Source organism: Mycobacterium sp. NGS54 (assembly GCF_059812465.1).
On the sequence record NZ_JCALCS010000005.1, the window covers coordinates 57,672 to 114,960 of the forward strand.

The following is a 57,289-nucleotide window of genomic DNA, read 5'->3' on the forward strand; positions in this document are numbered from 1 at the left end:
AGCGGAGGAGCGGGCTGTCTTCGGATTGCCGGAGGTGAAGCGCGGTCTGATTGCTGGCGCGGGTGGTGTCTTTCGTATCGTCGAGCAACTGCCGCGCAAGGTTGCACTCGAACTGCTGTACACGGGCGACCCGATTTCGGCTGCCGAGGCAGCACGTTGGGGGTTGGTGAACAGGGTCGTTCCCGACGGCACAGTGGTGGAGAACGCGCTGCAGCTCGCCGAGCGGATCGCCGTGAACGCGCCACTGTCCGTCCAGGCGAGCAAGCGCGTGGCTTACGGAGCTGATGGCAGCATCGTCGAGGCCGAGGAGCCCAAGTGGGCGAGAGTCGCACGCGAGGGTGAGCTGCTCCTTGCCAGCGAGGACGCGAAGGAGGGGCCTCGCGCGTTCGCCGAGAAGCGTTCACCCGTATGGCAAGCACGCTAAGTGTGGCGAACGACTGTAGACGAAATTCTACTTTATGGTAGAATCTGACCGTCAACCGAACTTCAGATAGGTCAAACACATGCACGTTGGCAAGAGCGTCTTCTTCCAGAACCCCGACGAGGATCGTTCCGACTCAGCGCTGTACAAGCACGAGATCGCGCTTGCAGAACAGGCGGAGCCCCTCGGCTTCGAGTCGTTTTGGATCGCCGAGCACCACTTCGGCGGCTACGACGTGTCACCAAACACGTTGCAGCTGTTGACGTATCTGGCGGCCAAGACTAAGCACGTCCGGCTGGGATCCTCAGTCGTGGTGCTTCCGTGGCATGAACCGCTGCGGGTCGCTGAGGAGCTCTCGGTGCTCGACCACCTCTCGAACGGTCGTCTGTTGTTCGGCATCGGCCGCGGCCTCGGCCGCCACGAATTCGAGGGCTTCCGGCTGAACATGGGGGAGTCGCGCCAGCGCTTCCAGGAGTATGCAAAAGGCATCCTCAACGCCTTCGACACCGGCATCATCGAGTCGGAAGGTGAACTCTGGAAGCAGCCGCCCGTGCAACTTCGACCCCAGCCACTGGCTCCGCTGCGCAACCGCACATACGCATCCTCGGTGTCGCCTGAATCGATGGACATCGTCGCTGAACTCGGTGCGGGCATCATGGTGATCGCCCAAAAGCCCTGGGACGTCACGGTTGCCGACGTCACGAAGTACCACGATCGGTTCGTCGAGTTAAACGGTTACGAGCCGCCCAAACCACTGCTCATGTCCTTTGTGATCGTGCACGAGTCGTCGGCTGCCGCACAAGAGTTGCACGAGCAGTATCACTACAGGTACGCGAAATCGACTTTCGATTGGTACGAGTTCAGCAATCCAGGCCTGGCGAAGGTCCCCGGTTACGAGTACTACGGCAAGTTCGCCGCCAACATCGAAAAGCACGGGGCGGATAACTTCGTGAAATTCCTCGCCGAATTGCAGGTCTATGGCACGCCGGACGAGGTGGTGGAACAGTTGACCGACCATGTTCGTCGCATCGACGGCGTCGGGATGACGGCGGTACTGTCCTTCGCGGGAATGAGCCCCGAGATCGCTACGGCCAATCAGGAATTGTTCGCAGAGAAGGTGTTGCCCCGGTTGAAGACCATCGACCCCGAGCGTGCGTTGCCTCCCATTGCCGTCCCGGCGCATGCCTGAGGGCGCGGCCTCGGCTGGGGAAGACCGCTCCGAAGTCCGCATCGCGCCGCTCCCGGTCGACGAGCGCGATGACGCGACGAACGAGCTGCTCGATAAAGTCGGGCCGGGGCGTGACCTCAATCTGTTCACTACCCTGGTGCGACACCAGCGCCTTTTCCGCCGCTGGCTGCCACTGTGCGGAGGCCTGCTCAGCGGGAAGTTGTCTGCCCGTGACCGGGAATTGCTGATCCTGCGGACCGCCGATCGCTGCGGGGCCGCCTACGAATGGGCCCATCACCTGGTGTTTGCCTCGGACGCCGGGATGACGTCCGAGGAGGTCGACCGGGTCCGCGCCGGCGCCGGCGCCGACGGCTGGACGGAACTGGAGTCGGCGCTGATCAGAAGCGCCGACGAACTCCACGACGAGTGCGAGATCTCGGCGTCGACATGGTCGGTCCTGGCGGTGCACTACGACCAGGAGCAGCTGATCGAGGTGCCGATGGTAGTCGGGCACTACCACATGGTCGCCTTCGCGGCACGCTCGTTCGGCGTGAGGATCGAGCCTGCCTACCGACCCCACGCTGTGCCGCACGTCGTCGAATGACTCAGGAGCGAGTGCACTCATACTGGTGGTGAGGCGCCTCCAGGCCGGCTCTCGGTGGCTCAATGTCGGCTCGGCGCGTTTCAGAACCATTCCGTCTTCATGTCGACGGTCGTGCTGTCGAGGGTCTCGAGCAGATCGAGCTGGGGATCGACGCGGGGCAGCTCGTAGCGGAAGAAGAACCTGCCGGCCTGCATCTTGCCAGCGTGAAAGTCAGTGTTCTTCGGCGCGCTGGTGATCATCAAGTCCAGCCACATCCACGCAATCACCAAGTGGCCGAACGCCTCGAGATAGATCGCGCTGTTGGCCAGCGCCAGTTCGCGATCGGACTCATCGACAAGTTTCGCTGTTACTTCGACCAGGCGGGCCCACCGCTCACGCAGTCGATTGGCGAGGTGTGCGAGTTCCCCGCCCAGGGCAGCCGCGCCGTCGATCGCCTTGCCGATGCGGTCGGACAGCAAGGCCAGGCTTGCGCCGTTGTGCTGAGTTACTTTGCGGCCGAGCAGGTCCAGGCTCTGAATGCCGTGCGTGCCCTCATGTATCGGATTCAAGCGGTTATCGCGGTAGTGCTGTTCCACGTCGTAGTCGCGGGTATATCCGTAGCCTCCATGTACCTGGATCGCGAGATCGTTGGCCGCGAGGCACCACTGCGAGGGCCAGCTCTTGGCAATAGGTGTCAGCACATCAAGCAGTAGCGCAGATTCTTCGGCGTCTTTTTTGTCCTCGCTACTGGCACGCGTGTCGATGAGGTATCCGCAATACAACGCGAGGGCCAAAGCGCCTTCGACGTAGGCTTTTTGAGCCAGCAACATTCGGCGGACGTCGGCATGGGCGATGATCGGCACGGGCTTGTCCTCCGCGTTCTTGCGGTCTGGGACGCGGCCCTGCAACCGCTCACTGGCGTATCGCACCGACTTGAGGTAGCCGGTGTATCCCAGTGCAACGGCGCCGATACCGACGCCAAGCCGGGCCTCGTTCATCATGTGGAACATGTAGGAAATACCGGCATTGGGTTGGCCAACCAGGTACCCCACTGCACCTGCCGAACCCAACGGGCGATGGGCACCCTCACCGAAGTTCAGGACGGTGTTCGTCGTGCCGCGGTACCCCATCTTGTGATTGAGTCCACCAAGGGAGACGTCGTTTCGTTCTCCGATCGCCGCATCCTCATCGACCAGGAACTTGGGCACGATGAACAGGGAAAGCCCTTTGACCCCCGCTGGTGACCCGGCGATGCGCGCGAGAACCAGATGCACGATGTTCTCGGTCATCTCGTGCTCACCGCCCGAGATCCACATCTTGTTGCCGAAAAGTCGGTAATGGCCGTCGTCGGTGGGTTCGGCGCGGGTGGTGACGTCGGCGAGCGACGACCCGGCTTGCGGCTCGGAGAGACACATGGTCCCCGAAAACCGCCCAGCGAGCATAGGTTTGACGAAGAGCTCGTGGTCACGCGCGCTTCCATATGTGGCCAGCAAGTTCGCGTTGGCCATGGTGAGCATCAGATAGGCTGCGGTGCTGACATTGGCCGCGTGAAACCAGGCGAAGCCCGCGCTTGCCACGGTGACCGGCAGCTGCGCGCCCCCGAGTTCGTAATCCATACTCATGCCGATGAGGTCCGCGGCCGCGAATGCGTCGAGCGCTCGCTTCACCTCGGCGTTGACGTGGACGTGACGTCCATCGAACGTCGGCTCCCTGGTGTCATTTAGCTTGTTGTGCGGCGCGAAGTACTTCTCGGCGAGTTGCTCACAAAGGTCGAGCACCCCGTCGAACGTCTCCCTACTGTGGTCGGAGTAGCGCTCACACTTCGGCAGTTCGTCGACACCCAGCCACTCGTAGAGGAGGAAGTCGACGTCGCGCCGTGAGATGAGATCGTTGGGCATGGACGCTCCCTGGTGTTGGATCGTGGCGGCACACCGCATGACGCCGGTGACGAGCCTGACGGTGCGCCGGTAGCTGATTAGACTGTGACGTCAGGTGACTGCAGCTTCTGACGCCACTGTTCTCGCAGCGCGAATTTCTGCACCTTGCCGGTGCCGGTCTTCGGCAGCGCCCCGAACACCATTCGCTTGGGCACCTTGAACCCGCCGATTTGCTCGCGGACGTGTCGTTCGATGTCGGCCTGGTCGGCGGTGGCTCCCGGACGCAGGGTGATGTGTGCGACCGGAACCTCGCCCCAGCGATCGTCGGGTACGGCGACGACGGCGACCTCGAGCACCGACTCGTGCGAGGCGATGGCATTTTCCACTTCGATCGACGAGATGTTCTCACCGCCAGAAATGATGATGTCCTTGCTGCGGTCTCGGAGCTCCAAGTACCCGTCCTCGTGGAGCACGCCGAGATCACCGGTGCGGAACCAACCGTCGGGCACGGCAGCAGCAGTTGCTTCCGGGTTTTTGAAATAGCCTGCCATCACGTTGTTTCCGCGAATCGCGACTTCGCCTATCGACTGTCCGTCCGCCGGAACGTCAGCGCCATCAGCATCGACGACGCGAATAGGCTGCGAGACGATGTTGCACACGCCTTGTCTGGCCTTGAGCCGCGCGCGGCGCGGCGGGTCGAGCGAATCCCAGGTCTGCTGCCATTCGCAGATAACGGCGGGCCCGTAGGTTTCCGTGAGTCCGTAGAGGTGAATGACGTCCATGTTCAGCTCGGCGAGGCGCGCCAGGATGGTGGGGGTCGGCGGGGCGCCGCCGGTGCCGATGAGCAGCTTGTGTGCGGCATTCAGCCGGTGGGCCCCGTCGCCGTAGGCGATCGAAGTCAACACGGTGGGTGCGCCGTTGAGATGAGTGATGCCCTCGTCGTCGATCAGCCGCCAAATCTCCGCATGATCCACCGCCCGCAGGCACACGTGGGTGCCCCCAGCCGCCGTCACCGCCCATGTGAAGCACCAACCGTGACAGTGGAACATCGGTAGCGTCCACAGCATCTTCGAGCTGCTGTCCAGGTGCATCTGGTTGGCCATCGCGACCGCCTGCAGGTATGCCCCGCGGTGGTGATACATCACACCCTTGGGTTTGCCGGTTGTGCCACTGGTGTAGTTGAGCGAGAGCAAGGCGTTCTCGTCGGTGATCGGCTGGATCCGAGGCTCCGCATCGGCGAGCAGCCGTTCGTATTCGTCATCTTCCCCACCGCAACACACCAGTTTCACCCGCTCGGCGGCCAGATCCGACACCGCGTGGGCCAGTGATGACAGCGAACTGTCGTAAATGAGGACGGCCGCTTCCGCGTGGCCGATGATCCAGGCGAGCTCAGGCGCAGACAGCCGTATGTTGAGCGTGAGCAGAGGCGAACCGGACCACGGCACGCCGTAGTGCGCTTCGAGCAACATGTGGCTGTTCGGCGCGAGGATCGCCACGGCGTTTCCGCCGGCGAGGACGCTGAGCGCGCCGGCCAGCCGCGTGCTCCGGTCGAGCAGCTCGCGATAGCTGAACGTGCGTTCGCCGTCGATGACGGCGGTGTTGTCGCCGTAAATGGCCGCGGCGCGGCGAAGGAAGCTGACCGGCGTCAGCGGGTCGTACCAGAATTCACTGGGCACAGGGCTTCGGCAATCTGTTCGTGGAAATGGATCAACCCCAGTTCATTCTGGCCGAACACCAGCGAATCGACACTACCGCTGTCCAGCCCCGTCTGGATCTTCCCGCACATCGGAAAATCTTCCTGACCGGTGACCTGCATCAGGATGTCGAGATTGAGAATCCACTTCTTGATCGTGTCGTCGTTGGGCGGTTCCGGTGCGTAGATGCTCGTTTCCACGACGGCGCTGCCCGGCTCCTCATGCGGGAAGATCCGCCATACCTCGAAATGGTCGAGCTGATGCACAACGATGGTATTGGGAAAGACGATGTAGTGAATCGTGGCGTGCGGGGGAAACTGCCAGGTGCTGCGGTCCTCGCCGATGTCATCAATCGATTTTCGGATGCCGATGCTGCGGCAGTGCTGGTCGAACGCGTCGAACAGCTGGGGGCGCGAGTGGTAGAGCCGCGAGATCGAGGAGTTGTGCAGCGAGAAGACGTGGTATGTCTCGAGGAAGGTGTCGATGATCATCTTCCAGTTGGCGTTTTGGATTGCCTTGCGTGTCTCCACGTGATGGAAGTTGGCCAGCCCGAAACTGTCCAGATCCTCGCTCAACCGGCCCAGGTAGGCGTTGGCGTCCACGGGGGCGCCGTCGAGCCGAGCCAGAATCAGACCGTGTGCCTCGTCGGAGGAGACCTCCTTCAGGTTGGACGACTCACCGTTGAAGTAATCCTGGGCGATCGGCCTGCGCATCAGCTTGCCGTCCAGCGCGTACAACCACGCATGGAACGGGCAGCTCAGATTTCTGGCGCCTGTTCTGCGGCAGTCGGGTTCGACGAGTGGCGCACCGCGATGCCGGCACGCATTGATGAAGACCCGGGCGCGTCCATCCTTGGCCCGAGCCACCAGCAGCGGCACCCCGTCGATGTGCGTCGCCAAGACGGCCCCGGGATCCGGCACGTCTGCGGTGAGCGCTACCACCACCGGGTGACGCCTGAACAGGATTTCGCGTTCCTGCTCCAGCTGTTCGCTTGATGTGTACTCGCCGGCGAGCAACATCTGCGGGCCATCGCTCAGTTGTGTGGAATTCGCCTCAGCGAGCTTGCGGTAGCGCTCGATGAGCTCGTGTTGGACAGCGACCTGCATTGTTTCGATCCTCGACCTCTGGGAGCTTGCTATTGCAATTTTCTATAGACGAGTAGATTCTAGCTGCAGCTAGGTGGTGAGGCAAGCGGAGGCACGACAGCATCGCCGCTTGGTTGGCCGTTGTTGACGCGCGAGCAAGCTTGCCTTCATCCGAGGGCTCGGCGAACACGTTCGCCCACAGGCGCGAGCCGCAGGCGCGGGTTTTCAATCAGGTTGCGCCCGCGAGCGTCCTAGCGCTGCCCTCGGACCGGCGACATGTCCGAGATCGAGTCAGGGCAGCCTGCAGATGCCTGATTATTTTCTGTTCATGCTTCGATTCTAGCTTCCACTCGGTTCGACTCTGCGCTAGATTTCACAGCGTAAGTAATTTGTTTAACTGATCACAGGGAGGTGCTGATGGCCACCGTGGAGGTCGAGCCGCGACTGGGCGGCGTAGAGACGCTCAAGAAAACGCCGCGGGTGCGGACCACGCGTCCAATCCTCGTCTGGGCGACGATCGGCGCTTTGTTCATGGTGCTCGCGGCCTATATTGCGTCGAAATGGATCTTCGGCGGTCGCGCAACGCCAACCCCCCTTGGTGTGGACGAGCCGACGAGCGGCGAGATCGCGTTCAACATCGGCGCTCAGGCGGCGGCCATCATCGCCGTCGTCGGCGCGCTGATCTACGTGATCCGGAGATGCATTAGAGAACGGCGCATCACCTTCGACCTGATGCTCATGATCGCCTACGTGATGCTCGTCCAATGGGATCCGGTCCTCAACTACGTCGTACCGACGTTCTCGTATACCTCGTTGATGATCAACTTCGGCTCCTGGACGACCGACGTGCCGGGCTGGGTGTCGCCGCGGGCCAACCTGATGCCTGAGCCGACCGCCGCGATCGGAATCGGGTTCATGTGGAGCGCAGCGCTATGCATGCTCGGGTGCGGCTTCCTGCGTAAGGTCGTGATGAGGCGGTGGCCCGAGACCGGTAAGCTCGGCATCATTCTGTGGTCGGTCGGTTTCATGGCTGTCATGGACCTCCTCATCGAGAGCATTCTGTGTCTCGGGCACAACATCGCCTACTTCAACACCGTGGGCTGGCTGACGTTGTGGCAGGGGACATCTCATCAGTTCCCAATCTACGAAGCGTTCGTATGGGGAGGGCTGGGGTGGGCGCCCCTGATGGTGCTGCGGTTCTACCTGGACGACCGCGGTCACTCGGTCGTGGAGCGCGGCGTTGATCGCCTCAATGTGTCCAACAAGACGAAGGTCCTCCTGCAGATTCTGGCGCTCGGCGCGGTGACCAACATCTGCTACGTGAGTTACAACGTCGTCATGATCGGCATCAGCCTGCAGAACGATAATGATGCCTCGGCGGTCTACCCGTCGCACCTGACAAACTCGCTCTGCGGCCCGCGGAACAAATGCACCACCCCGGGGACCGGTACGCCGATACCTACGGGCGGCCAGCCGGCATCGCCGAGCGACGTGCCGGGCAATGGCCGGACCTGGGTCGACGTTTATCTCGGGCGTTGACCCAGCCGCGCCTGCCATAGCGCGGAAAGGACGTGGTAGGGCGGTGGTGGGCCCACGAGTCGTGTTGCGCCACGACCCTATCCGTTCTCGACCAAGGAACCATGACCATTCAAACCAGCCGACGCGATCCCGTAAGTAGACCTACAGTCACAACTTGCCATTGAAAAATTTTCTATAGCGGAGTAGATTCTAGCTGCAGCTGGTGTTGAGGCAAGCGGACCGGATCTCGAAGCCTGCGTTGGCACCTGAACTTCGTCGAAGGGGTCCGTGCGATGACTTCGTCAGGCGTGGGCTCAGCGAATACCTCCACTATCGTGCATGCTGCTCGTCCTTTCCGTGTGGCGCTCGTGGTCTCTGAGGCCGAGCGCCCCGCAATCGCGAACCCGGCGAGGAGCCGGAGAAGTTCGCTGCTCGGCTCGGATGGCCGCATTTTCGTGCGTCCAGCCGTAATCGTGGCGGCCAGCGACCTTCGGCAAGCCAAGAAGCGAGTCGGCGAGGAGCGCGCGGCGCGGTTTGCGCGCGGACGTAGGCAACGTCCGATCCTGTTGGCCGTCAACGCATGCATCGAAGTCGACAACGCCACGGCGTGCCGGCGGATGCGCAACGGGACTGATGCGATGGGGGAGGGACTGCCCTACGCGGGTACGGCGCGTGGGTTGGCCGGGTTGGTATTCGACATCGATCACCTGGATCTCGCAGACGGCGTCGTCTTGCGTTCGCCCGCTGGGTGGACCGCGGCGGCCTACGCCGCGATCATCGAGGAGTTGAGCAAGCGTGGCTACCAGTTGCTGGTGATGGTCGCCGATCCCGAGATGCCGTGGGTGTCACAACGAAAGGCTTCTTAGGTGAGGGGTCATTCGACCATAAGCCTCGGGTGTGCGGGTTGCCGGGCGAGTGCGCGGGACTTCCGCGGGTAGTGGACGCGTGCAGGCCACATGACGGATCCCTATCGCGCCTAACCGCATCGAGAACCATTTGGTATCCCGGGCTGCCGCCCGAATGGCGTCTCACGACAGGCTAGAATCTGTTTCCGATTCGATAACTAGTGGGTGCCGGGTGGCGACTGTAGAAAATTGGCAACGACGATCGGCCGACCGTTTCGAAGGGGCGATGATGGAACTGGAAACGCTGCTCTACCGGTTGGACGGTCACGTCGCGACCATCACGCTGAATCGACCCGACCGGCTTAACTCCTTCAATCAGCGTATGTGCGAGGATTTCTCGCAAGTCTGGCAGCATGTGCGATTCGATGACGAGGTGCACGCGGTCGTGGTGCGAGCTGCCGGTGAGCGCGCTTTCTGCACGGGCGTGGACACCGACGACACGCTGGAGATGGTGTCACGGCGAAATCTGTGGAGCCGCGAGGATCCCAGCGGTTATCTGTCCCCGAAGGCGAATCAGGTGTGGAAGCCGGTCATCTGTGCGGTGCACGGGATGGCGGCGGGCGGCGCCTTCTACCTACTCAATGAGGCGGACATCATCATCAGCTCCGAGGATGCGACCTTCTTCGATCCGCATGTGAGTTACGGGCTCGCCGCCGTGCTCGAGCCTGTGGGGCTCGCCGCCCGGATGCCGCTGGGTGAAGTGCTGCGGATCGCTCTCATGGGTCTTAATGAACGCATGTCGGCCACCCGCGCCATGCAGATGGGCTTGGTATCGGAAGTTACCGAACGTGAGGAGCTTTGGCCACGCGCGGACGAGATCGCTCACCAGATCGCGGCCAACGAGCCGCTGGCGGTGCAGGGAACGGTGAAGGCGATCTGGGACTCACTCGACGTCGGACGTACCGATGCCATCCGCAATGGCGTGCACTACACGCAGTTGGCCAACGGGGTGGAGACGGTGAAGGTGACTCGCGTCGCAGCCGGCAAGCCGCAGTGGAGGTTGCGGTAGCTCTGCGACTCAGCGAAAGTCCGAGCCGCCGTCCACGTTGAGATCTGCCCCTGTGGTGAACGAGTTGAGGCGCGAGCCCAGTAGCGCGATCATCGGTGCGATCTCCTCGGGGCGCCCGGCGCGGCCGAGGTAGCCGAGAGCGTCGCCGAAAACTTGTTGCAGGAGCACGCCGACTTCCTCGGCGGTGCGCGGCCCGGCGGACTGGTGGGGCAGCGCCTCGATGAACTTGTTGACCTGCTCGGTCATGAACGTTCCCGGCGAGACGGTGTTGACCAAGATGCCCTCCGGGGCGAGTGTCTGGGACAGGTTCTTGGTCATACTGGTCAATACGGCCTTGGCGGCTGTGTATGCGATCAGCCTGGGTGATTGCCGTTGCGCGGAGTGGGCTGAGATGTTGACGATCCGCCCCCAGTCGGCAGCTCGCAGCAGCGGAAGTGCGGCGCGGCAGGTCCGCACGGCGCTGAGCAGAATAAGCTCCAGCGCTCTCGTCCAATCGTCATCGGAAAGTTCATCGAACCCAGCCACTAGTCCGAGGCCGGGCCCTACGGTGTTGATCAGGACATTTGCGGTGTCCCACCAGGATTCGATGTGCTGGAAGGCCGCTCGCACGCTTTGCGCCTCGGCAAGGTCGGTGGGCACCGCAAACGCCTCGGGGCTACCCGCGTCGCGGAGTGCGGCCGCCACCTGATCGAGCTGTGTGCGCCCGCGCGCCAGAAGGGCTAGTCGTGCCCCCTCTCGCGCTTAGACGTGCGCGGTTGCCAGTCCCATGCCTGCGGTCGCCTCGGTGATGATTACCCGCGCGTCCTTCACTCCCAGCTCCATATGAACTTTCTCCGTCGAGTTGGCCACGACATGCCGCAGGGGAATGTGGTGGAAGCGCCCCATGGCGAGGGTGCGCAGACTCGGTTCCTATAAGGAGTTATATAGTTTACCGATTGATCGAATGCCTCGGCACGGTGGTCCCAACCGCGAATGACGTGGACGGACGAAGGCGCTAGGCGCCGGCCTGCATCCGGACCGAGTGGTCCCCAGTAGTGATTCCGTCGAACAGTGCTGCGATGAGAATGTCCGCAACCTTTTCAGGCGAGCGCTTGGCTCGGTCCGGCCATTCGACGGTCCAGTTCAGCGATCCGAGGATGAGGAGCCTCAGGGTCTGCAGGTCGAGGTCGTCTCGAATTTCGCCGGCGTCGCGCGCATCGCTGAGCAGTCCGTCCCAGAGCTGGCCGTAGGGCCGCTGGTCGACGCGGATGTGGCGTTTGCGGAGCTCGTCGGGAAGCTGGCCGACGATGCGTGCATTGGCTGCCGTGTAGTCGACGGCCTCGATCACGGCCTCCGCGTGAGCGTGAATCGCGGCGCGAAGACGTGCGGTCGCCGAGGCGTCGGCGCCCAAGGCTTCGACGGCCGCGACGACGTGCTCGTGGGTCTTTTGCAGTCCCAGGCGCAACATGTCTCCGACAAGGGTGTCCTTGGAATCGAAGTAGTAGTACAGGCTGCCTTGTTTGACATCGGCGGCCTCCGCGATGTCAGTGAGGCGCGTGGCGGCGTATCCGTTCTGGCTGAACACCCGCGCGGCGGAATCGAGGATCCGCGCCCGCGTTCGTGCGGACTTCGCGAATGGCGCCCGGGTCCGCTTCTTCGTCGTCACCGCCCGAGTATACGAGAACCCCGCAATTCTCCGGTCGCCGTTGACGCGTGCGATGGGCCGGACCGGCATCCGCATCGCTCGGCATCGTCCCGTCGTGCACGATTGTGCGGGTGGCGCGCCCAGGCCTGTATTCTGCTGGTTGGTAGAAAATAGGTGCTGATTGGAAGGGTTCGTGCGGTGCGGATGGACGGTTCGGTAGCGCTGGTCACTGGGGGCGCTTCCGGCCTGGGGCTTGCAGCCGCCGCAGCGTTGCGAGACAGTGGCGCGACAGTCGTCATCGCCGATCTGCCGTCTTCGGCCGGTCGAGCGGTTGCGGCCGACCTCGGCGATGACGTTCTGTTCGCGCCAACGGATGTATGCGACGAATCCACTGTCGAAGCGGCACTCGACCTTGCGCAGTCGGCCGGCGACTTGCGGATAGTCGTGAATTGCGCCGGGGTCGGTATCTCTCGTCGCGTGCTCGGCAGAGAAGGCGCACACCCGACGGCGGATTTCGCCAGGGTGATCGGCGTCAACTTGATCGGCACGTTCAATGTCATCCGGTCTGCGGTCGCCCGGATGACGACCACCCCGCTCGACGCCGAAGAGCGGGGTGTCATCGTGAATACCGCATCGATCGCCGCCTACGACGGGCAGATTGGCCAGGTCGCCTATTCTGCCTCGAAGGGAGGCGTCGCGGCGATGACGCTGCCGTTGGCCCGTGATCTGGCGAGTCATGCCATTCGCGTGATGGCTATCGCGCCGGGACTCTTCGAAACGCCATTACTCGGCGTCCTGCCCGACGAGGCACTCGGCGCGATGACCCGGGTAATACCCCATCCCAAACGTTTCGGAAGGCCGAGCGAATTCGGCCAGCTCGTCATGCACATCGTGCAGAACCCTATGCTCAATGGAGAAGTTGTGCGCCTGGACGCGGGCCTGAGGATGCCAGCCCGCTAACTGTGACGAAGCCACGGATCGTGCGCGCGGTTCGGCCAGCCCATCGCGTGGACGCCGACCGTGATGAACGGTGGCTGGATAGCCTCGTTCGGTTCAAGTCCAGGCCGTCAGATCAAGAGCCAAGTCGCCAAATGCAATTGCGTCAGACGCATCTCGGAAGCCCGAGATGGCGTTCTGCCACGATGTTGCGGTTGATCTCGGTAGTGCCCCCGCGGATTGTGCACAGCGGTGCGTGACGTCCCTCGTACTCGATCCAACCTTCCGCGGCCGCGCCAGACTCGCCGAACCGAAGCAAACCCGCCGCTCCGGCCCGCTGTTGGAACCAGTGGGCAGCCTTTTGATATGCCGTCGTCGCAAATAGCTTGGTCATCGCACCCTCGACCAGGGGCAATTCACCGCTGGCCGCCAGCCACGCCGACCGCTGTGTCAGCAGCTTCGCGACTTCGTTGTCAATAGCTGTCTGGGCCATCTGGTGTCGGATGGCTGGGTCGTGCGCCGCACCGGTTTCTTCGGCCCACTGCCGAAAGTGTCGCAACAGCGCAACACCGCTGTTCGTCTCTCCGACGACGCCACGCTCGAACGTCAACCCCACGCCCATCGCCGCCCAACCCTTGTTAACGCCTCCAAGGACCCATTCATCGCCCACGCGGACATCGTCGAAGAACGTCGCGTTGGTGCGCTCGGATCCGATCGTCCACACCGGTTCCACCGAGATGCCGGGCGTGTCCATGGGAAGCACGAACATGGTGAGACCGCGGTGTTTGGGAAGTGCCGGGTCGGTGCGCGTCAGAAGCAGGATCCAATCGGCTTCGTGGGCCATCGTCGTCCACATCTTGGATCCGTTGATCACCCACTGCTCGCCATCGCGAACTGCGCGCGTCGATACGGAGGCAACGTCACTTCCGCTCCCTGGCTCGCTGTAGCCAAGGCAGGCATAGGATTTCGCGGAAATCAGTGAGGAGAGGATGCGTTCTCGCTGGAAGTCGGACCCTAGTCGGTTGACCATCGCGGAAACAATCAGAATCACAGAGAGCGCGTCGTAGGGAACCGACGCCTTCTCGAGCTCGTTGAAAAGGATCCAGAGTTCGATCGGATCACCCTTGCCCAGCCCCGGCACGATTCGTTCAAGCAGGCCTCGCCGTGCGAGCTCCTGATAAAGGGCCGGGCAGGCGAATGTGCCGGTGCGATGGTGTTCACCGCGACGATCTGGGGTGTAAGTCAGGGCGATGACGTCCTTGATCTCTTGACGGAATGCCGTCGCCTCAGTGGAGAGACTGAAATCCATTGCGGCTACCGCTTTCTCGACGCATCGTTGGTACAGACTGCCCCGAACAGTCGGTCTGCCAAGCGCTGGTACTGAGCATCGGGGTCGCCGAGCACCAGCGGCCAGCCGCGCGCCCTGCGGTAGTACAAACCGATGTCGTACTCCTCGGCAAAGCCGTACCCGCCGTGGTAATGCAGCACACGGTCGGTGACCTGGGCCGCTACTTCGGTCGCGAAGAGGTAGGCCATCAAAGCCAGCGATATGGGATCGTCGACCTCGTTGTCGTCGACGTCGGTGGTCGTCGGTGCGGTCGGATCCGAAGTATCCATGGCCCACGCCGTTTTGAAAGTGAGCAGTCGGGCGCCATCGATGAGCCCCGGCAAATCGGCCAATCCATGCTGTACCGCTTGGAAGCCGCCGATCGGCCGGCCGAACTGCTCGCGCGACTTGACGTACTCGACTCCGGTGTCAAGGCTCTTCGCTGCGATGCCGACGAGTGACGCGGCGGTGAGTACTTGCCACTCCGACAGCGCGCGTGACCACACCGACTTGTCGCCCAGCTTCGTTGCGGTGTCGTGCTCGAAGGTTCGAAAGGCCACGGGCATGCATGCGTGGTTTGAAGGTGCCACTCCGGGGGCCTCGGCAGACACGGCTACCGTGGCCCCGTCACACGGGCCGACGACGGTGCGGGCGACCGCTCCGGCGGGGATGAGGCCCCAGTCGAGCCCACCGGTTGCAGATTGCAGCGCGATCGTCGCAACCTCGTCCCCGGCGAGCAGTTCAGCGGACGGCTCGGGTAGGGCGCGCACGGCTACGGTGTGTTCGATGATGGGAACGGGCGCTACCGATCGACCTACGCATTCGCCCAACACCACGAGGTCGGCCAGGGCGGCTCCGCCGCCCCCTTTCTCCACCGCGACCCCCATCGCCGGCGCATCCAGAGCGCACAGCTTCGCCCACAGTTCGGAGTCGAAGCCGAGCGGCTCCGCTCGCCGGACGACCATCGGTTCCGAAGTCTTTGCGAAGAACTCCGAGAACAGTTCTTCGACTGCTCGCTGATCCTCGCTGAGGCTGACCTTCAATTCGCCGACCCACTCGCGGCGACAGCGGTGGTCGCGGTCCTCAGAGATCGCACGCGGGGCAGCGCAGTGATCGTCGAGCGGTCGAAGGAGGACGATCCTTCGATGACCATGGCCCGACGGAGTTGGAGTATCGGCAGCGCCGCCAAGGCCGACATTGCGCGGGCCCCGTTCGGGGCATCTTTCCACGAGGGCGAGAACAACTCGAGTTCGCCCTCACCCACCTGCACGGACGTGATCTGCGAGCGCATCTCGCAACGAGTCACCTCATCGACACCGGGACTGTTGACCACAGGTGGAATGTAGCGAGAACAAAACGCGTATCCGATGCTGCCCGACCGCGCGATCTTTTCCAACGCGACGTCGTCGACTGGCTTCGCGTTGCGCACCGTGCCACGCGCCAACACCGTTCCGTACTCCGACATTTCCCACGATAGGTCGCCGGATTCGTCATGAATAGGGCTGAAATCTGCGCCCAGCTTGGCGAAGCCCGTGAACTCCCGGCCCACGGTGATCGGCCGAATCTGGTCGACCCACATCACGGGCCAGAAGTTGCCTCTGGTCGCCCCCTCGTCGCCGTTGTGGGTCACGCTGATACCGACACACAGTTCTTCGTAGCCATGGCCGGCGAGGTAGTCGACCTGGTCGAATGAGCGCCTGCTGATGATGACCGTCGGCTGCTCCGGGAGGTCGAGTTCCGTCGGTACCAGCGGACGCACCGCGACCGGATCGGTGACGAAGCTGATGTCGAGCGCCCGCAGGTATCCCCATCGCGATACCTGCGGGAGCTCCGTCGGGCCGAACACGATGGGCATTTCATAACGCTCGCCCGGGTGGCAGGTGAACCCCTGATCGGCTGACGACATCTCGAGCATCCCTTTCCCTAATGTATAGCAAAATCTACCGAAAGTTCGATAATGGGACAAGTGGCAGTGGATCAACATGGTTTCGCCATCGAATCTGTCTGTAGTTAGAATCTGACCGCGCTGCGGTGGACGCATCCCGCCGGTGACACTGTCCCCCGATCAAGGAGAGTCATGGACGTCGACCTGGTCGCACCGAATGACGTCGATGCTTTGACCGCCACGAAGAAGGCGGAAGCAGCCGGATATCGCGGTGTGTGGATCCCCGAGATCAAGCACGATCCGTTTCCGCTGCTGGCCATGTGTTCGCAGAACACCAGCGCGGTTGACCTTGGCACCAACATCGCCGTCGCGTTCGCTCGCAACCCGATGACCACAGCCGTGCTTGCGAACGATTTACAGCTCTACTCCCGAGGTCGATTCATGCTGGGGCTGGGCTCGCAGGTCAAAGCCCACATCAGCCGCCGGTTCTGCATGCCATGGTCAGCTCCGGCCGACCGGATGCGCGACTACGTGCTGGCCATCCGGGCGATCTGGGGGAGCTGGCGAACCGGCGAGCGACTTGACTATGAGGGAAAGTTCTACCGCCACACGCTCATGACGTCGTTCTTCGATCCGGGGCCGAACCCGTACGGCAATCCGCCGGTACTGCTGGCCGGCGTGGGCCCCAAAATGTCACGTGTTGCCGGCGAGGTCGCCGACGGCTTTCTCCTGCACAGCTTTACAACCGAGCGATACCTCAGCTCCGTGACGTTGCCTGCGCTTATCGAGGGCCGGGCGGCCGCGGGTCGAGAGGATCTGGACGGTTTCCAGATCAGTGGAGCGGTGTTCGTCGTAACGGGTGAAACCGCGGACGCTCGGGCAGCCGCCGATGCGGCAGTGCGCAGCCGCATTGCTTTCTACGCGTCTACCCCCGCGTACCTTCCCGTCCTGCAGACCCACGGCTGGGAAGGGGTCGGTGATGAGCTGCGGGCCATGATCAAGGCTGATCGGTGGAGCCAATTAGGCGAGGTTATCGACGACGAAATGCTCGACGCCTTCGCCGTCGTCGCCGATCCGCCGGATGTGGCGCGCGCGTTGACGGCCAGATTCGGTTCTGTGTTGAGCCGAGTTGCTTTGGCTGCGCCTTATACCACCTCGGAAGAGCTCTGGCAGCCGATCGTCGAGGAGTTGCGCAACTGGCGGCCATCCTGACTTGATGTATCACGGCGCGAGGGAGGGCGGCCGCCCACCCACACGCTCGATGCCGGTTCGAGGGGCCTACGAGGTCTCCGGCAATGTGCTGCGACAAGTGTCGGTCTACAGAATCCGGGGCAGCGGTAGTGGTGCGGCTAGCCCACATGGCGAACCATTGCGCTGGAACCCGATAGCCCGGAGCCGCCTCGAACTAGTCGTGCCGTGCCTCGATGGTCATTCTTCCCGGACAAGTCGACGAGGGTCGTGTCAGCGGACTCATGATCTGCTGTCAAATTGGAGACGGGGCCGGTCGCCGGTTCGAACGGGTCCGGTTCACACTCGACCACTTTCCTGAGATCAATGCTGTCGGCGTGGCATTGTCCTTTGATAGTTCGACAGTCGACTGTCATGAGCCAGAGCTATCCATCCAAGAGCGGGTTCGGTGACACGGCAAGCCCTTCCCGTCAGCTGGAGGTGGGCGCAACACCTGACACCGCAGGTGCTCACGTCGTTGCTGCGCCACTACTGCGAACCCCGTGCTCCTCGACGAGCGGGACGTCGCCCCGGTCCCATGTGCGGGCCTGGACGCGGCGTCGGTCCGACATCGAAGCGACGTGCTCGGGCTCATCCGCCAGTGCAGCCGTGAATCCTTGAGATTTCAGTGTTTTCGGCCGCTCGCGAGGAAGAAGTAAACCCCTCGTGCACGCCGCGCACTTGGCAGCCGGGTGGGAAGCGAGACGGCCTGCGCCACAGCCTCGTCGCTCAACGCACCTTCTCGAAGAAGGCGTTCACGTCTTCAACGAAGAGCTCTGGATGTTGGAACGCAGCGAAGTGACCGCCTCGGGGCCATCGTGGCCCAGTGTGTGATGTTGTATTCGGCCTCACACCATCGGCGCGGCGCCAGCATGATCTCCTTTGGAAAGCACGCAACGCCAGTGGGCAGTTCGACTCGGCCGGTTGCGCTGAAGAAGCCCAAACTTTCCCAGTACAGTCGGGCCGAAGCCGCGCCGGTTCCGGTCGGCCAGTAGAGCATGACGTTGTCGAGCATCTTATCGCGGCTTAACGCGTTCTCGGGGTGGCCGTCGCAGTCGGTCCATGACCAGAATTTTTCGACTATCCACGCCAACTGGCCTGCAGGGGAATCCACCAACCCATAGCCCAGTGTTTTCGGCCGCGTCGACTGTTGCTTGGCGTAGCCCGAATCCCACCGGTCGTAATAAGTGAGTCGATCTAGCGCCAGCGTCTCTTCCTCGGTGGGCTTGCCAATGTCGTTGGGCGGAAAGCCCACTGACGTGTTCAGGTGGATGGCTACGCAACTGCCGCCATTGCGCCCAATCTGTTTAGCGACTCCTGCACCCCAGTCACCGCCTTGAGCACCGTAACGCTGGTAACCGAGGCGATTGACGAGGACTTCCCAGGCTGTCGCGATCCGCTCGACGCCCGACCCCGTCGAGGTCGGCTTGGCCGAGAACCCGTACCCGGGCAGCGACGGGCAGATGACGTCATAACTGCGCTCATTCAATGGCTCGATCACCTTCTGGAACTCCACGATCGATCCCGGCCAGCCGTGCGTGATCACGATGGGAAAGGCGTCATCACGGCCGGACCGCTGATGAATGAAGTCAACGGTTAGCCCGTCGATATCAGTGGTGTAGTGATCGAATCTGTTCAGCGCCGTCTCGCGGGCACGCCAGTCATAATCTTGCCCAGTAGGCGGCAAGTTGCCTCACATAGCTCAGCGGTACACCTTGGCGGCTCCAGTCGTCAACGCATTCGGCCCCAGGCCAGCGCGCACGAGCAAGGCGTTCCTTCAGATCTACAAGGTCAGTGTCGGGGATCTCTATATGGAAGGGAAAATCGAGGTCATGCCACCGATCCTCGCGCAACGACCCGGCGCAATTAGGCAGTCCACTGTCGTACTGGTCCGCTCGGCTGACCATGCGGACAGCAAGATCGACAATGAGCGATTGCGCGCAGATCTCGCCCGGGCTCAGCGGGACTGTCCGAGACAGCGACCACGAATTCGCCCAAGGTTTGCGGCAAACGGCCGTCGGGATAATGGCTCTGGATCGGCATACCCATTGCATTGAACCGCTTCTACTGCACGATGTGCGGGCTGCTGACTGTTAATGTGACAGTTCTGTGTCACTGATAGCAGAGAAGGATCCATGACGAACGGAATCAGTGTAAGTGAGCCTCGACCGCCGGACGGCGACTGGCTCGGCACACCGTACCTGCGGTTCGAGCGCGACGGTGCGCTAGCGAAAGTCACTCTGGATCGTCCGCACGCGCGCAACGCCATGACAGCGGCGATGTATTTCGGTATTCGCTACGCCGTCTCGCGCGTGGCCGCAGACGACAGCTTGGCCGGGCTGCTGATCACGGGCACCGGGGACGTCTTTGCCCCCGGCGGCGATCTCGGGCACCGCGCCGAGGACAATTGGATGGAGTTGGCTTTTGCCCTGGGAATGGATGTCACGCCTTTTGAGGCCTTGCGCCAGTCGCCCAAGCCGGTGGTATCCGCGGTCAACGGCCTGGCGCAGGGTGGTGGATTGCAGATTGCGATGTGCAGCGACATGGCGGTGGTGAGCGAGCGCGCGACTTTTCGCGTACCGGAGTTGTACCGCGGCATTGCTGACACCTACTACAGTCAGATGCTCGCACGGATCATCGGACCGGTTCGCGCGCGAGACCTGATGTTCACCGGTCGGGTACTGTCGGCCGAGGAGGCGCTCGAATGGGGGATGATTTCCCGCGTCGTTCCTCACGACGACTTGCTGACCACTGCGCGCGAGGTACTTGCGCAATGCTGCCGAACCGCACCGCAGGCGCGTGCAGTGGTCAAGGCCAATCTCGACAACTACATGGGGCTGTACGATCGGATCAACATGTACCAAAGCGTCATGGGGCCCGAAGCGCGAGAAGGCTTTACAGCGTTCAAGGAGAAGCGGTCGCCGGAATGGGTCCATCCCGCACTGCGCGTCACAGGACGGCTGTGACGACGATGGCCCCGCGTTCGGCGTCGGCTGGTAAACGTGAGATCGAGATGTGGACGCGTATCGTCCGCCTCGTGAGCCCGCTGCGGGCAGGTAACGCCTTACGTCAGCAACGCTGGTAAGGCTGCGAACTCCTGCCGAATCAGGTCGTCCAGACTGCGAGCGCTTCCGGCCAGCCACTGGCTCAGAGCGCTTTCCAGCAGGCTCATCCCTACCGTGGCGAGCATCGCGCACTCGGCATCAGGGGCCGAGAGCCCACGCCGTCTTGCGACTACGTCGGCGACCGTGGCGGCAGTGGCTCGAGAAATCTTGCGCTCGCGGCCGAGAAGGACCAGGGATGACTCGACGGCTTCGTAGTATTGCGCGATCCTCTTACGGATGCGCTTGAGTGACGGTGCCAGGATCGCGAAGGATTCGGCCATCGCTTCGTAGTCGGACAGCACGTCGTCTCGGCCCAGGTACACGGTCTTGAAGGCGTTTATGAAATCGTGTCCGCCAAAGAACAGCACCGACTCCTTCGTCGGGAAATAGCGGAAGAACGTTCTCGGTGATACGCCGGCGGCGGCCGCGATCTCGTCGGTCGTGGTCTCGTCGTATCCGTTGACACTGAAGAGGTTCAGCGCTGCGTCAATGAGCGCAGCTTTGGTTTGGGCGGCATGCTCGGACCGCGGTGAGCGATCACCTCTCGCCATGCCGTCCTCCCTGCACGTTCCTCACGTTGTGCTGAGGCTACAACGCCGGTTCCATCGGCGATCAGCAGCGTGGTGATAGTCGTGTCGCCAGGCTTGCCAACCTTAATCAACCTGCTATCGGCATCACTTCTTCGGACACCCAGTGCAGATGATCGAGATAGGAGCTGAAGTCAACCACCGGTGGAGGATTCACCCACGTATCGGTGACGCCCAGACCGGCGAGCATGTTGCAGTTGTCAATGACCTGCTGAGCGTTCTGACCGAATTGCGAATGGGGGTCGTCGTTGATTTCGTGCGCCAAGCCGATATTCAGTGACGCCAAGCTGAAGAAAAGCGCAAACGGACGGCCATCGTAGCCAGGCTGCGACTTCAGGTAATCGAGCTTGGCCGGGAAGTCCTCGGGCCGGGTCTGCCACGGCGCCCAGCCATCACCGAATCGGGCGGCTCGACGGAGCACGGCCTCGGCGTCGCCGCCCATCCAGATTGGTGGGTGGGGCTTGTGAATCGGCTTGGGGCCGAACGCGATGTCGCGAAATCTGACGAATTCGCCGTCATAGGCGGGCGTGTCGCTGTGCCACATTTCGAACATCGCCGCGAGGTATTCATCAGTGAGCCGCCCGCGTCTGCGGAAGGGGACGCCGATGGCGTCGTACTCTTCTTCGAGCCAGCCTACCCCCACCGTCACCTGCGCACGGCCGCCGGAAAGCCAGTCCAGCGTTGCGATCGACTTCGCCGCGATGACGGGGTTGTGCAACGGTAAAATCGTGACCATCGATCCGATCGAGATCGTCGATGTGGCGCCGGCGATGTAGGCCTGCGCTGTCGTGGCATCGAAGTAGTGATTGCCCGAAAGTTCTACGTGCGATGTGGGTGTCACGAAGTGTTCCGGGATGAATACGCGCGTGAAGCCCAATTTCTCGGCGGTGCGTGCGACGTGGGCGATGTCGGTGCCGGCAAGGCCGCGCTCCCACGGTTGGGTGAGCGCGGCCACGTGGACGCTATTGGGCAGGACGACGCTGAACCGCATGGGCGGCCTTCTCCTTGGATCGGTCGATAGGGTGCGCACCGGATCGAAATGACGCGGGCGTATTCAACGGACCTCAGTATGGCAGTTGACTGTCATCAGTCAATGCGCTGCGTTACGATGAGTCAATGACATCGCATCACCACCGGTGTCGACCCGTCCCACGCTTATGCCGTTGGTTGGGTCGAAGTGATGTCGAAGGACGAAACGGGATACCACCTACGTCGAGCGGTCTGATCTGACGCGCTTCAGTTGGCGTTGACAGTGTGACAGTTGGCTGCCATAGTGCGTGAGATGTCCACCTCGGAACTGCCAAGGGGGTTGTGTCGGTGGCCAAGAACCTTTTTCTTGTGATGACCAATCCCATTGAAGGCCAAGACGACGCCTTCAACGAGTGGTACGACACACGCCATGTGCGCGAGGTGCTCGCGCTGCCCGGAGTGGTAGCCGCACAGCGTTACGACCTCTCGGAGGTGAAGGTGCGCGAGGAAGACTTGCCTGCTCCTTTGCCGCCGCCTGCGCACCGATATCTGGTGATATACGAGTTGGATCGCGAGCCCGACCAGGTCATGGCCGAGTGGCTCAAGGGCACCGCGGCCGGAACGCTGACGCTGGGCGAAACGCTGGACCTCAACACAGTGTCGGTGACGGGCTGGACTCCGCGGGGTGAGCGCAGGGAAGCTGACAACTGATAGCCGGATTTGGCGTCGACGATCATAGGCGCAGCGCGTTTGGAGCCGATTCGATCCCGACCGCACCATCCCGCATGACGACACACCGAGCAGAGGCTGACAGCCGCGGCTCACGCGCCCAGCCGAGAACATGCAACCGGGCCGTTCGTGGTTACCCGCGATGAGCGAATCCGCGGTGCTCACGACATGGATGACCGAATGCGGTGCAGCGCTTGCGCCGATGGTGGCCCCCGTGACGCCTACCTCGATGACGGGGTCCGCGCCGCGTGTGCGCAGGCGTCGCCGGAGGTCTGTTTGCTTATTTTCGATCAGAATTTAGATTTTGCTTCCCATCGTGTCGAACACGTTATACATTTCACAGATAGGGATTCGTTGTTGAATTCGTCACGAAGGGGCGTGCGCATGACGACGTTGGAAAGAGGGCCGCTCGCGAGTGCTGGCCCTGACAAGCTGATGAAGACGCCGCGGGTGCGGACCACGGTTCCGATCGTCGCTTGGGCGACGGTCGGTGCGGCGTTCATCGCCCTGGCGATCTACGTCGCGTCGAGTTGGATCCTCGGTGGTCGTGCGACGCCTACGCCGATCGGTGCCAACAACCCGAAGCTGGGCAGGGATCTGGCCTGGAACATCGGCGCCCAGGTGCTGACGATCATTGCCGTCATCGGAACTCTGATCTACGTCGGCAGGCGATGCATACGGGAGCGGCGGGTCACCTTCGACGCCATCCTCATAGTCGCCTACCTGCTGCTGATCCAATGGGATCCGATTCTGAACTACGTCACGCCGCAGTTCTCGTACTCGTCGCTGATGATGAACTTCGGGTCGTGGACGACCGACATGCCCGGCTGGGTGTCACCTCATGGCAACCTCATGCCCGAGCCGACCATCCTGATCGGCATCGGGTTCATCTGGAGTGCGTCGCTGTGTATGATCGGTTGCGGTTTCCTGCGCAAGGTCGTAATGAGGCGCTGGCCACAGACCGGCAAGCTGGGCATCATCCTGTGGTCCCTCGGCTTTATGCTGCTCGCCGACTTCGTCATCGAGACCGTGCTGTGCTACGGGCACATCATCGCCTATCCGAACACCGTGAGCTGGCTGACGCTCTTCAAAGGCACATCGCACCAATTCCCCCTCTATGAGTCGCTGGTGTGGGGTGGACTTGCCTGGGCGCCGCTGATGGTTCTGCGGTTCTATCTAGATGACCGTGGCCATTCCGTCGTCGAGCGCGGGGTCGACCGCCTCAATGTGTCCAACAAAGCAAAGGTGGGCCTGCAGATCCTGGCCGTCGCCGCGGTGACGAACATCGGCTACCTGAGCTACAACATCGTGATGATCGGGATCGGCCTGCAGATCGACAATGACGGCCACGCTGTCTATCCGTCGCACCTGATCAATGGGATCTGCGGGCATGAAACACCGTATCCATGTCCCGATCCCGCTGCGGGACGGCCCATTTCGACTGGTGGTCAACCCGGCTCGCCTCGTGACATCCCCGGTGACGGCCGCACTTGGGTCGACGTATACCTCGGGGGCTGAGGAAACCTACTAAGCGGCCGAACGACGATTCAACTACTTAACCTGAGCAAGGACGTATGACGATTCACTCCTGCCAACGTGGTCCCGTGATCAATAATCACAATCCCGCGCTCGGCGTCGTCGACGACTACCATCCCGTCGGCGATGAACTGGACATCCTGCTCGGAGCCTGGCGGGCGCGTCTGCCGGTGCTGCTCAAGGGGCCGACGGGCTGCGGAAAGACAAAGTTGGTGGAGAGTGCGGCACGTCGACTCGGACTGGACCTGGTCACGGTGTCGTGCCATGAGGACATGCTCGCCGCAGATCTGGTGGGGCGTTATCTGCTCGAGGGCGCGGACACCGTCTGGCAGGACGGACCGCTGACCGCCGCGGTTCGTGGTGGCGCCATCTGTTATCTCGACGAGATCGTCGAAGCCCGCGTTGACGCAACGGTGGTTATTCACTCCCTTGCCGACCATCGGCGACAGTTGTTCATTGATCGACTCAATGAAACACTGGACGCCCCAGAGTCATTCATGCTGATCGTGTCCTATAACCCTGGTTATCAGACGTTGCTCAAGGACCTCAAGCCCTCAACGCGTCAACGCTTTGTGGCGGTAGAACTCGACTTCGCACCACCGGAGCTCGAGCAGCAAATAGTGAAGGAGCAGTCTCGTGCCTCGGACGAGGCCGTCACCACTCTGGTGCGACTGGGTCAAGCAGTGCGACATCTGAACGAGCCGAGTATGTCCGAGATGGTGTCGACCCGGGCCTTGATCGCGGCGGCGCGGCTGCACGTCAACGGACTGGCGCTCAATCGCGCGGCGAGGAGCGCGATCGCGGCCATGCTGACCGACGACGCGACGGTCACGAGGTCGATCGCTGAACTGATCGATGCCTACATCGACTGATCAACCGACGGTCGCCGGCCTGCAAATGCTCGCCCGTGCGGTGTCGGGACGCCTGGTGTGTGTCAAGGCCGCGAGCGGGCAAGACGAGGGCGTCTATATGTCGGGAAACACGATCACAGTCGACGGCGGGCGGCTCACCACGCTGACCCGGGCACAAGTAGTCGTACAAGCCGCGATGTACGGTGCCGGATCATTTGATCCGCGGGTCCTGCGTCACCTCATCGGGCGGTCTAACGCGTGCACGCGGTACTGCGCCATGGAAGGTCTGCGTGCGCTCTCGCTGACCTCGAATCGATTGCCGCCCTTTGTAACAGCATTAGCGGCTGGGCTGATGGACGTTCCCAGGACCAGCTCAGCCGAAGAGTCGATGCGGATGGCATTGGCGCGAACCCAGGTTCCTCCCGCACCCGAATTCTTCGGTCAGCTCAAACCTGCGCGTGCGGTACTGGCGGCGACAGCGCGCACAGGCCGGGAGCACGACGGCGACGTGAAGATACGCAATGACTCAAACGCCGATGAGGCCGACGATCCCGACACCAACAGCGATGAGGCCAAGTCTCTCGATCTGCTGAGCAATCCGCTGACGCCGAACCACCCGATGGCCAGACTGATCCAGAGTCTGTTCAAGCACTCTGGCGGCAAATCTGCGGATGCGGCATCCCAAGCCGGCGGTGGAACGCCGGTGGCCAAACCGAGTATGCGGCCCAGCGGCGGACGTAGAGTCAACATCGGCCGGCGCATCGCCTCGGCCGCTCACAGCTTCATCTTCGGCGGTTACAGTGGCGACGCCCGCTATCCGGAATGGGACGAGAGTTCGAAGCGGTATCGCAACGACTGGGTTACCGTGCACGAACTCGAGCCATGGAATCCGGATGGCTTCCGTGACCACACGGCACTCGCTCGCATCGACGTAATGAGGGCTCCGACGGCGCTTACACGCAGCCTTGCTCGTAACGTGCTGGAGATTGCGCCGTACGGGCGCAGCGAATTCGGTGAACAACTGCACACCGATGGTGTCGTCGACCTGGCATACTGGCGCCGAAGCCGATTCGGCTCTGCGCCGCTACCTTTCATCGGGAAGAAGCGCCAACGACCGGGCCTCGCGGCGTTGGTACTTTTGGACGTCAGCAGTTCGACGCTGGACACGACCGCGCGCGCGGACGGGGAAACCGGCTCGGTGTTCGACCAACACCTCAAGCTGTCCTATCGCATTACAACCGCGCTCGATGCGCTCGGAGTGCCTGTTGGGTTCTACGCGTTCCGTAGTTGGGGCCGCGAAATGGTCCACGTGATGCCGATCAAGGGTCTACGAGAAAGTCTGTCGGCCTTGACCATCGAGCGAATCGGCCACCTGAGTCCGGCGGGCTTCACGCGAATCGGCGGTGCCGTTCGCCATTGCACCTCCATCTTGGAACGTCAGACCGAGGGAATGAAGCGGGTGGTTATCCTCGTTTCGGACGGGCACCCCTACGATGACGGATACGACGGCGCCCAGGCCTCGGGCGACACCCGCCACGCCATGAGCGAAGCCCGCTTGCGGGGCGTCGGCTTCGTATGCGTCGGAGTTACTGCACCGAACAGCAATGAGTCTCACGTTCAACGCGACGCGCTTGACTCGGCCTCGGCGTTGCACGTCGCTAACATCAGCGGGATCGAGCGCCAACTCGGAAAGCTCATTCGCCAAGCGCTGACTGATACGCGTCGCCGTGGAGACCACACTTCGTTCACTGTGCCCGCGTGACGTTTTCTTCGCCTAAGGAGTGCACGGCCCCGAGCCCCACTGAAGCCGGAGGCCGCGATTGGATGGATGCTCACTTCCGAGCTTCCTTGCCAACACTTTCGACTGTGAGTTAGATTCTAGAAGATAGTCGACGTGAACACGACACACTCATACGGGGACGAGGGACGAGGGACGATGACTACCGCTGACGCAATTCCACAGATCGATATGGACTGCCTCCCCATGGATGTCGCACGCGACCAGGCGTGGCAGGCCACCCAAGTTGCCTCGCTGATCGCTATTGCCGATGGATATGCGGTGACCACCCGCCGCGGTGCCGACGAGGTGCTCAAACACCCCGACCCGTTCTCTTCGGCGAAGGCGTTCGACATGCTGCAGAGCCCGGTGCCGCTCGTGCCTATCGCCTACGATCCGCCGACGCAGACGCGCTATCGTCAGATCTTGCAGCCGTTCTTCAGTCCGCGAGTCATCAAACCGATGGAAGCCGAACTGCGACCTCAGATGATCGCACTCATCGACCCGATCGCGCGGCGTGGCCATTGTGATTTCGTCAGCGAGGTCGCTCAGGTGTTCCCGATCCAGGCTTTCCTCACGTTCTTCGGATTGCCGCGTGAGATGCGCGACCAGTTTTGGGAGTGGAAGAACGCAGTGATCGGCCTCGCGGGAGCTGGTTTCGCCGCCGAGGACGACGCCGCTCAAGAGGGCATGATGAAGGCGCTCGAGATGTACACGTACTTCACTGAACTGATTCCCCAGCGCCGCGGTAAGGGCGGTGACGACGTCCTGAGCCAGATATTGGCCAAACAACCACCCGAGGATCTCACCGACCCCGAAGCCGTCGGCCTCTGCTTCTTGTTCGTGCTCGCCGGGTTGGACACCGTGACCGACACGCTAGGTTGCGGGATGCAGCGGCTCGCGGAGAATTCGGGCAAGCGGCAGGAGATCATCGACGACCCTGCTCTGATTCCCGCCGCGGTGGAAGAGCTGCTTCGGCTGGACCCCCCCGCCCCATTCATCCCTCGGGTTACCTCCGCCGAGGCTCACATCGAGTCGGCGCGGCTCCGTGCCGAAACACGTGTGTCGACGTATCTCGGCGCCGTTAACCGCGATCCCGCCGTGTTCGAAAACCCGCACGAAATCGACTTTCACCGGCCAGAAAACCCGCACATCAGCTTCGGGATGGGACCACACCGCTGTCTGGGTTCGCATCTCGCCAGACTTGAATTGGGCATCGTGTATGAGGAGTGGCACAAGCGGATTCCGCACTACCGGATCAAGCCCGGCACCACACCCAAAGTGCACTGGCCTCATGGCACCATAGGGCTCGAATCGCTTCACCTGGAGTTCGACAAGGCAGAGGGATGAAGCTCAGAATCGACAGCGCCTGCACCGGCCACGGACTGTGTTATTCCTTGGCTTCGCGTCTCTTCGAGGATGACGACCAAGGCTATGGACATGTCCTCGGCGACGGTGTGGTCCCCGAAGGTCTTCTCGCCGAGGCACGTTCGGCGGTGGCCAACTGTCCGGAACGGGCCATCAGCTTGGGCGAAGATTGATTGGCGATCGAGTCCCCCATAGCACTCCCAGCGCCGTTTCCTGCCCGCGGTCCCAGTGACCGACGTTGTTCACATTTCGTGCTTGTGTAGCCGACCCGATGAAGGGGGTTGACCGTCGTATTGGTGCCGTCAGCTGCCGACGCCGCGAAGTCCACTCACCGTGCTGGCGGCGTTGTGCGGCTCGGCCTGCAGATCCCCAATTTTTCGTACCACGCGCCGGTTTCTGAGCTCTACACAGCCGTGGTTGCCCAGGCCCAAGAGGCCGAAGCCGCCGGCTTCGATGCGGTGATGCTGATGGATCACTTCTATCAACTTCCGCATCTAGGTGCGCTCGACGACCCGATGCTGGAGGCGTACACCGCGCTCGGGGGGCTAGCCACGACCACGCGGCGCGTGCGGTTGGGCACGCTCGTCACCGGCAACACCTACCGGAACCCTGCGCTGCTCGCGAAGTCGGTGAGCACCCTCGATGTGATGAGCGGCGGCCGGGGATTTCTGGGCATTGGCGCCGGCTGGTTCGAACTCGAGCACCGGCAACTCGGTTTCGAATTCGGTACCTTCACCGACCGTTTCGAACGCCTCGAGGAAGCATTACAGATCATTACCCCGATGATCCGAGGGGAGCGACCCACATTCGAAGGCCGCTGGTACCGCGCTGAATCCGTGTTGAACAACCCGCGCATTCGCGACGACATGCCTATTCTGATCGGCGGCAGCGGGGAGAGGAAGACATTCGCGATGGCTGCCCGCTACGCCGACCATCTAAATGTCATTGCTCCGTTCGACCGGCTGCCGGGCAAGGTCGAAGCCATCATGCGACGGTGCAGGGAGCACGATCGCGATCCGGTCACCCTTGAGACGAGTGCTCTGATACAGCTCGTCGTTACTGACGCCGCCGGCGCTTCTGACACATTTGTGCTGAATTCTCGTGTGGCCGTAGGGACTCTCAACGACATCGCCGAGCAGGTCAAGCGCTACGTAATCGACGTCGGCATCGGAGGGGTGGTCGTTAACCTGCCGTCACACGGCTATACGCCGGGACTGATCACAGATGTGGGTGAGGCGCTCGTGCCAATAGTTGGTATGTGAGTAGCACGAATCGATGGCCCGCTGCAGCAGTTGATCAAGCCGTTCACGCGGTGGCGTGGCGATCCACTTGGTGGACATCATTTTCGACGAAGCGTTGGGTGCGATGGACCGCTCCCTACTTCCCGGCCGCCGCCACACTCCACGAATCCTGCTCTGTCAGCAGCCAATTGCCGTAACACGGAGTCAGGACCGAGCACACGTTCTGGGAGTCGCTACACAATACGGCAAAGGGACGCTGCTGAGTTGTCTTCACTGCCCGGGCGTGACCTCGAGGTTGCTCGGCGAAGGCTCGGGTCTGGTGGGTCGGGTAGCGCTAAAGCATTGCGCTTCGGAGCGTCACGCCGTGCCCAGGGTGGCAACTGTTCAACGGCGGATGTCCATGCCTGCGTCGACCTTGAGGAGGCTGCCGGTGAATGTCCGTCCGAGGTCAGACAGTAGGAAAAGGATGGCGTTGCTGACGTCTTTGGGCTCGATCATCGGGAAGTCCGGCAATGCCGTTTGCATCGCGGTGGCCATGTGTGGCGTCTGCTCGATCACCTTGAACAGTGCCGGGTTTTCTAGGACCATCGGCGTCGCGCAGTTGGTCGGCGCCACAGCATTGACCCGGATTCGATGGGCGGCAAGCAAATTGGCGTACGCTCGGACGAGTCCGACAATGGCCAGCTTGGCCATCAGATAGGCGTCGGAGCCTCCACCGCCATCGGTCATGTCCAGCAGTGCCGCCATGGAACTAGTGGCGATCAAATGTCCGCCCTCGCCACGGTCCTTCAGGTGGGGGATCGCCACCTGGAAGGCATTCCAGACACCGATTTGCATGACGTCGATGCCTAGCCGCAATGACTGCGAGGCGTCGGCCTCGTCAGGGTTGGTGAGGATGATCCCGGCGTTGGCCAGCACGGTGTCGATGTGCCCGAACTGCCGTACACCTGCGTCGAACGCGGCCTGTAGGGCCGACTTATCCCGCACGTCGGCCGCCTGGAGGTGCATCTGTCGGCCCGTTTTCTCGACGAGCCGTGCTGTCTCTTCGAGATCCTCCCACGTGCCCAACTTGTAGGGCACGGCGTCGAGGTCCTGGCAGATGTCTACGCCGACGATGTTGGCGCCTTCTTCTGCGAGAGTGACTGCATGCGAGCGGCCCTGACCGCGCGCCGCGCCGGTGATGAAAACAACCCGACCGTCAAGCAAACCCATGATCTGCGTTCCTTCCTTCCGGACGCGCATCGAGCGCGTATCAGTCCCACTGATCCGCCCAGCGTCGAAGCCTTACGACGCATGAGAAACCTTACCAGGATATAGAAAAATGGTTATCGGATTCTTCCTCCCCGCTTTACGAACCGATACACCAGCACGAAAGTCCGCGCTCTCAGACGAACAACAGGCAGCTCCGCCGGAAGGAATGAAGCAGTGAGCGAAGGGTGCTAGTTCGGCGCGAAATTGCTTCGTTCGCTGCGCGCTCTTCGGGTGGGGCAGATCCGCGGCCGCCTGGGTCTGCATACCGGCGTGGGTGCGCTGCCCATCCGTATAAGGCCTTCCAAGCGCGATGCGACACTGAATTCGAGAGCTGATGGCTGGATGGACGCAATCTTGAGAAAGCTTTCTACTTTACGTTAGATTTCTAATGCGCTCACGTACTTTGACGACTCACAGCGACGAGGTTCCCATGCCGGCCGATGAGGTCGACGAGTCCGACGAGGGCCTTAGGTTGGCACGTATCCACACCGGCCGCGCGCCGGATGGCAAGGGAGACACTTCATGGGAATCCTGGAGGGCAAAGTGGTCCTTGACGGGTCGACCGATGTTGTGCGCGCGGGCGGACGCCGAGTTTTTGCGGCTCTACGACTCCGACGGAACATGCTGGAGTTCTACACCGTCCTCGCTGCGGCGGAGTTCGGCACAGTGAACTCGTGATGCTGCTATGAGCAGGACCAACCTGGGCGCACCCGGTTTCGGGATGCATCCCCTGCACGGTATTCACGAGCCGACGACGGGCACGCCGCCGCGGCGCCCGGGCTCGGTGCGGCGCACGAGTTCCATTGATATAACGCGGGATCCGGGCTCGCTGGATCCGGTGCATCTATCGGGTCGGGCTCGCGACCTCGTTACCATGCACGACGGAACTGCCGTTGAGATGGGCCAAGCCCGAACGCGAGTGACCGTCGAGATGCTCGCCCGCGTGGTCCAGCGGATTGACGTTGAGCCGGTGGTCGCGGGTATGCGTCTGGTGGGCGCCCCGGCGATGAGCGGCTTCCGAGCTGCGGTCGACGCGACGGCTCCGCAATTAAGGGAGCGACGCGACTTGCGCTACACGTTGCTCGACGATGTTCCGGTCGCCACCCTGATCTCCGGGCATGCGTTGTCGGCGTCCGGCCCGTTGGGGAACGGCGCCACATCGGGCTATCTCCCGATCGCCGACCAATGCGCGGGCTTTGTGACCGGCGGTCTGCTGATGACCTCATTCGAGGCTGGAGACCCTGCCGTTGTGACCGGACCGCCGGCGCCGGGCCTCGAGGACCCCGGCGACCCGCTGGCATGGCACGAGATGGTAGTGCTCCCTGTCCACGGGATGCGTCGTCGGCGCAGGCTGGACGTGGGAAACCGTGGGGGAGGGCCCGAAATAGAAGTCGACGCGATGTTTCGCGACACTTACGTCCGGGCCGACGTCACGGAAACTATCATCCACGAGTACACCGTCGAGGCAGTGGTGGATTCCGATACCCAGACCATCTTGAGCTCGCAGGCGGTAGCCCGGGTGCTCCCCTGGCAGGAATGCCCGGGCGCCGTGGCCAGCGCGACCCGCCTCGCCGGAATGAGGTTGGACCAGTTGCACTTTCGCATTCGGCACGAACTTCACGGAACGTCGACGTGCACCCACCTCAACGACTTGCTGCGCAGCATCGGCGACGCCGCAGCATTGGTCGCACTGCTACCCGCTGGCTGAGGCCTGGGGGCGGACGCCTCCGATCGCCGTTCTTCTGTAGCAGGCTGGCGCTAGATCGAACCGCCGCGTCCACACCGGCCACCCGATACAGCTTCACCGCGGCGAAAACGCTCCAGGTAGAAAGGCCCGCAGCAGGCGCTCGTCGCCTCCGTATTCGGCCGGTCCAGGCTCAGCGATGAGGCTAAAGCAGATGCGAGTCACCTAGTGAGCCATCGTCTCTGGAGCCACATCGTCGCGAACTTCGCCCTTTGCGGCGGCGGCGAATCGCTCGCCGAGATCGTCTTGTAAGCGGTTCTGCCACTTCTCGGACGCTGAAGCCGCACGGTAGGTGCGCCCCAGTTCATCATCGAAGGTCAACATTCGCATGGTCGGCGATTCTCTCGTTACGGCGAGGCCGACTATGCAGCTGTTAACCAGCTGGTCGGCGAACGGTTCGTCTGTCTCCCAACAGGACTCTGCCGCATCGAGCACTGCGGTCACGGCGCGCAGAAAACATTCGGCCAGCACGGCATCGCGATTCGGGAAGTAGCTGTAAACGGTGCTGCGGTGTACCCTGCCCTGTTCGCAATGTGCGTCATCTTCGTTCGGCCCACGCCACGTTCGGTCTTGAGTGCCGCCCTGGCGTTGATGCAAAGTTTCAACTAGATAGTTGAAAATCAACAGCTAGTCGCAGATTTTGCTCTGGGCTCTTTGAGGGGCGGCGTGCAGGCAGCCGTGCGGCCCGGAAAGGGCGATTCTTCTGCGTAAAGTGCCACCAATGGCGGGACCTCGGTGCCCGAGTGTGCCGGCGGTTCCGCCCACGGCAAGAAACGCTTGATCACACCGGCGGCCAGGGATAGGATTCGAAGACGCTATAGAATCTGGTCGATAACAGATTCGCGGGTAGAGTCAGCCGATCGGCGACCTCTGGCAGGGCGTAGGGAGCGAAGAATGCCATTACAAGACACCCATCAGATTGTGTCGGTCGATGATCACCTCATCGAGCATCCACGTGTGTGGCAAGACCGCTTGCCGGAGAAGTTTCGCGAGGCCGGACCCCGGATCGTCGAGGTCGATGGCCAGCATTTGTGGTCGTACGACAACACGCTGTATCCGACGATCGGGCTGAACGCGGTAGCGGGCAAGCCGCCGCAGGAGTGGGGCACCGATCCGGTGCGCTACGAGGATATGATTCCCGGCTGCTACGATCCCGCGGCGCGGGTCGCGGACATGGATCTCGACGGGGTTCAGGCGGCGTTGTGCTTTCCCTCCTTCCCGGGGTTTGCGGGGGGGACGTTTTATCGGGGTAACGATCGCGAGCTGGCTCTGCTGTGCGTGAAGGCGTGGAACGATTTTCACATCGACGAGTGGTGCGCGACGGCGCCCGACCGGTTCATCCCGCTTGGTTTGCTTCCGGTCTGGGACATCGACGCCTGCGTCGTCGAGGCCGAGCGGCTGGCCTCGAAGGGGGCGCGTACTGTGTCGTTTCCCGACAGCCCGGTGTCGTTGGGTCTGCCGTCGTTTCACTCAGATCACTGGGACAATCTGTGGCAGGTGTGCTCGGACGCGGGCATGCCGCTGGCACTGCATTTCGGGTCGGGCGGTTACGTTCCCGGATTCTCGTTCTCGGGGACGAGCACCTTCCAGAATGATCTGGCTAACCAAGACGTTTCGGCGCCCTTCGCGGTGGCGATTGCGCTGTTTGCGACCAATCTCATGTGGTCAACCGTCGATCTGCTGTTCTCCGGCAAACTGCAGAAGTTTCCGAACCTTCAGATCTCGTTATCCGAAGGCGGTATCGGTTGGGTGCCTTACATTTTGGAGCGCACGGACTACGTGTGGGAGCGTCACCGCTACTACCAGCCGATCGATTTCGACGCGCGCCCTTCTGATCTGTTCCGTTCCCACTTCTGGGGCTGCTTTATCGATGACGAGCACGGATTGGCCAACCGCCATGCGATCGGTGTTGATCGCATCACCTTGGAGATCGACTTCCCGCACTCGGATTCGAACTGGCCGAACTCGCGCAAGCGTGCGGCCGAAGTGCTTGCCACGGTGCCCGATGACGAATGTGCGCTCATCGTCGAGGACAACGCGCGGCGCATGCTCAACTTCCCAAGGACGGCCGAGCCGCAACCCGCCAATGTGTAACGGGTGAAGACAATGGGAGGCCGAATGAGGGTCGCGGTGAACCCGCAGCGATGTCGAGGACATGCACGCTGCTTGACGATAGCGCCCAACGCTTTCGAATTCCTCGAACTCGAAGATCGAGCGGTGGCGAGCCAAAACGGAATCGCGCTCGAGGACAAAGATTTGATCCGAAGAGCCGAACAGGAATGTCCCGAGCGAGCGATCAAGATCGACGACCTAAAGGACGCGTGATGACGACTATCGACTCAGGCACCGAGAACGCCTCGACCGACCTCGACCACCATTCGGAGTACTTCCGGGAGAACAATTTCGCGATCTACTCTGAGTTTCGCGATCGTTGCCCGGTTTTGCGTTCGACCGCGTGGGATGGGTTCTGGCTGTTTCTCGGGTACGACGCGATCGTCGACGCCGCGCAGGACGCCGAGTTGTTCGGCAACGGCGTGGAGAAAGCGGTGCCGGCGCTGTCCCCGGATCCGTTGATTCCCATCGACATCGATCCGCCGCTGCACGGCGCATGCCGCCGTATCGTATTGCCGCGCTTCTCCCCGGGCGCTGCCCAGCGTTGGAGGCCCCGAATTCGCCAGTTAGCGGCGGAGTTGGTCGACGACTTCATCGAGACCGGCCGAGCCGACATCGTCCAACAGCTGACCACCCCACTGCCAGCGCGCTGGATCCTGCAGATGTTGGGTCTGGACGACAGCCGTTGGCCGGAATGGGTGGAGTGGATCCATTCCGCCATTCACGACCGCTCGCACGACCCCGAGCGGGCCGGCAACGGCGTCATGAATATTTACGGCGCCATCGTGAGTGCGATGGAGGAGCGGCGGACCAACGGTTTCGGCGACGACTTGATCAGTGTCATCCTGCAAGCCGAAGTCGACGGCGCGCCGCTCACCGAGGAGCAGCTGATCGGGTACATCTTCCTCCTGCTGCTTGCCGGCATGGACACGACGAGCGGACTGACCGGTAATGCGCTGGTTCGGCTCGAAGAAGATCCGGCATTGCGCCAGCAGTTGATTGACGATCCCGAGCTTCTCGATGCGGCGACCGAGGAGTTCCTCCGGCACGACACTCCCACGCAGGGGCTCTATCGAGTCGTCAAACGGGACTGCGAATTTCACGGTCAGAAGCTGCGTGCGGGAGACCGGGTCATATTGATGTTCGCCTCGGGCAACCGCGATCCGAAGGTGTTCGATAAGCCCGAGGAAATCGACCTGACCCGATCACCGAACCGCCACCTCGCGTTCAGCCTCGGCGCTCACCGTTGCCTCGGCTCCAACTTCGCCCGGGTGATGTTCCAGGAGATGATCTCCGAAATACTGGCCCGTCTGCCCGATTTCGCGATCGACGGCGAGATCGTGCGGTTCGAGGACGCTGGTGAGGTCTACGCTGTGCGCCATTTGCCGATCCGTTTCACGCCGGGGCCTCGTCTTAATTTCAGTTCGGGGCCATGAGATGTCACGAGTCGGTTTCTTCGGCGTCGGTCAAATGGGTGCGCCGATGGTGTCGCGGCTGCTCGATCACGGTCAGCACAAAGTCGTGCTCTATGCGCGCCGACCCGAGGTGTGCGAACATCATGCCGCGCGTGGGGCTGGTTTGGCTGGCTCGCTCAAGGAGCTCGCGCGAGCCAGTGACGTGTTGATTCTGTGTCTGTTCTCTGATCTGCAGCTGCGTGAAACGGCGTTTGGCGAGGAAGGCTTCCTTGCTCATCTGCCCGAGGGTGCGATCGTCGTGTCGCACACCACGGGTAGTCCGGCGCTCGTCGCCGACATCGCCCAAACAGCGCCGCATGTTCGGGTGATCGACGGGCCAATCAGTGGAGATTCGGAAGACATTCTTCAGGGCAGGCTCACGGTCCTGTTGGGCGGGGAGCCTGATGCGGTCGATACTGCGCGCGACGTGGTAAGTGCTTACGCCGATCCCATCATTGCGACTGGTGCGCTGGGCAGCGCGCTGCTGGTCAAGCTGCTCAATAACCTTCTGTTCGCGGCGAATTCGCAATTGCTCGCGGATACGGCCGCGGCTGGAGCAAAGTTGGGCTTGGACGAGGGGTCGCTACTCGCCGCGTTGAGTGCGTGTAGCGGCAGTAGCGCCGCCCTTCAGCGAGTGCGGCAAGTCGGCGGTCTTGCTCCGTTCGAGCGCCGCGTGACGCCGTATCTGCGTAAGGACGTCGCGACGGCGATAGCGCTGGCCGAGGAGATGGGTGTGTCGATCGACTTTGTGCGCGGTGTCGCGGAAAAAGGACCACTGTCCGTGACGTGATTCCGCCCGGGGTGTCGGCGACTCAGGTTGTCAAGTGTTTTGCGAGTTCGCGCTTGGCCACTTTGCCCAAACCGGTCAGGGGGAATTCATCGAGTATGTACAGCCGTTCGGGCCATTTCTGCTTCATCAAGCCACGTTCATCGAGGAACTGGCAGATCTCTTCGAGTGTGACATCGCGGTGCTTGGGTGATCGTTGGACGACCGCGCAGACGAGCTCGCCGCGTATCTCGTCGGGCAGGCCGAGGACGGCGACGGTGTCGATGAGCGGGTGTGCGAGTAGCTCGTTCTCGATCTCGGCGGGAGCGATGTTCTCACCTTTGCGAATGATCAGATCCTTCATCCGGCCGGTGATCACCAGCCGGCCGTCAGCCCGCAAATATCCGGTGTCCCCGGTTTGAAGCCAGCCTTCTGGAGTGAGAGATGCCGCCCATTGCTCGTCGTCGACGTAGCCGGGTGTCAGGACATCGCCGCGCACTTCGACCTCTCCCGTCGGCGCGATACGGACTTCGGCGCCGGGAACGGGGCGACCCGCACTGTTCGACCGCTGCTCAAAGCTGTCCGAGGCCTGGCTGGCGGTAATAGCGGGGGCTTCAGTCATGCCGTAGCCGTGCAGTACGGGCACCCCGAGCACGAGTCTGATCTTCTCGTGCAGCTCTGGCGGACAGGGTGCACCGCCACCGATCAGCATGCGAAGCGTTGGAATGACGGGAGCATCACCACCTGAGGAGAGCTGTGCGGAGAGCAGCATCTGGTAGAACGCCGTACTTGAGCCAGTGAACGTCACTCGATTGGCTGCAAGCACTGCGGCGATGTCCGGCCCGACCCGCGGCAGCAACAGAACCGAGAACCTCCCGATAAGGGCGCACGAGACATAGAAGATGCCGCCAACGTGTGCGATGGGAAAGTTGATGGTCCCAACGTCGTCGGGCGCGGATCCCAGGCCGAGATACTTCACGTAGCCACGCGCCGCGGTCAACAGCGACTTGTCGCTGTGTCGCACCCCTTTCGGGCGCCCGCTCGTTCCGGACGTGAAGAAGACCCATCGTGCGTAGTCCGAAGGGAAGTTCGCTGCGCCCTCCGATGGCTGGTCATCGGGCATGGTCCGAAGGACGTCGAGGAAATCGGAGGGCAGGCAAATCACGGGTGTATCCGATGGTGCGTTGTGCTGTGTGGTCTCGTCAACGATCAACACGTCGGCGCCAGCGATTTCGAGTGCGGCGGCTACCTCTCGCTGTCGGAACAAGTGCAGCACCGGGACCTGGACGGACACGCTTCGCGAGAGCGCCAACATCAGGACTGCGGCAGCGCAGTGACTGGGTAGCTGCCAAGCGACGGTCATGGTGCTATTGACGCCGTGTGCGGCCAACCAGCGTGCCGCTGCAGCAGACAGGTAGGACACCTCACCGATGGTCAGTCCCGCGCCGGTTGGTTCGAGCAGGAGGGGGCTGTCGGGGCGGTCCAGTGCACCAGCTTCAAGCTGTTCGACGACCGTGCGTGGGGCCATCTGTGCGTCCCTCCGTGGAGTAATCTACTTGGTGACAGAATCTAGGATAGTAATGCCGCGTTCCGCACCAGGCACCGACGATTGCGCGAAATCAGATAAATAGTTATCTATTATGATTTATGCTAGAGCGTGCCGCCAGCCCAGCGAGAGGACATTTCCATGACGAGTTCGTCGGTTGCCGCATCGACACTCCCGTTCAATGCCGAAACCCGCTTGTACATCGATGGGAAGTTGCGGGACTCGCTGACCGGAATGTCTGCCGAAAACATCAATCCAGCCACCGAAGAGGTGCTGGGCGTCGCCACCGACGCCGGCGCCGAGGATATGCAGTCGGCGATCGCCGCAGCGCGGCGTGCCTTCGACACGACCGACTGGTCGACCAATCACGAATTCCGTCAGCACTGCCTCATGCAGCTTCACGACGCCCTTCAGCAGGAGAAAGAGGACATCCGTGCCGAGCTGGTCGCCGAGGTCGGCGCGCCGCTCTCGTCGACATACCTTGCCCAGCTGGAGTGGCCGATCCCTGACGCCGTTCGGTGGCCCGCCCAGTACATCTCCGAGTTTCCATGGGAGCGGAAGCTTTCCGACGGTGCGCTACTGGGCGCGCCGTATCACCGCAAAGTGGTCAAAGAGGCGCTCGGCGTGGTGGGGGCCATCACGCCGTGGAACTTCCCGTTCGAGATCATCAGTAACAAGATTGCGCAGATACTTGCCACTGGCAACACCATGGTGCTCAAACCGGCCATGGAGACACCTTGGAGCGGGCTGCGATGGGGCCGTATCGTCGCGGAGCGCACCGACATCCCAGCGGGTGTGTTCAACGTCGTTCCGACGTCCGACAACGGCGTCGCCCAGCTGCTCGCCACCGACCCGCGCGTGGACATGGTTTCCTTCACCGGCTCGACGGCCGTCGGCAAGCTGCTTCAGAGATTGTCCGCTGACACCATGAAACGCACCTTGCTCGAGCTGGGAGGCAAGTCGGCGTACATGGTGCTAGACGACGCCGACATGGATACCGTCTTGCCGGGATGCATTGGTGCGCTGATGCATTCGGGTCAGGCCTGTGCGATGACTGGCAGGGTGCTCGTCCCCCGCGAGGTGTATGACCAGGCCGTGGAAGTTGCCACTGCGGCGTTCACGGCGGTTCCCGTCGGTGACCCTACCGATCCTGCGACATTCTGCGGCCCCTTGGTGTCGGCCAAGCAACGTGACCGCGTGTTGAATTACATCGATATCGGCCAGCAGCAAGGGGGGCGGGTGACAGTCGGCGGCGGCAAGCCGAAGGGACTCGATCGCGGCTACTTCGTAGCACCGACCGTTTTCGCCGATGTGGACGCGAGCCACCGCCTGTTTCAGGAGGAGATCTTCGGGCCGGTGATTACCGTGACGCCGTACGACAGAGGTGATGAGGGGCTCATCGAGCTGGCGAACAACTCGACCTACGGTCTATCGGGTGCAGTGATGGGTTCGCCCGACCGGGCGATGGCGGTGGCCCGGCGAATCCGCACCGGCAGCTTGATGCTCAACGGCGCCATGTTCTACGGCGCCGACGCACCGTTCGGCGGCTACAAGATGAGCGGCGTCGGTAGGCAAAACGGTCACGAAGGCTTCGAGCAGCATCTTCAGACCAAGTCGATTGGATACACCAGCGCATGACCGATGTGCTCAGCGGGATTCGCGTCGTCGAGCTCGCCGCGTGGACCTTCGTTCCGGCCGCTGGCGCGGTGCTCGCCGATTGGGGCGCCGACGTCATCAAGATCGAACATCCCGAGACCGGTGATCCGCAGCGCGGACTGATCAATTCGGGAATCGTCGCCGGAGCGGGCGGCGTCAACCACTTCATCGAACAGCCGAACCGCGGAAAGCGCAGCATCGGTCTGGACACTTCCAGTCCGGAGGGCCGCGAGGTGTTGATGAAGCTGATTGAGACAGCCGACGTGTTCCTCACCAACCTGCTGCCGGACTCTCGGCGACGCATGGGAATCGACGTGGACCAGGTCCGCGCGCGCAACCCCAAGATCATCTATGCCCGCGGCCATGGTTATGGCACGAAGGGGGAGGCGGCAAACCAAGGTGGTTTCGACCTGGCCGCGTATTGGGCGCGCGGAGGGATCGGTGAGGGCTACGCCGCCGGCAACGGGGCCTATCCGCCGCTTCAGCTGCCGGCGTTTGGTGACGTGTACGGCGGCCTGACAATCGCCGCAGGAATCGCCGGAGCGTTGGTGAAGCGCGAGCGGACGGGTGAACCGTCTATTGTCGACGTCTCTCTGCTCAGCGCCGCCATCTGGCAACTCGGACCCAACATCGTCGGCGCGGGCGTCACCGGTCAGGACGTTCCCAAGTTCTCGCTCGAGGAGATGCCCAACCCGGGTGTCAACCTCTATAAGACACGCGACGGCCGGTTCATCGCCTTTGTACTTCTTCAGGCCGACCGGTTCTGGTCTGATTTCTGTATGCGCCTAGGTCGCCCGGACTTGATTTCGGACGAGCGATTCGCCACTGCGCCCGTGCGTTTCGAGAATCGCAAGGAGTGCATCGCCGAGTTGCGGTCGACGTTTGCAGCCGCGGACTTAGCGCACTGGGAGAACGTCTTTGCAGATTTCGAGGGAGTGTGGGACGTGATGCGCACCGCGCGCGAGATCCACGACGACCCCCAGGTGATTGCGAATGGTTATCTGCCCCGCACTACTGATACCAACGGCAACGAATTCGCGTTGGCAGGCAGCCCGGTCCAGTTCGACGAGACGCCGTTATCACTCAGGTGCGCACCAGAACACGGTGAGCACACCGATGCACTACTGGCCGAACTCGGATACGACGAAGACCAGATCATCGACTTCAAGATCAAGTCGGTCGTACTTTAGATGGTCGCGACTGTCGCCTCCTTGATCGACCTGCTCGACGTCCAACGCGTCGCAAGCGATTCCTACGTAGGGATCACGCCCGACATCGGTATGCCTCGGGTCTTCGGCGGACAGGCGGCGGGTCAAGCGCTATTGGCAGCAGCCAAGACCGTCGAGGAAAAACGTGTCCCGCACTCTGTTCAGACCCACTTCCTCTCCACGGGGCTAATCGGTCCCCCGATCGAATTTCACGTCGAGCGGTTGCGCGACTCCGGCTCGCTGTCCAACAGGCGGGTCATAGCCGAGCAGCAGGGTCGACAGCTCCTCTCTATGCAGGCCGCGTTCCACGCTCCAGAAAACGGACCAGAGCATCAACTGGCTGCCGAAGCTGTCGACGGTCCTCCGTCGGCTGGCGCGGGCCTGCGTCCATTTCCCGAGGACTGGCCGGAATTCTATCGACGATGGTCTTCTCTGGAAGTCGACTGGTACCCGGATTCGCATGTGCGCGGACCTCTCACGACAACCGGCCGGGGCACGCTGTCGCGCCAATGGGTGCGGACATCGGCACCCTTCGACGCTCCCCAAGCGGTCCACAGTGCCATCGCCACATGTGTCGCTGACCTGACATTGTTGATGAGCGCCTTTACGCCCCACGAAATCAAGCCCCATCGCGATATCAAGACGTTCACCCTCGATCATTGTCTATGGTTTCATCGCCCCTTCCGCATTGATGAGTGGCTGCTCCTCGAGCAGGTGTCGCCCAGTGCCTCGGAAGGCAGGGCGTTCTGTATGGGCCGGTTCTTCGATGGGCGCGGCAACCACGTGGCCTCTGTGACCCAGGTGGGCCTCGTTCGAGAGTGGTAACTCATGACTTTTGATTCGTGTCAACATAATTGGAGGAGACACAGATGATCATCGACGCAGACAGTCATGTGTGCGAGCCGCCGGATACTTGGACCTCGCGGATGCCGTCGAAGTGGGGTGAGCTCATTCCGCGGATTCGTTACATCGACGATCTGGAGATGGATGTCTGGTGTATCGGGGACGAGATCGTCAACTCCCTGGCCTTTACCGTCTTTTATCAGGAAGCGGACAATCCGCTGCCGCATCGCCGAGAAGACGACTTTCCCGAGGTGCCGCAACGCGTCGAGGAGGTCCACCCGTCGTCGTGGGATCCAACGGAGCGGGTGAAGGTGCTGAACGAGGCCGGCATCAACATGGCAGCGCTCTACCCGAACCTCGGGCTGACGAATCCGGATCGCTATCGCACCATCCCCGGAGCCACCCTCGACTTCCAATTCGACGTTATTGCAGCGTTTAACGACTTCGTCCTGAGCTGGGCTGAGCGGGAGCCGGGCCGGTTTATCCCGCTCGCGGTCGTCCCGTACTGGGATATCGATCGGTGTGTCAAAGAACTGGAACGCTGCGCTGCCCTCGGTCACAAAGGCTGGGTCTTGTCGGGCACACCCGAATACCACGGCGAGCCGCCGCTGTCGGATCGGCACTGGGACCCGATGTGGGATGTCATCAATGCATCCGGGGGCCCGGTCGCTTTTCACGCCGGCACCACGATGAACCCGGCTGAGTACAGAGTCGATCCGACTCAACGGACGGTGGGCGGGGACCGGGTCCGTGCCGTCGTCGATGTGGTGAAGTCATTCCTTGACAACGCCAACGCCTGCAGCAAGCTGCTGATGTCCGGGGTGCTGCCTCGTTATCCCGACATGAAATTCGCCATAGTCGAAAGTGGCGCAAGCTGGGTGCCGTTCCTGCTGGAGTCCCTCGACGTCCACTTCCTCCGGTACCGGCCGTGGGAAAACCGTCCCGAACTCAAGGCCGACGAACTGCCGAGCGAGGCATTCCGGCGCCAGGTCTTCGTCAACACCTGGTATGAGAATCTCCGCCCCGACGACCTCGCGCTGCTGCCGATCGACAACATCATGTTCGAGACGGACTATCCACACCCAACGTGCCTATTCGGCGAAGAGATCCAAGGTTCGCTGACGACCAAGCTGAGCGCGCTCAACGAGGAGGACCGCAAAAAGGTGGCCTACCGAAACGCGATGCGCTGCTTCAACATCGCTGAGCACGAGGTCGGTAGGATCCCAGGCGCTGCGCTGCCGATCTGATGGTGACCCAGCGAAATACTGGCGCGTCGCCTGCCGCGGAGCAGGACGGCCGGATCGCTGCCACACATGGATCGATCCAATGCCTGGAGATGCAGCACATCAACATTGCTGCGCGGGACCTCGAGCTCACCATGGCACACTTCACCGATGTCTTGGGCGCGCAGTACGTCTACGACATACCGGCACCCCATTGGCATGCCGTGCTCGTCTACGTTGGTGGCGTGCTCTTCGAGCTCTTTGTACCGGAACATTTTCTGCTCAACGGCAGATATGGCCCCCACTACGTGGGGATCGAATACCAGGTGCACGATCTGAGTGCCACCCGTCACCAGCTTGCCGCCCGCGGTGTGGGCTTGATCAGAGACATCGGGATGGCTTTTCACACCGAACCGGAGCCATGCATGGGAATTGCGTTCGAGTTCTACGACCACAGTTTCCACAACGAGCCCTTCGATTGGAAGGAACCCCTCAAGTCGGCCGACTATTGGCGGCGCGATCATCCGATCGGGTACACCGGCCTGAAGCGCTACAGCGTGGCCGTCGCTGACCACGACGCTGGACTGGCCTTTTTTCGGGACACATTCGTCATCGACGAACTCTACGAGGAAGACCGTCCGTTCATCGCCGGAAGGGTGACAGGTTTTCAGTTGGCGGACACTGTGGTCGAGTTGATCAGCCCGACCGGCGCCGGTGTCATCGACCGTCACCTGCGACGGTGGGGCGATGGTGTGCGGTCGGTTGTCTTCGGAGTTCATGATCTCGGTGCGGCCGCAGCCCATTTCGCCGGCCACGGTGTCGAGCTAGCTCCGGGCGACCAGACCGACACTCTCGCGATTATGCCCGCCGACAATCGGGGCGTGATGATGGAGTTCGCTGCCGAATAGGTGTCCGCATCGGCCCACACCCATCATGCGGATTGGCATGGTGAGCCGGGGTAGAAGAGCGGCGCCCGGTTGCGCGGATGCCGAGCAGCTGCCCAAGCTGAGTACCGGAGTCGGGCGGCGGCATGGCGCGCTTCGCTGACGAGGTCGAGATCTCGTTGTCGAAATCTGCTGCACCACAGTGAATCCAGCCGCGGCGAGCATGCCATCGATCACGACGGGTGGTGAAGCCGCGACTCCCCGTATCGCAACCGCGGTGAGCGGACGCAAAATCGCGCACCGGCCTGTGCGGTCGAACCTCGACACCGACCCGACATCCTTGCACTCGGCACTGAGTTTGACGCCATCGCGGGTTGACCAACCAGCCCGATATTTCAGCTCTTTCGCACCGTAGCGAAGAATGACGTCACGTCGTCGACGAAGAGCTCGGGCTGCTCGAACGCGGCGAAGTGACCGCCGCGCGGCATGGACGTCCAACGCGTGATGTTGTAGTTGGGCTCGCACCAACTACGGGGCGTCTTGAATACTTCCTTCGGAAATGCCGCGATGCCGGTGGGTACCTCTACGCGATCGAATTGACCGCCGAAGGTGGAGAAGAAACTCTCCCAATACAGGCGGGCCGACGACGCCGCCGACGCGGTCGTCCAGTACAGCATCACGTTGTCGAGGAGCTCGTCGCGTGTCAGCACGTTCTCCGGGTGGCCGTCGCAGTCCATCCAACGCCAGAACTTCTCAACGATCCACGCCATCTGCCCGACCGGTGAGTCCACAAGACCGTAGCCGAGGGTCTGCGGCCTGGTTGCCTGTTGGCTCGAATAGCCTGAGTCCCAGCGCTGATAGTAGGCGAGGCTGTCTAGCGCCTGTTGCTCTTCGTCAGTCGGCTGGCCCATGTCCGCCGGCGGAAAGCTGACCGGCATGTTGAGGTGAATGGCGACGCATCTTCCGCCGGCACGGCCCAGCTGTGTGGTCACGGCGGCGCCCCAGTCGCCGCCCTGCGCCCCGTACCGCTCGTATCCCAGACGGCCCATCAGCGTATTCCACGCGCTGGCGATCTTCTCGACGCCCCAACCGGTATGCGTGGGCTTGCCAGAGAAGCCGAAACCGGGCAGCGACGGACACACCACGTGGAATCCCATTTCCGTCAGTGGTTCGATCACCTTGTGGAACTCAACGATTGATCCAGGCCAGCCGTGGGTGATCACCAGCGGAAGTGCGTCGCTCAGCGGGGAGCGCTGGTGAATGAAATGGATGTCCAAGTCGTCGATGTCGGTGGTGTAGTGATCGAATCTGTTCAACGCGGACTCGCTTGCACGCCAGTCGTATTCGGTCGACCAATACTCAGCCAACTCGCGAGTGTAGGCGAGCGGCATGCCCTGGCTCCAGTCGTCGACGCATTCGGCCTCCGGCCAACGGGTTCGCTTCAGCCGCGCCTTCAGATCGTCGAGTGCGGCATCGGGAACCGAAATCCGGAAAGGCTTGATGGAGGGCATGCGCCCTTTATATCACAGGTCGAATGAATTCTATAACTGTATAACTGTTTTTTACCAATTACCCCGTGGAAGGATCGTCTCGGATCTCAGGATGCTGATGGCCCAGCCCGACGGCGAGTGGTTGGATACCCCTTCTCATGTTGAACCGTATTGGCGAAACGACGATCTGCGCTCTCGATCGCCCGCAGGGGCGCAACGCCGTGACTCCCGCGATGTACTACGGCATTCGGTACGCGATCAGGCGAGTCAGCGCGGATCCGGACCTGGCTGGATTGATGATCACCGGTACTAGTCACGTGTTCGCAGGAGGTGACTGCAACCCCTAGCGCAACGCCCCGGGGGAGGATCGTCGTCTTCGGCAATGACAACGCAGACGCGATCGGCGGCGGCAAGATAGCGCGTTTCGTGGCCTTTCGATAGGTCGAGAACTCGATGGCTCTGTCCTTTTGGAGTGTCGGTGTGATGGGGTATCCGACCACCGTGTGCTCCGGTCGCCTCATAAGAAGATACTTTGAAACGGGCCGGCCATCCACCCACCTGTCCGGATAGCCCACCCGTCAATTGGTCGGGTCGATGTGCGGCAGGTCGCGCTTAGCCTTGCCGGCGTAACCGAAGAACTTTTCGAAGTTCTCGTCGTTTATGGTGTGTGCCGAATTGCGTTTCGCTGCCGCGCGGAGCGCTTCCAAACGGGCCCGAGCCTTCGACAGGCCGTCCGCGGAGTCGGTCTGCTCGAGATGCACGACGTCGCGCTCGGCCGCCGCGATCTCCAAGCGAAGCCGCTCGCCTGCTTCTCCAAAAGTCAATAGGTCGTGGTCGTCCTCATCGAGCCTTTCGCGTGCTGGGACGGCGGCTGCTCCATCGTCGCTTGCCATGGTCATCCTTTCGGGGGATGGCAATCAGTGATGCCCTATCGTACCGAGCTCGGGGCGGACCGACAGGCGCTCCAGACAGGCGCTCCAGCGCGTATCCGCCAGCGCTGCGTGAGCGCGGAACTTAGCCAGGCCGCGCGGTTCGAGATTATGCGCTGTGACCCAATCGTTCGGTAGCACTGGCCTTCTCGTCCCATTTCAGATGCCGGGGTGTCGCCGATGAATTCTGTCCTGACGAAAAGCAAGCGACCCGGCAGGGGACGACAAGCATCGCGCCCGCGATTGCGTCGGCGGCCTCCGGGTAATCGCGTCGGATTGAGCCGTCAGGAGTCTCGTTGTGTGTGCAAGATGTCGAGGGTCTCGCTCACGGGCCTCCTACAATTTCGCGAGCCGGCGCTCACCGACCGGCGTCCAACCGGTGAGCGAGATCGTGCCCAGGTCCAGCGTCTCGCCGAGCGTGAACTTTCCTGCCATCGACCTTGCAAGGAATTCCTGCATCACTTGATCGGGTTCACGGTCTAGTTCATAGATCACCATGTACCGGTGGGTCGGGGGTGGCAGCACGGCGGGCAATTCCTGGTCATCGGGAACGTTGACCTCGGAGATCGCATACCGTTGCGCCGCAACCACTCCGGGTACATCAAGGACCTGGGGTATGCCCGTGTTGTCGTACCACTTGTTGAAGGCATCGTCCTCGTCAGCGATTGGATTGCTCAGCACGACGAGCACGTTTTTGGCCACGAAAGGGACATTATGACAGTCGACTGCCATAGTCAATTCGGGTGACCTTATACATTCTTGCGCGGTCGTCCTCGTCGAGCCTTTCGTGTGTCGGGACCGCTTCGTCGTCGCTTGGCATGGTCAGTAACCAGTTAACATTCCCGGGTGACCACGGCCCCTGACTGGCGAGCGACCCGGCGACGACGCCCCCGCATGGCACTCCGATCTGGTCGACGGGAAGCCGGTCGCTCCCGGATGGCCGAAATCGGTTGGCGGAATGGAATTGTTCCCATTGCATCCAGAAGTATAAGGCGCGGTTCTTCGAACCACTCCTGCGCGCCGATCGCCGATGTTCGCCGAAGACACCGACGAGGTGATTCGAGGGGTGGGTATCGACGATGCCAAGCTGCTCCATCTGAAATAAGACGGCGCGATCACCCGACCGAATTCACGTATTGACGGCACCGGTCGAGAAGGATCTGCGCTGTACGAATCGGCTGGCTGATCATCACGTCATGGCACGAGTCGACCTCGACGATGGTCTGCACCCCGCCCAGAGCATCGATACTGCGCCGTTGGGACGCGACGGACAGTGCGCGGTCGCGTGTGGTGAGGATCCAGGTGCGGGATATGTCCGCCGGAAGGTCACGTCGGTCCACTGGTTCAATCGCTATCGACACCGTGTCGGGGTACAGCCGTGCCATCGCGAACTGGCGCTGCTTTTCGGTCATCCCATTGCAGAACGCATAGCGCGCAACGAAAGACGGGACTTTCAGCGGTTTCCCTTTTCCCGCGCCGCGCCGAGCGAACCATGCCAGTGGACCGTCGAGCGTGTCCGTGATCGCTTCGCCCTGACGCGGCACGAACGCCGCCGCTAGAACCATCTCACGGACGCGCGCAGAGCCCAGCCGGGCCACCACCCCGGGTACCGTCACCCCCGCCATCGAGTGGCCGGCGATGACGATTTCGCCAAAACCCGCATCATCGATATCGGCGACCACAGAGTCGACCCAGGCGCCGATGGTGGCTGCGGTCAGGTCACCTGGCTTCGAGCCGCGACCCGGAAGGTCCACCGCGAGGATGCGGAGTTCTGGTTCCTGGCGGCGCAACTCGGAGACCGTCAGATCCCAGCAGTCGCCCGCATGCTGGCCACCATGGACGAGAACCAAATCGGGGAGCGGCATCTGAAGTCCTCAGCGGAACCGCGGAACGCGGCTGGCGGCGTCGAGCAGGCGCAACACGATGGGCTCACCCATATGGCCCGCTCCGATGAAGCCCGACGGTGTTAATCACTATGGCCTCCTGCATGGGTTGATGTTCTGAAAGGTTCCCCTGTCCCTACGCGCGCACCGCGAAGCCGGCATCCAGCGGCCAAGCGGTGCCAGTGATGAACCTGCCCTCATCCGAAACCAGCCACGCCACGGCTCCGGCCACGTCTTCCGGTTGCAGGATCTGGATCGGCAGCACGTTCTGCATCGCCGCAACCGCTACGTCGTTGGCTTCGAACAATTTGGCCATCGTCTCGTTCATCACCATCCCGGTCGCCACTCCGGTGGGATGGATTGTGTTGACACGGATGGAGTGCGGGCCGAGATGGTTGGCCCACACCTGCATCAAGCCGACCAAACCCCGCTTTGCGGCGGCGTATGCTTGGCCACCGGCGCGCCCGGTGCCGGTGGCTTTCAAACCGGCACTCGAACTGGTGATCACGATCGATCCGCCGCGACCACCATCGATGAGCGCGGGGATCGCCGACTCAACGGTATTCCACACGCCGACCAGGTTCACGTCGATGATGTCGCGAAAGATCTGGCGTCGCTGCGAGCCTTCAGTGAGTCGAACGATGCCGGCATTGGCCACCACGATGTCGAGCCGACCGAACTCGTCCACACCCTCGCGGACCACGTCGTCGACGGCATCGGCGTCTCGAACATCGGCGTGGCGGGCCACTATTCGCCGCCCCAGATCCTCGACGAGCTTGACTGTGTCATCGAGGTCGGCCGGTGCGGCGTTGGGATAGTCCATCGAGTCGATGTCGGCACAGATGTCCAGCGCTATGATGTCGGCGCCTTCACCGGCCAGGCGCAGAGCATGGGCGCGACCCTGCCCCCGGGCGGCGCCGGTGATGAAGGCGACCTTACCTTCCAAACTTCCCACGATCTCTCCTTAATCTCTCAGTTCTCCGGACTTCCGGTGTGCAGGCGCGCTAATCGGAGGCCTTCTTCGGACGTCTGGACTTCGATGCTCCAGTTGCCGCACGAACACGAGGCCCGGAAGTGCCCGTTTCCGGCAGGATCGCCTGGCCGTCGCAATCGCCGCCGGTGTTCGCGATGCTCGCCAGGAACTCCAGCGGTTTTTCGTGCAGGGCGCTGTCGTCGTCAGCCATGCGCAGTCGCTCCTATCACCTGTGGACGGCGCGGAACACCGGAAGCATCCAGCCGTCCGCGATCGGCGAAAAGTCCACGCGCAGCGCCATTCCGATGGTCACGTCGGCGGGGTCGATGTCGATGATGTTGCTCACCAGCCGGGCACCAGGTGCGTCGGGGAGATCCACCACGGCGGGCACCACCGTCAGCGCAGGCATGCCCGGGATACCGTGTACCACCGCGAAGCTGTACACCGTTGCTTCACCGCTGAGTTCCATCCAGGTGATTGATTTTGATTGACAAGCCGGGCAAAACGGCGTCGGCGGGAGCCGGAAGCTGCCGCAGTCGGCGCACTGGGGCGCGACCAGCCGCCCTTCTTTGGCTGCGTGCCAGAACGGTTCGGTGTCTTTATTGACGGCGATCTGGACGTGCTCGCCGGGCAACGTCGTCGCCAACGTCGCCGGAGGAGCGCTCATGCTGCCCGACCCAGGATGAGGCCGCTGACGGGCAGACTGGCCGGACCGCCGGTGACTAGCGCCAGCTCGGCGTCGGGCACCTGGTTGATCGCGGTGCCGCGCATCTGCTCAACTCCTTCCATGATGTGGGTCATACCGATGATGTAGGCCTCCGACAGCTGGCCGCCGTGGGTGTTGAGTGGAATGGAGCCACCGTCATAGCGAATCGCTCCGCTCTCCACGAACGCGCCGCCCTCGCCCTTCTCGCAGAACCCATAGTCCTCGAGTTGCATCAGCACCATCGGGGTGAAGTGGTCGTACAGCAGTGCCACGTCGATGTCTTCAGAGGTGACTCCGGCCTGGCGGTAGAGCCGCTCGGCGATCGGCTTGTTTCCCGAGGACGCGAAGTATTCGTCGGGCATGCCCATCCACGCGAACGCGCGACCCCAATCCTTGACTCCACCATGGGCGGCGGCGATCACCGGAACTGGTGGCTGACGAAGGTCGCGCGCGCGGTCGGCGCTCGTCGTGATGACGGCGACCGCACCGTCGGTCTCCTGGCAGAAGTCATACAGGCACAACGGGTCTGCGATCATGCGCGCGTCGAAGTAGTCCTTGAGCGTCAGGGGCTCCCGGTGGATCGCGTTCGGCCGATTCATCGCATTGACACGCGTCGATATCGCGATCTCTGCGAAGGCTTCCCGCCGCGTGCCGTACAGATGCATATGCCGACGAGCGAGCACCGACATGAGCTGGCCCGGGCCGAACAGGCCTGACGGCTGCAGGAACGAGTTGATCGGATCGGGCTGCATCGCCGAAAACACCGATCCCAGACGTTGTTTGGATTGCTGCAACGCCATGACGGTCACGACTACGGAGGCATCGCCGGCGACGATGGCGGCCCTTGCCAGCCCGATCGCCCCCGCAGAACCGCCGCCGCCGGAGGTCAGCGCCGCGGTGAACCGGATCTCGGGAATGCCGAGAGTCTCCACGAAGTCGGCGGTGTCCATCTTCTCGGTGTAGCCAGCGCTCGCGCCGGAGTAGTAGGCGAACCCGTCGATGTCGTGGACGGAAAGGCCCGCGTCCTCGCACGCGGCGAGAATCGCGTCGCCGGCTAGTTCGGTGACTGTCTTCGGTAGCGACCCACCACGTTTGAAGTACGGCGTCGCACCGACACCGACGATCGCGACATCGCGAAGACCGTTTCTCGGCACTGGCTTCAGACGCTCTCGGCGGCGACGGGCGGCACGTCGGGGAACAGTTCGAAGAACGCCCCCTGGGTGATGCGCAGCCGCGTCTCGTCGCTCACACCGTCGAACAGCGTCTTCAGCGTGTCTTGAGTGTGGCCGAACGTACCCTCCATGTGCGGATAGTCGCTGCCGAACATGACGTTGCGGTAGCCCATGTGTTCGAACGCCTGCACCGCAGTCTCGTCGTGTTGGAAGGACGCATAGACCTGGTTGAAAAGGATCTCTTTCGGGCTGCGGCTCAACTTCGGCCGAACAACCATGTGGTGCTGTCGGTACCCCTCAAGCAGCCGGTCGCCGAGGAATGGAACCCATGTCGCGCCGCCCTCGGAGATCAAAACCTTCAGGTTCGGATGCCTGTCCAGTGCGCCGGATGCCACCAGCTTCATGGTCGCCCGCTGACCGGAGAACGTCGTCTCGGCGTAGTTCATGATGGCTCCTCCGGGGCCGCGATACACCAGACCGGCTCCGCCGGTCACGCTGTTGGCGGCCGTCACCTCGACGGGGTCTGTGCCGATGTGGAAGGCAAGCACCATGCCGGCCTCTTCGGCCGCCGCCCACAACGGCTCCCAGTCGTCGCGATGCCAGTCCGGAGCGCTGGGGTGCGGGGTGGTCGGCAGGAAGATCGCCTTGAACCCCTTATCGGCCGCCCAGAGCATCTCATCGACCGCGTCGTCCACCACCAGGGTGGAGACCTGCGCTGTGACTACGTAGCGCGGTGATACCGCCACGATCTCCTCGAGCGCCCACTCGTTGCTGGCTCGCATGCACGCCTTGAGCAACTCCGGCGTCCGGAACGATGAGGCCCACATGCCCAGTGACGGGAAGATGACCTCGCCCCAGATACCTTCCTGGTCGAGGTCAGCGAGCCGAGCTCTGGCATCGCGGTTTCCCTGCGCCCGCATGCTCATCTGTGCGAAGTCCACTAGCGCCGACGATGGGAGCTTGCGACGGAACACCTGGCCGTCAACGAAGACGGTCTCGTATTCGCCGTCGGGATCCTTCTCCGCTCGCGGACACAACCCGGCCAGCTGCTTGGGCAGCCGAGACCGCCAGAGATCGTCGGGTTCCAGGAAGTGCGAGTCGCCGGAATTCGCCCATATCTTCGCCATAAGGTCCTCCGCCCATCCGGGTTTGACTGCGAAAAACTATTTTTCAGATAGGCTATGGGCATGCGTCGCGTCATGTCAACCAGCTCGCATCGGAATGAGCTCCAATATCTGCGATCGTAGCCGCTGCGATCAGTGTCACGAGATTTGCGGTGGACGCGTCTACACGCGAAAATGCACTTTTCACAAGCAGTGCAGTCGACATCATTGGCGGCCGAGCCGGTGGGGTCACCCTCGGACGGCCGCCGGCCGCTCGACGGCTGCCGGGCAGCCATCACACCGGCACTGTGCTTCGAGAGTTCGGCTACGATGACGCGACGACCCGCGAATCGCAGGATGACGGTGCAATAGACCGTGGTTGAGAGCAGAACCGTCGACCGCGCCTCGGAGCGCAGGCATATTATTGATGCGGCCTATCGCTGCCTGGATCGCAATTCGGGCTCGTCCGCATCAATCACCGAGATCCTCGACGAGGCGGGGCTTGGAACGCGCGCCTTCTATCGGAATTTCAGCACCAAGCATGACCTGCTGTTGGAGATGTTCCGGCGGGACCGCGAGGCGGTACTTGCGCAACTGCGTGAGGTCGTCGCGAAGGCTGAGACCCCGATCGATGCTCTGCGGTCCTGGATGGAGCACATGTTCGAGATCGTGTCAGATCACCGGCGACGCAAACGCATGGCCACGTTCTACTCGGAAGAGATGCGCCGCACGCCGGGGTACTGGGGCGAACTGGAGTTATTCGTCAAGGCCGAGGAGGCGGCGCTCGCAGCCATCCTGCACCGCGGCAAAGCCGATGGCACCTTTACCGCATGCAGCCCGGAAGCCGACGCCAGGTCGATTCGTGCGGCCTTCGAGGCAGCGTTCGTCAACCGGTTTGAAAGGAAGGCCACCACCGACGTGTCCGTGGAGGTCGATCAACTGCTAGGTTTCATCCTCCGGGGAATTGGGGCGGTCGGATCTGAGCGAGTCTGACGCGTGGGCGAATTGACGGCCTATCGTTGTCTCCACTTCGGCTTAATACTCGCGGTACGAGTGACTTTCACCGTTTCGCGCCGTTGGCCAACTGGGTGTAGTGCACTCCGGTGCGAATGGCATCACTGCGTCGGCTGTGTCACGGTAAAACGGCCCCACCGCGACGGAGGAATTTGGCCCCACCCCTGGGTATTCCGCGAGGTTCGGCGCTGTGCCCCGAGACCTTGGCAAGGGATCTGTAGTCGATCGGCTATCGCGGCGCGAGGTCGTTGAGCACTTCACCGGCGATGACGGTGGGAAGGTAGTGTCCCGACGACGCAACAACTTTGAGGGTGCTGTTAGGTAGTGCGGTTGCCAGTCGATGAGCATGTTTCATGGGCAGGAGAACGTCTTGCTCTCCTTGCCACATCGTCACCGGTTGGTGGACCGTGCCCAGGTCAAAACCCCAGGCACCGCCGAAACGTCGGTAATCCTCGGCCGTTCCGCGCGCCCCTCTGGCGGTGGCGTCCCGCAGTGCGGCGATGACCCACTCAACGGGCTGCCCGTTGAGTGCCGCTCGGTCCCTGTTGCCCGCCGTTCGGCGAATCTCCCGTGCGAGGTAGCGGTCAGGTGCCCAACGGCCCAGCCACACCAGCGCCGCGGCAGCGCGGGCCGACCATCGTGCCGCGGGGATGAGCACCTGGTCGGCCCACAACTTCAACTCGAACACCTGCCGGATGGTCTCGAGTGGGGCCATGCCAGCCAGCGTGGCGGCGGCGCGCACTCGGTGCGGCATCGCCGCCGCGCAGGCCAGTGCGTACGGGGCCCCGGCTGACCACCCGGCGACCGCAAAGTCTTTCAGGCCAAGCGAATTGGCGATTTGTTCGACCAGCTGCGGCCAGTGAGCGATCGTGGGCAGGTCGCAGCCGTCGCTGCGTCCGATTCCCGGCCGATCAATCGCGATGACATCGGCGCTGCATTGCTTGCCGGCGGCATCGAAGAACTTGGCGTCCAGCGCTGAACTCAGTCCACCGTGGCACCACACGAGCGGCCACCCACCGACCGACCCAAACCGTTGGACACCCACTCGGTGCCCGTCGACGAGCACCACGGAATCCCACGTCACGCCCTCGCTCCGCCGTTCAAGGTCGTGAAGCCGAGAGTGTCAAGGAACCACCCGATACCACTGGGACGACCATGTTCGGTAAGGAATTGGCGCAGCTCGGCTTGAACGATGGGACTGGCGTGGCAGAAGAATTGTTCGCAGGGTTCGAGCAGTTCGGTGGCGATCTGTTCGGGTGCAACACCGAAATGGACATCGGGATCGGCAGGATCGGGTGCGTCGGCCGCATTGAACTCATCTGCATAGAAGCAATCCTGGACTCGTCCGCGACGTCATATTCCCCTTCGATGACTGCCCACGAGCTGGAGTAGCCCTATAACCGATGGCGCTATCGGCCTAGGTAGAGGTCGACCCATGTGCTGCCATCGCCTGGAATGTCGTTCGGCGAACCTGGCTGACCGCCGGTCGGTATCGGCCGCCCATGCGCTGGGTCCGGGCAGAGATAAGGCGTTCCCTGACCGCACATCCCATTTCTCAGATGCGAGGGATACATCTGCCAGTTGTCGTTATCGTTTTGCAGGCCAATCCAAATGAACACGACGTTATAGAGGAGGTAACCGATGTTGGTCACGGCTGCGACGGCCAGGATCTGCAGGACGACCTTGGTCTTGTTGGATACATTGAGCCGCTCCACGCCCCGCTCGACCACCGAGTGACCGCGGTCGTCGCGGTAGAACCGCAGCACCATCAACGGCGCCCAGCCAAGGGCGCCCCACACGAGCGGTTCGTAAAGAGGGAACTGATGGGTCGTGCCCTTCAACAGCGTCAACCATCCGACGGTGTCTGGATATGCAATGACGTGCAAACTGGTGAGGGCCACCTCGTTGAGATCCATGACTGCCATGAAGGCAATCGACCACGCAACGACACCCAGCTTGCCTGTCTGTGGCCACCGCCTCATCACGAATTTGCGCAGGAACGCGCACCCGATCATGCACAGCGCAGCGCTCCAGATGAATCCGACCCCGATGAGGATGGTGGGCTCGGGCATGAGGTTGCCGCGGGGGGACACCCACCCGGGCATGTCGGTGGTCCACGAGCCGAAGTTCACCATCAACGACGAATACGAGAACTGCGGCACAACGTAATTCAGGATCGGATCCCATTGAATCAGCAACAGATATGCGATGATGAGGATGGCGTCAAACGTCAAGCGCCTTTCGCGAATACACTGACGTCCAACGTAAACCAGGGTGCCGACGACCGTGATCACCGTGAACACCTGGAACGCAATGCAGAATCTAAGGTCCTTACCCAAGCTGGGGTTGTGGTCACCGATCGGTGTCGGCGTGGCGCGCCCGCCCAGGATCCAGCTCGCCGCGACATAGATGGCCAGGGTGACAAACGCCCCACCGACTGTCGCCCAGACAACGATCGGGGAGATGGTGCGAACCCGCGGCGCCCTCTTCATCTTGGCGGCAGCAGACCCTCGCGACGGTTCAACTTCGAGCGTAGCCATACAACGCCTCCTTGCATTATCGCGCATAACCGTCCGAAAGGTAGAATCTACCAAGTACTAGAAATTATCAATAGCCCGGCGAGCGTGACTGCGGTCGGCGCGGCGCCCAGTCTGTCCTTCGTTCTTGTCTCGGGCGAGCCCAAACCCAGTGCACGAGAGCTGGTGCCCAAGGCGAGACGTCGGACGCCTGTCTTGCGAACATGCCAACTGGCTAATTACGGAGAGAGTCTGTCGTAGACCAGAAACAAGTGATCACTGCCGACAGGGCGGCGTGGGCTGACGGCGCCGGCTTGGCGCCTCACGCGGCAACAAAGCAAGCCCGTCGACACCTTTAACCGCATGCGATGATGCCTCGCGACCGGAGATCAGCGATCTGGTTGTCATCGATGCCGATCTCGCGCAAAATTGCGGCCGTGTGCTGACCCGTGGTGCAGCCTCCGCTGGCCTTTGTCAACGACCGGGAGAACCGATAAAGGGGTGCCAGCCGAAGATGTTTGTCGAAGATGGGACTGTCGGCCTCCACAGAATACCCAGCATCGCGGCACGTATCACTTTGTAGGACGGTACCCGAATTGCGTTCGGCGACCTCGACGCATCCGACGTCCTGTGCGGTCAGCTCTCGCTCCCATTCGAGTTTGGTCTTTGCCAGGAAGACCTGTTCCAAGAGGTGCGTCAAGACGTCGTCGTTGTGTGTGCGTGATGCGGGGTCGACGAAACGCTCGTCGGCCAGCAGGTCGACGTAGGACTGCATGGCCTTCGCGAAAGGTTCCCATTCTCGCGCCAGGGGCGCGGCGAGAAACACCCAACCGTCGGCGGCGCGGTACAGCCGGTAGAGGGCCGTGAGGCCGAGGAACTCCGCGTCGGCTGTCGGCACCGCCGGCTGGTCGGGATAGCTGATGTTCGACCAGATCAGCGCGTTCTGAACCGTGCCCAGCATGGTTGTTTCGGTGTGGTGCATATCGATGCCGCGCCGCTTCGCGTAAAGGCACACGAGCAATGCAGAGGCGACACCCAATGCGGCGATACCGTCGGCCTGCACCGCCGAAATTGTTCCGCCGGAGAACAGCGTGGCGGCCGTGCGGTGCAGATCATCTAGGTCGGTCGGCGGGTGCATTGCGTCGCCGCTGTCGAGAACGGCCAGACCCGACGCCGCAGCGATGGATGGAGCGTACGCGGGTCGATGTCCGAATGGCCCGTCGAGTCCGTAGCCGGAGGTGCTCAGGACTACCAAATCGGGGTTTATCGCCTTTAGTGTGGCTTCGTCGATCTTGGCCCGTTCAGCTGCATGCCCGCGGAAGCACTGAACGACGATGTCGCAACGCTTTACCAGCTCGTATACCAGGCTGAGCCCCTCTGGTTTGGTGAAGTCGA

General features: G+C 62.3%; 51 protein-coding genes and 4 pseudogenes (2 of these 55 only partly in view). 29 read left to right on the top strand and 26 right to left on the bottom strand.

The annotated features are described in order from the left end of the window. The 3 genes from AC5Y5E_RS16140 to AC5Y5E_RS16150 form a co-directional block, all read left to right on the top strand. Positions 1-424, top strand: partial view of a crotonase/enoyl-CoA hydratase family protein gene (locus AC5Y5E_RS16140; protein WP_232078300.1) — the 3' portion only. 383 nt of this gene lie to the left of the window's left edge; only the last 424 of its 807 coding nucleotides appear in the window; its start codon lies beyond the left edge, outside the window; it ends in the stop codon at positions 422-424. Positions 425-503: 79 nt separating this feature from the next. Beyond that, a complete protein-coding gene (locus AC5Y5E_RS16145) occupies positions 504-1,610 on the top strand; it encodes an LLM class flavin-dependent oxidoreductase (RefSeq protein ID WP_083174131.1) in 1,107 nt (368 codons plus the stop codon). After that, complete coding sequence (locus AC5Y5E_RS16150) at positions 1,603-2,193, top strand: carboxymuconolactone decarboxylase family protein (protein WP_499903986.1); 591 nt, start codon at positions 1,603-1,605, stop codon at positions 2,191-2,193. The genes AC5Y5E_RS16145 and AC5Y5E_RS16150 overlap by 8 nt, the downstream gene beginning before the upstream one ends. Positions 2,194-2,273: 80 nt before the next feature. On the opposite strand, the gene AC5Y5E_RS16155 is transcribed toward AC5Y5E_RS16150, so the two are convergent. The 3 genes from AC5Y5E_RS16155 to AC5Y5E_RS16165 all read right to left on the bottom strand — a co-directional run bounded on the left by AC5Y5E_RS16155 (position 2,274) and on the right by AC5Y5E_RS16165 (position 6,762). Beyond that, positions 2,274-4,070 (bottom strand): acyl-CoA dehydrogenase, encoded by a 1,797-nt coding sequence (locus tag AC5Y5E_RS16155; RefSeq protein WP_499903987.1) that lies wholly within the window; start codon positions 4,068-4,070, stop codon positions 2,274-2,276. Positions 4,071-4,147: 77 nt separating this feature from the next. Continuing rightward, on the bottom strand, positions 4,148-5,725 hold the full coding sequence (locus AC5Y5E_RS16160; protein ID WP_499903988.1) for an AMP-binding protein: 1,578 nt from the start codon (positions 5,723-5,725) through the stop codon (positions 4,148-4,150). Further along, positions 5,695-6,762: an aromatic ring-hydroxylating oxygenase subunit alpha gene (locus AC5Y5E_RS16165; protein ID WP_499903989.1), complete on the bottom strand. Its 1,068-nt coding sequence runs from the start codon at positions 6,760-6,762 to the stop codon at positions 5,695-5,697. The genes AC5Y5E_RS16160 and AC5Y5E_RS16165 overlap by 31 nt, the downstream gene beginning before the upstream one ends. Before the next feature lie 483 nt (positions 6,763-7,245). Between AC5Y5E_RS16165 and AC5Y5E_RS16170 the strand changes: the two genes are divergently transcribed. The 3 genes from AC5Y5E_RS16170 (at position 7,246) to AC5Y5E_RS16180 (ending at position 10,260) form a co-directional block, all read left to right on the top strand. Next, the gene (locus AC5Y5E_RS16170; RefSeq protein ID WP_142275155.1) at positions 7,246-8,367 is read left to right on the top strand and encodes a spirocyclase AveC family protein; all 1,122 of its coding nucleotides are present in this window, start codon (positions 7,246-7,248) and stop codon (positions 8,365-8,367) included. Between the two features lie 452 nt (positions 8,368-8,819). Further along, a complete protein-coding gene (locus AC5Y5E_RS16175; protein ID WP_083174136.1) occupies positions 8,820-9,212 on the top strand; it encodes a hypothetical protein in 393 nt (130 codons plus the stop codon). 268 nt (positions 9,213-9,480) lie between these two features. After that, the gene (locus AC5Y5E_RS16180; protein WP_142275157.1) at positions 9,481-10,260 is read left to right on the top strand and encodes an enoyl-CoA hydratase/isomerase family protein; all 780 of its coding nucleotides are present in this window, start codon (positions 9,481-9,483) and stop codon (positions 10,258-10,260) included. Between the two features lie 9 nt (positions 10,261-10,269). On the opposite strand, the pseudogene AC5Y5E_RS16185 reads toward AC5Y5E_RS16180, so the two are convergent. Further along, a pseudogene (locus AC5Y5E_RS16185) lies at positions 10,270-10,989 on the bottom strand (SDR family NAD(P)-dependent oxidoreductase); the annotation flags it as partial. A gap of 265 nt (positions 10,990-11,254) precedes the next feature. Next, positions 11,255-11,905, bottom strand: a complete 651-nt coding sequence (locus AC5Y5E_RS16190) for a TetR/AcrR family transcriptional regulator (protein ID WP_158086249.1) — start codon at positions 11,903-11,905, stop codon at positions 11,255-11,257. Between the two features lie 177 nt (positions 11,906-12,082). Between AC5Y5E_RS16190 and AC5Y5E_RS16195 the strand changes: the two genes are divergently transcribed. After that, positions 12,083-12,844 (top strand): SDR family NAD(P)-dependent oxidoreductase, encoded by a 762-nt coding sequence (locus AC5Y5E_RS16195; protein WP_083174138.1) that lies wholly within the window; start codon positions 12,083-12,085, stop codon positions 12,842-12,844. A 142-nt stretch (positions 12,845-12,986) separates the two neighbouring features. On the opposite strand, the gene AC5Y5E_RS16200 is transcribed toward AC5Y5E_RS16195, so the two are convergent. Genes AC5Y5E_RS16200 through AC5Y5E_RS16210 form a run of 3 tightly spaced genes read right to left on the bottom strand, consistent with a single transcriptional unit; the run spans position 12,987 to position 16,053 of the window. Further along, positions 12,987-14,129, bottom strand: coding sequence for an acyl-CoA dehydrogenase family protein (locus AC5Y5E_RS16200; protein ID WP_083174139.1), 1,143 nt, complete (start codon positions 14,127-14,129; stop codon positions 12,987-12,989). 5 nt (positions 14,130-14,134) lie between these two features. Next, on the bottom strand, positions 14,135-15,190 hold the full coding sequence (locus AC5Y5E_RS16205; RefSeq protein WP_499903990.1) for an acyl-CoA dehydrogenase family protein: 1,056 nt from the start codon (positions 15,188-15,190) through the stop codon (positions 14,135-14,137). Next, entirely contained in the window at positions 15,187-16,053 is an 867-nt protein-coding gene (locus AC5Y5E_RS16210; protein WP_158086250.1) for an acetoacetate decarboxylase family protein, read from the bottom strand. The genes AC5Y5E_RS16205 and AC5Y5E_RS16210 overlap by 4 nt, the downstream gene beginning before the upstream one ends. A 171-nt stretch (positions 16,054-16,224) precedes the next feature. Here AC5Y5E_RS16210 and AC5Y5E_RS16215 point away from each other — a divergent pair, with 171 nt between their 5' ends. Next, positions 16,225-17,244 (top strand): TIGR03617 family F420-dependent LLM class oxidoreductase, encoded by a 1,020-nt coding sequence (locus tag AC5Y5E_RS16215; RefSeq protein ID WP_426626842.1) that lies wholly within the window; start codon positions 16,225-16,227, stop codon positions 17,242-17,244. A 744-nt stretch (positions 17,245-17,988) separates the two neighbouring features. Here AC5Y5E_RS16215 and AC5Y5E_RS16220 read toward each other — a convergent pair. Then, positions 17,989-19,112: pseudogene (locus AC5Y5E_RS16220) on the bottom strand (epoxide hydrolase family protein). Between the two features lie 282 nt (positions 19,113-19,394). Here AC5Y5E_RS16220 and AC5Y5E_RS16225 point away from each other — a divergent pair. Beyond that, positions 19,395-20,225, top strand: coding sequence for an enoyl-CoA hydratase/isomerase family protein (locus tag AC5Y5E_RS16225; protein ID WP_083174143.1), 831 nt, complete (start codon positions 19,395-19,397; stop codon positions 20,223-20,225). A 98-nt stretch (positions 20,226-20,323) separates the two neighbouring features. Here the strand turns inward: AC5Y5E_RS16225 and AC5Y5E_RS16230 are convergent, their stop codons facing one another. Continuing rightward, complete coding sequence (locus AC5Y5E_RS16230; protein WP_083174144.1) at positions 20,324-20,914, bottom strand: TetR family transcriptional regulator; 591 nt, start codon at positions 20,912-20,914, stop codon at positions 20,324-20,326. 106 nt (positions 20,915-21,020) lie between these two features. Continuing rightward, a complete protein-coding gene (locus tag AC5Y5E_RS16235; protein WP_499903991.1) occupies positions 21,021-21,941 on the bottom strand; it encodes a TIGR03619 family F420-dependent LLM class oxidoreductase in 921 nt (306 codons plus the stop codon). A gap of 326 nt (positions 21,942-22,267) precedes the next feature. Here AC5Y5E_RS16235 and AC5Y5E_RS16240 point away from each other — a divergent pair, with 326 nt between their 5' ends. From AC5Y5E_RS16240 to AC5Y5E_RS16270, 7 genes are all read left to right on the top strand, one after another. Then, positions 22,268-22,630 carry a DUF4286 family protein gene (locus AC5Y5E_RS16240; protein WP_083174162.1) on the top strand — a complete coding sequence of 121 codons (363 nt, stop codon included), beginning with the start codon at positions 22,268-22,270 and terminating at the stop codon, positions 22,628-22,630. Between the two features lie 294 nt (positions 22,631-22,924). After that, positions 22,925-24,166 (top strand): spirocyclase AveC family protein, encoded by a 1,242-nt coding sequence (locus tag AC5Y5E_RS16245; RefSeq protein WP_142393487.1) that lies wholly within the window; start codon positions 22,925-22,927, stop codon positions 24,164-24,166. 86 nt (positions 24,167-24,252) lie between these two features. Continuing rightward, positions 24,253-25,056: a CbbQ/NirQ/NorQ/GpvN family protein gene (locus AC5Y5E_RS16250; protein WP_426626846.1), complete on the top strand. Its 804-nt coding sequence runs from the start codon at positions 24,253-24,255 to the stop codon at positions 25,054-25,056. Then, entirely contained in the window at positions 25,040-26,797 is a 1,758-nt protein-coding gene (locus AC5Y5E_RS16255; protein ID WP_142275159.1) for a VWA domain-containing protein, read from the top strand. Before AC5Y5E_RS16250 ends, AC5Y5E_RS16255 begins: the two co-directional genes overlap by 17 nt. Positions 26,798-26,971: 174 nt before the next feature. Next, positions 26,972-28,162 (top strand): cytochrome P450, encoded by a 1,191-nt coding sequence (locus tag AC5Y5E_RS16260; RefSeq protein ID WP_426626847.1) that lies wholly within the window; start codon positions 26,972-26,974, stop codon positions 28,160-28,162. Then, positions 28,159-28,353, top strand: a complete 195-nt coding sequence (locus AC5Y5E_RS16265) for a ferredoxin (protein WP_426626848.1) — start codon at positions 28,159-28,161, stop codon at positions 28,351-28,353. The genes AC5Y5E_RS16260 and AC5Y5E_RS16265 overlap by 4 nt, the downstream gene beginning before the upstream one ends. Before the next feature lie 174 nt (positions 28,354-28,527). Beyond that, positions 28,528-29,442, top strand: coding sequence for an LLM class F420-dependent oxidoreductase (locus tag AC5Y5E_RS16270; RefSeq protein WP_083174151.1), 915 nt, complete (start codon positions 28,528-28,530; stop codon positions 29,440-29,442). Between the two features lie 363 nt (positions 29,443-29,805). Here AC5Y5E_RS16270 and AC5Y5E_RS16275 read toward each other — a convergent pair whose 3' ends face one another. Further along, positions 29,806-30,633, bottom strand: a complete 828-nt coding sequence (locus tag AC5Y5E_RS16275; protein WP_083174163.1) for a mycofactocin-coupled SDR family oxidoreductase — start codon at positions 30,631-30,633, stop codon at positions 29,806-29,808. A 724-nt stretch (positions 30,634-31,357) separates the two neighbouring features. Between AC5Y5E_RS16275 and AC5Y5E_RS16280 the strand changes: the two genes are divergently transcribed. Further along, positions 31,358-32,380 (top strand): DUF2889 domain-containing protein, encoded by a 1,023-nt coding sequence (locus AC5Y5E_RS16280; protein WP_499903992.1) that lies wholly within the window; start codon positions 31,358-31,360, stop codon positions 32,378-32,380. A gap of 201 nt (positions 32,381-32,581) precedes the next feature. Here the strand turns inward: AC5Y5E_RS16280 and AC5Y5E_RS16285 are convergent, their stop codons facing one another. After that, entirely contained in the window at positions 32,582-33,040 is a 459-nt protein-coding gene (locus tag AC5Y5E_RS16285; RefSeq protein ID WP_174814304.1) for a TetR/AcrR family transcriptional regulator, read from the bottom strand. Between the two features lie 270 nt (positions 33,041-33,310). Between AC5Y5E_RS16285 and AC5Y5E_RS16290 the strand changes: the two genes are divergently transcribed. The 4 genes from AC5Y5E_RS16290 to AC5Y5E_RS16305 are packed head-to-tail and all read left to right on the top strand — an operon-like array spanning position 33,311 to position 36,772. Further along, entirely contained in the window at positions 33,311-34,510 is a 1,200-nt protein-coding gene (locus AC5Y5E_RS16290) for an amidohydrolase family protein (RefSeq protein ID WP_426646450.1), read from the top strand. Positions 34,511-34,534: 24 nt separating this feature from the next. After that, on the top strand, positions 34,535-34,741 hold the full coding sequence (locus AC5Y5E_RS16295; RefSeq protein WP_499903993.1) for a ferredoxin: 207 nt from the start codon (positions 34,535-34,537) through the stop codon (positions 34,739-34,741). Further along, entirely contained in the window at positions 34,741-35,964 is a 1,224-nt protein-coding gene (locus AC5Y5E_RS16300) for a cytochrome P450 (RefSeq protein WP_499903994.1), read from the top strand. Before AC5Y5E_RS16295 ends, AC5Y5E_RS16300 begins: the two co-directional genes overlap by 1 nt. 1 nt (position 35,965) lies before the next feature. Beyond that, positions 35,966-36,772: an NAD(P)-dependent oxidoreductase gene (locus AC5Y5E_RS16305; protein ID WP_499903995.1), complete on the top strand. Its 807-nt coding sequence runs from the start codon at positions 35,966-35,968 to the stop codon at positions 36,770-36,772. Between the two features lie 22 nt (positions 36,773-36,794). Here AC5Y5E_RS16305 and AC5Y5E_RS16310 read toward each other — a convergent pair whose 3' ends face one another. Then, entirely contained in the window at positions 36,795-38,276 is a 1,482-nt protein-coding gene (locus tag AC5Y5E_RS16310; protein WP_426646457.1) for a class I adenylate-forming enzyme family protein, read from the bottom strand. Between the two features lie 159 nt (positions 38,277-38,435). On the opposite strand from AC5Y5E_RS16310, the gene AC5Y5E_RS16315 reads away from it, so the two are divergent. From AC5Y5E_RS16315 to AC5Y5E_RS16335, 5 genes are all read left to right on the top strand, one after another. Continuing rightward, positions 38,436-39,932: an aldehyde dehydrogenase family protein gene (locus AC5Y5E_RS16315; protein WP_426646459.1), complete on the top strand. Its 1,497-nt coding sequence runs from the start codon at positions 38,436-38,438 to the stop codon at positions 39,930-39,932. Beyond that, positions 39,929-41,140: a CaiB/BaiF CoA transferase family protein gene (locus AC5Y5E_RS16320; RefSeq protein WP_499903996.1), complete on the top strand. Its 1,212-nt coding sequence runs from the start codon at positions 39,929-39,931 to the stop codon at positions 41,138-41,140. The genes AC5Y5E_RS16315 and AC5Y5E_RS16320 overlap by 4 nt, the downstream gene beginning before the upstream one ends. 21 nt (positions 41,141-41,161) lie before the next feature. Next, positions 41,162-41,983, top strand: a complete 822-nt coding sequence (locus tag AC5Y5E_RS16325) for an acyl-CoA thioesterase (RefSeq protein WP_426646460.1) — start codon at positions 41,162-41,164, stop codon at positions 41,981-41,983. Between the two features lie 44 nt (positions 41,984-42,027). Further along, the gene (locus tag AC5Y5E_RS16330) at positions 42,028-43,248 is read left to right on the top strand and encodes an amidohydrolase family protein (RefSeq protein ID WP_426646461.1); all 1,221 of its coding nucleotides are present in this window, start codon (positions 42,028-42,030) and stop codon (positions 43,246-43,248) included. Positions 43,249-43,337: 89 nt separating this feature from the next. Beyond that, positions 43,338-44,132, top strand: a complete 795-nt coding sequence (locus AC5Y5E_RS16335; protein ID WP_163681504.1) for a VOC family protein — start codon at positions 43,338-43,340, stop codon at positions 44,130-44,132. Positions 44,133-44,503: 371 nt separating this feature from the next. On the opposite strand, the gene AC5Y5E_RS16340 is transcribed toward AC5Y5E_RS16335, so the two are convergent. Further along, positions 44,504-45,619, bottom strand: coding sequence for an epoxide hydrolase family protein (locus tag AC5Y5E_RS16340; protein ID WP_499903997.1), 1,116 nt, complete (start codon positions 45,617-45,619; stop codon positions 44,504-44,506). A 91-nt stretch (positions 45,620-45,710) separates the two neighbouring features. Between AC5Y5E_RS16340 and AC5Y5E_RS16345 the strand changes: the two are divergent. Further along, a pseudogene (locus tag AC5Y5E_RS16345) lies at positions 45,711-45,933 on the top strand (enoyl-CoA hydratase/isomerase family protein); the annotation flags it as partial. A gap of 243 nt (positions 45,934-46,176) precedes the next feature. Here AC5Y5E_RS16345 and AC5Y5E_RS16350 read toward each other — a convergent pair. From AC5Y5E_RS16350 to AC5Y5E_RS16385, 8 genes and pseudogenes are all read right to left on the bottom strand, one after another. Beyond that, entirely contained in the window at positions 46,177-46,491 is a 315-nt protein-coding gene (locus AC5Y5E_RS16350; RefSeq protein ID WP_083176671.1) for an acyl-CoA synthetase, read from the bottom strand. Positions 46,492-46,863: 372 nt separating this feature from the next. Further along, positions 46,864-47,229 (bottom strand): hypothetical protein, encoded by a 366-nt coding sequence (locus tag AC5Y5E_RS16355; RefSeq protein WP_083176662.1) that lies wholly within the window; start codon positions 47,227-47,229, stop codon positions 46,864-46,866. A gap of 413 nt (positions 47,230-47,642) precedes the next feature. Next, the gene (locus tag AC5Y5E_RS16360; protein WP_083176665.1) at positions 47,643-48,392 is read right to left on the bottom strand and encodes an alpha/beta fold hydrolase; all 750 of its coding nucleotides are present in this window, start codon (positions 48,390-48,392) and stop codon (positions 47,643-47,645) included. A gap of 154 nt (positions 48,393-48,546) precedes the next feature. Further along, the gene (locus AC5Y5E_RS16365; RefSeq protein ID WP_083176667.1) at positions 48,547-49,365 is read right to left on the bottom strand and encodes a mycofactocin-coupled SDR family oxidoreductase; all 819 of its coding nucleotides are present in this window, start codon (positions 49,363-49,365) and stop codon (positions 48,547-48,549) included. 17 nt (positions 49,366-49,382) lie between these two features. Beyond that, positions 49,383-49,594: pseudogene (locus tag AC5Y5E_RS16370) on the bottom strand (hypothetical protein). A gap of 15 nt (positions 49,595-49,609) precedes the next feature. Then, positions 49,610-50,050 (bottom strand): Zn-ribbon domain-containing OB-fold protein, encoded by a 441-nt coding sequence (locus AC5Y5E_RS16375; protein WP_426626859.1) that lies wholly within the window; start codon positions 50,048-50,050, stop codon positions 49,610-49,612. Continuing rightward, on the bottom strand, positions 50,047-51,243 hold the full coding sequence (locus AC5Y5E_RS16380; RefSeq protein WP_426626860.1) for a thiolase C-terminal domain-containing protein: 1,197 nt from the start codon (positions 51,241-51,243) through the stop codon (positions 50,047-50,049). The genes AC5Y5E_RS16375 and AC5Y5E_RS16380 overlap by 4 nt, the downstream gene beginning before the upstream one ends. A 5-nt stretch (positions 51,244-51,248) precedes the next feature. Continuing rightward, positions 51,249-52,388 carry an amidohydrolase family protein gene (locus tag AC5Y5E_RS16385; RefSeq protein ID WP_426626861.1) on the bottom strand — a complete coding sequence of 380 codons (1,140 nt, stop codon included), beginning with the start codon at positions 52,386-52,388 and terminating at the stop codon, positions 51,249-51,251. Positions 52,389-52,739: 351 nt separating this feature from the next. On the opposite strand from AC5Y5E_RS16385, the gene AC5Y5E_RS16390 reads away from it, so the two are divergent. After that, complete coding sequence (locus AC5Y5E_RS16390) at positions 52,740-53,357, top strand: TetR/AcrR family transcriptional regulator (protein ID WP_426626862.1); 618 nt, start codon at positions 52,740-52,742, stop codon at positions 53,355-53,357. Between the two features lie 250 nt (positions 53,358-53,607). Here the strand turns inward: AC5Y5E_RS16390 and AC5Y5E_RS16395 are convergent, their stop codons facing one another. Continuing rightward, positions 53,608-54,462 (bottom strand): alpha/beta fold hydrolase, encoded by an 855-nt coding sequence (locus AC5Y5E_RS16395; protein ID WP_426646463.1) that lies wholly within the window; start codon positions 54,460-54,462, stop codon positions 53,608-53,610. Positions 54,463-54,533: 71 nt separating this feature from the next. Here AC5Y5E_RS16395 and AC5Y5E_RS16400 point away from each other — a divergent pair, with 71 nt between their 5' ends. Beyond that, entirely contained in the window at positions 54,534-54,770 is a 237-nt protein-coding gene (locus tag AC5Y5E_RS16400; protein WP_426626864.1) for a hypothetical protein, read from the top strand. Positions 54,771-54,787: 17 nt separating this feature from the next. Here AC5Y5E_RS16400 and AC5Y5E_RS16405 read toward each other — a convergent pair whose 3' ends face one another. Both AC5Y5E_RS16405 and AC5Y5E_RS16410 read right to left on the bottom strand, forming a co-directional pair. After that, positions 54,788-55,918 (bottom strand): spirocyclase AveC family protein, encoded by a 1,131-nt coding sequence (locus tag AC5Y5E_RS16405; RefSeq protein ID WP_158086202.1) that lies wholly within the window; start codon positions 55,916-55,918, stop codon positions 54,788-54,790. A 331-nt stretch (positions 55,919-56,249) separates the two neighbouring features. Then, on the bottom strand, positions 56,250-57,289 hold the 3' portion of the coding sequence (locus tag AC5Y5E_RS16410) for a CaiB/BaiF CoA transferase family protein (RefSeq protein WP_083169613.1). It continues 1,417 nt past the right edge of the window; the window shows 1,040 of its 2,457 coding nt (coding positions 1,418-2,457); the start codon falls outside the window, past its right edge; it ends in the stop codon at positions 56,250-56,252.

Excerpts from the sequence above, each read along its gene's own strand:
- AC5Y5E_RS16145 (WP_083174131.1), top strand. The coding sequence starts at position 504 with ATGCACGTTGGCAAGAGCGTCTTCTTCCAGAACCCCGACGAGGATCGT.
- AC5Y5E_RS16150 (WP_499903986.1), top strand. The coding sequence starts at position 1,603 with ATGCCTGAGGGCGCGGCCTCGGCTGGGGAAGACCGCTCCGAAGTCCGC.
- AC5Y5E_RS16155 (WP_499903987.1), bottom strand. The coding sequence starts at position 4,070 with ATGCCCAACGATCTCATCTCACGGCGCGACGTCGACTTCCTCCTCTAC.
- AC5Y5E_RS16165 (WP_499903989.1), bottom strand. The coding sequence starts at position 6,762 with ATGTTGCTCGCCGGCGAGTACACATCAAGCGAACAGCTGGAGCAGGAA.
- AC5Y5E_RS16170 (WP_142275155.1), top strand. The coding sequence starts at position 7,246 with ATGGCCACCGTGGAGGTCGAGCCGCGACTGGGCGGCGTAGAGACGCTC.
- AC5Y5E_RS16180 (WP_142275157.1), top strand. The coding sequence starts at position 9,481 with ATGGAACTGGAAACGCTGCTCTACCGGTTGGACGGTCACGTCGCGACC.
- AC5Y5E_RS16200 (WP_083174139.1), bottom strand. The coding sequence starts at position 14,129 with ATGGATTTCAGTCTCTCCACTGAGGCGACGGCATTCCGTCAAGAGATC.
- AC5Y5E_RS16210 (WP_158086250.1), bottom strand. The coding sequence starts at position 16,053 with ATGTCGTCAGCCGATCAGGGGTTCACCTGCCACCCGGGCGAGCGTTAT.
- AC5Y5E_RS16215 (WP_426626842.1), top strand. The coding sequence starts at position 16,225 with ATGGACGTCGACCTGGTCGCACCGAATGACGTCGATGCTTTGACCGCC.
- AC5Y5E_RS16225 (WP_083174143.1), top strand. The coding sequence starts at position 19,395 with ATGACGAACGGAATCAGTGTAAGTGAGCCTCGACCGCCGGACGGCGAC.
- AC5Y5E_RS16230 (WP_083174144.1), bottom strand. The coding sequence starts at position 20,914 with ATGGCGAGAGGTGATCGCTCACCGCGGTCCGAGCATGCCGCCCAAACC.
- AC5Y5E_RS16235 (WP_499903991.1), bottom strand. The coding sequence starts at position 21,941 with ATGCGGTTCAGCGTCGTCCTGCCCAATAGCGTCCACGTGGCCGCGCTC.
- AC5Y5E_RS16255 (WP_142275159.1), top strand. The coding sequence starts at position 25,040 with ATGCCTACATCGACTGATCAACCGACGGTCGCCGGCCTGCAAATGCTC.
- AC5Y5E_RS16260 (WP_426626847.1), top strand. The coding sequence starts at position 26,972 with ATGACTACCGCTGACGCAATTCCACAGATCGATATGGACTGCCTCCCC.
- AC5Y5E_RS16265 (WP_426626848.1), top strand. The coding sequence starts at position 28,159 with ATGAAGCTCAGAATCGACAGCGCCTGCACCGGCCACGGACTGTGTTAT.
- AC5Y5E_RS16275 (WP_083174163.1), bottom strand. The coding sequence starts at position 30,633 with ATGGGTTTGCTTGACGGTCGGGTTGTTTTCATCACCGGCGCGGCGCGC.
- AC5Y5E_RS16280 (WP_499903992.1), top strand. The coding sequence starts at position 31,358 with ATGAGCAGGACCAACCTGGGCGCACCCGGTTTCGGGATGCATCCCCTG.
- AC5Y5E_RS16290 (WP_426646450.1), top strand. The coding sequence starts at position 33,311 with ATGCCATTACAAGACACCCATCAGATTGTGTCGGTCGATGATCACCTC.
- AC5Y5E_RS16295 (WP_499903993.1), top strand. The coding sequence starts at position 34,535 with ATGAGGGTCGCGGTGAACCCGCAGCGATGTCGAGGACATGCACGCTGC.
- AC5Y5E_RS16300 (WP_499903994.1), top strand. The coding sequence starts at position 34,741 with ATGACGACTATCGACTCAGGCACCGAGAACGCCTCGACCGACCTCGAC.
- AC5Y5E_RS16305 (WP_499903995.1), top strand. The coding sequence starts at position 35,966 with ATGTCACGAGTCGGTTTCTTCGGCGTCGGTCAAATGGGTGCGCCGATG.
- AC5Y5E_RS16310 (WP_426646457.1), bottom strand. The coding sequence starts at position 38,276 with ATGGCCCCACGCACGGTCGTCGAACAGCTTGAAGCTGGTGCACTGGAC.
- AC5Y5E_RS16315 (WP_426646459.1), top strand. The coding sequence starts at position 38,436 with ATGACGAGTTCGTCGGTTGCCGCATCGACACTCCCGTTCAATGCCGAA.
- AC5Y5E_RS16320 (WP_499903996.1), top strand. The coding sequence starts at position 39,929 with ATGACCGATGTGCTCAGCGGGATTCGCGTCGTCGAGCTCGCCGCGTGG.
- AC5Y5E_RS16330 (WP_426646461.1), top strand. The coding sequence starts at position 42,028 with ATGATCATCGACGCAGACAGTCATGTGTGCGAGCCGCCGGATACTTGG.
- AC5Y5E_RS16335 (WP_163681504.1), top strand. The coding sequence starts at position 43,338 with ATGCAGCACATCAACATTGCTGCGCGGGACCTCGAGCTCACCATGGCA.
- AC5Y5E_RS16340 (WP_499903997.1), bottom strand. The coding sequence starts at position 45,619 with ATGCCCTCCATCAAGCCTTTCCGGATTTCGGTTCCCGATGCCGCACTC.
- AC5Y5E_RS16350 (WP_083176671.1), bottom strand. The coding sequence starts at position 46,491 with ATGGCAAGCGACGATGGAGCAGCCGCCGTCCCAGCACGCGAAAGGCTC.
- AC5Y5E_RS16360 (WP_083176665.1), bottom strand. The coding sequence starts at position 48,392 with ATGCCGCTCCCCGATTTGGTTCTCGTCCATGGTGGCCAGCATGCGGGC.
- AC5Y5E_RS16375 (WP_426626859.1), bottom strand. The coding sequence starts at position 50,050 with ATGAGCGCTCCTCCGGCGACGTTGGCGACGACGTTGCCCGGCGAGCAC.
- AC5Y5E_RS16385 (WP_426626861.1), bottom strand. The coding sequence starts at position 52,388 with ATGGCGAAGATATGGGCGAATTCCGGCGACTCGCACTTCCTGGAACCC.
- AC5Y5E_RS16400 (WP_426626864.1), top strand. The coding sequence starts at position 54,534 with ATGTTCGGTAAGGAATTGGCGCAGCTCGGCTTGAACGATGGGACTGGC.
- AC5Y5E_RS16405 (WP_158086202.1), bottom strand. The coding sequence starts at position 55,918 with ATGGCTACGCTCGAAGTTGAACCGTCGCGAGGGTCTGCTGCCGCCAAG.